Here is a 57,671-nt window from a genome sequence, read left to right as displayed (position 1 = left end):
GAATCCGTAATCCTTCATTTTTACAAAAAACTGGGAATTGTCTTCCGTCTGAATCGTCAGCCAGCATCCTTTTTTATCGCAAACATCTGTTACTTTACCTTTTACAGCAACATTTTCCACTTTTTTATTATCCTTTTTCAGCTTTTTGCTAAGTTTATCTACGGAAATTGCTTTAGACTCTGCATTAGAAGCGACACCTCCTCCGTAGACATCACCTACAACAGCGTTTCCAGCCGGCGGACCGGATTTTTTTGATTCCTGTGCAAATGCTAAAGTTGAAACACTTACTGCTGCTGCAAATAATAATGATTTGAATTTCATATTGATTTTTTTTCAAAAATAGTAATAAAATCTGAATGACAAAACGACGGTAAACTTGATAAAAAGCAGGTTTGCCTTTCGGTAATTAATTCGCTATGTTTAATTCTTTTTAACGCAACGCTATTAATCAATTATGGTCCGTTCGCAAAGGCGTTTCACTCAGTAAAGGAACTTTGCTATCATTTGCTGAATGAAATGTGTTTGTGCTTAAAAAATAACCACCTAGTTACTCAGCAACCCTCGCGTCTCTTGGGTTAAAAACCGACGAGTACCAATTTTTAGCACAACGTCCACAAAGAAAATTAATCAATCCTCCTGCATAATCCGTTCGCAAGGGCGTTTCACTCAGCAAAATAATAGCAGCTTATTATACGTAAAGTCTTTGCTGAATGAAACGCCTTCGCACCGAAAAATATGCTCCCTGTTATTCAATGAACCTTAGTGCTCCCTTCGTGTTAAAACAATAAATGCCTCTTGATCATTCAATAAACTGTTCTTTCATTAGCTAAGCAAAACGCATTAGCGACCGGAAAATATGCTCCGTTATTCAATAAAATCCTTGCGACCGTTGCGTTAAAAACGAATAAGATACCTCAGTTATAATTTAAAACAAACTAATCCTATATTTATTTATATTTGGAGCCTATACTTCACTATGCAGAAAAAACTAAAACTTTGGGACGCCATCATGTTGGTAATGGGGTCGATGATCGGAAGCGGAATTTTCATTGTAACCGCAGATATGATGCGTAATCTTGGTTCAGGCTTCTGGCTGATTATCGTTTGGGTCATCACAGGAATCATGACAGTAGCTGCAGCGATAAGCTACGGCGAACTTTCGGCTTTATTTCCAAAAGCAGGCGGACAATACACTTACCTGAAAGAAATCTTCGGTAAAAGAATGGGTTTCCTTTACGGATGGGGCCTTTTTACGGTGATCCAAACAGGAACGATTGCTGCTGTAGCGATGGCATTCGGAAAATTTACGGCTTACCTGATTCCTTCTCTTAATGATGCAGCACCTATTTTCCAGAGTGGTGAATTTAAAATTACGTGGATTCAGATGCTTGCCATCGCCATTATCCTTTTGCTTACTTACATCAATACAAGAGGCATGGAAAGTGGAAAGCTATTGCAGAATATTTTTACAGGATCAAAAATCATTGCCTTGTTGGGATTAATTGCGGCAGGATTTATTCTGGTTGACGTATCCCATCTTGCCGAAAATTTCAGCTTCGGATATGATGCTTTTAACAATCTTACCAAAGACCGGTTCGGAAATTTCTTAAAAGAAGGCTGGGAACCCATTGGCGGGATGACCCTCCTTGGAGGAATTGCCGCAGCGATGGTAGGTTCTGTATTCAGTTCCGTAGCCTGGGAAAGTGTAACGTTTGTATCGGGTGAAATTGAAAATCCTAAGAAAAATGTTGTTAAATCAATGATCTACGGAACAACAGCGGTTATGATATTATACATTGCCGTGAACTATGTTTACCTTAATGCTCTCGACAGAGATTCCATCGCATTTGCAGAAAACGACAGGGTAGCGGTGGCAGCCTCCCATTTTATTTTCGGAAGTGCAGGAACTGTTATTATTGCAGTTCTTGTTATGGTTTCCACTTTCGGATGCAACAACGGGTTGATTCTTGCCGGAGCAAGGGTTTTTCAGACCATGGCCAAAGATGGAATGTTCTTCAGGCAGGCAGAAAAAAATAACAAAAATGCAGTTCCTGAAAATGCATTATGGATGCAGGGAATCTGGGCTTCGATATTATGTCTTAGCGGTCAATACGGAAATCTTCTGGATATGATTTCTTTTGTTATTGTATTATTCTACATGATTACCGTTTTCGGGGTCATTTATCTGAGATTTAAAAAACCTGAGCTGGAAAGGCCTTATAAAACATGGCTGTATCCTGTTACGCCTGTTATCTATTTGTTAATAGGTACTGTCTTCTGCATTTTACTGCTGATCTACAAGCAGCAGTACACCTGGCCTGGCTTCGTTTTGGTGTTGCTTGGACTTCCGGTGTACTATTTTATCAATAGGAAAAATCCGCGGCCGTAATCCGTCACGATTCCAGATATGGAGTAAATCATCCTTTACTAAGTGTTATTTTAACATTTGTTTTCAGAGATAAATAGGTAAAGTTAACATCCAAAAACAACATTTTACTTGCAAGTTTTTCAACTCATGCGCAGGAGTTGACAAAAACCTAAGCACAAGTTGCTCAACTCCTAAGCAAGAGTTGGTGAACTCCTGCGCAGGAGTTTGACGGATCATAAGCATGCATTAAAAATGAATGGCACAGCCTGGAATTTCTGCCGTGGGTGTATTTATTTTTTCAGGAGCTAAATCTTGCTTTCCGCTGTATCTTTTGGGTTACGGCCTCCGCTTGGCTCCGGCCGCACCCCAAAAGGATGCCGCTGCAATCAAGGCTAGGGTATTCGTCTGTACCATTGCCGGGCGGCATAAAGTAGCAGACAACCATATAAAATCGATATAAGCAGATGGAGCAATATGCAATATCTATAAGTCAATCGGCTTATATTTTTTATTTATAAGTAATTATGCTTATATTTGCAGAATGATAGCGGTCATTACCGGAGATATTATTAATTCACAACAGGCGGATACAGAAGTTTGGATTACCAGACTTAAAAATCTTCTCGAAAATTGGGGAAGCGCTCCCCAGACATGGGAAATTTACAGAGGTGACGAATTTCAGTTCAAATGTAATATCGACGATGTATTCTGGCGTTTTTTAGCGATAAAATCACTCATTAAAAGTCAGGAAAATTTAGACGTACGAATTGCCATAGGTATTGGCGAAGAAAATTTCTCTTCAGATAAAATCACGGAATCTAACGGAACCGCTTACGTTCATTCAGGGAGATTACTCAATGATCTTAAAAACGACGGACATACTGTTTCCGTTAAAACTTCCAACGACTCTGTAGACAGGGATCTTAATATTCTGCTCAAATGGTCTTCAAAAGATTTCGACAACTGGACGATGGCCACTGCTGAAATTATTCATGAAATGATTATGAATAAAGAAATCACACAGGAAGATCTTGCCAAGAAATTTGCCATCTCACAGTCCTCGGTAAGCCAGAGACTGAAGCGTGCCAATTACGAATTAATTGTAGAAACCAATCAATATTTCAGAAAGAAAATTTCGGAACTCTAAACATGATTTTTATTAAACTCATATTGGCGCATTTACTCGGAGATTTTATTCTTCAGCCGGATTCATGGGTTGCAGACAAAGAGAGCAAAAAACTGAAAAGCGTATATCTGTATATTCACGTTTTGATTCACACGGTTTTAAGCTTTATTTTCCTTTGGGATTTACAGCTTTGGTGGGTCGCTATTTTGATAGGTGTTTCGCATTTTATTATTGATGCATGTAAACTCAGTTTTCAAACTTATAAAAATAAGAAGAACTGGTTTTTCATCGATCAGGCTTTCCATGTTTTGGTGATCGCAGGAGTTTCTTTTTACTTTAATGAATTTAATTTTGAATTTCTTCAAAATCAGGAATTGTTAAAAATTGTAATGGCAGCCTTGTTTTTAACAGCGCCCGCTTCGATTTTTATTAAAATATTATTGTCTTCATGGACGCCAGTTCCGGAGACAACCAACAATATACAAACCGAATCTTTATCGAGTGCAGGGAAATATATTGGGATTTTGGAACGTTTATTAGTTTTCACTTTTATTGTAGTGAATCATTGGGAAGGGGTAGGTTTTATGGTGGCTGCAAAGTCTGTTTTCAGATTTAGCGACCTTGCCCAGGCAAAACAGAGAAAGTTAACCGAGTATGTACTGATCGGAACGCTTTTAAGTTTTGGACTGGCAGTTTTAACAGGAATTTTAATTAAATAAATATAATATAAATCTAATAAAAAGTAATTTTAGAAAATGGAAAAGTTAGAAATGTTGTACGAAGGTAAAGCAAAACAGGTATTTGCTACCGATAATCCTGACCAGGTAATTGTGCGTTTCAAAGACGATGCTACTGCATTCAACGCTCAGAAAAGAGGTTCTGTAGACCTGAAAGGAGAAATGAACAACGCAATCACTACGCTTATCTTTGAATACCTGAATGAAAAAGGAATCAAAACTCATTTTATAAAACAACTGAACGAAAGAGAGCAGCTCGTAAGAAAAGTATCTATTATTCCTCTCGAAATGGTGGTAAGAAACTATTCTGCAGGAAGTATGGCTCAAAGACTGGGAGTAGAAGAAGGAATCAAGTCTCCGGTTACTATTTTCGATATCTGTTACAAAAAAGACGAGTTGGGAGATCCGCTTATCAATGATCACCACGCAGTTTTCTTAGGAGCTGCAACGTATGAAGAACTTGACGAAATGTATGAGCTCACTTCAGATATTAACGATATCCTGATCGATCTTTTCGACAAAATGAATATAATCCTGGTTGATTTTAAAATCGAATTAGGAAAAACTTCAGATGGTGAAATCATTTTAGCAGATGAAATTTCCCCGGATACTTGCAGACTTTGGGACAAAGATACCATGAAGAAACTGGATAAAGACAGATTCAGAAGAGATCTTGGAGAAGTTACCGAAGCATACGTTGAGATCTACAACAGGCTGAAAGAAGCTCTGGGTAAATAATTCCAGGAACTAATGAGATGTAAGTTTTTTATTTAACATAATATTTAATTTTTCATCTAATTAAAAGATCTACCTAATACAATCTAGATTAGAAAAAATAGAAATGAAAAGTTTAGACATTCATAAAAGTGAATATTTAAAGCAGTTTGAAACCCAGACCTACGGAAGAAATCTTTTCAGGACGCAGGAAGAAGAAAGACTGGATGCTCCTAATGAGGAGTGCGGGATCTTCGGGATGTATTCTGATAATGACCTCGATACGTTTTCGCTTTCGCAGTTCGGTCTTTTTGCATTGCAGCACAGAGGCCAGGAAGCTTGTGGTATTTCTGTTTTGAAGAACGGGAGAATCACCAACATGAAAGATGAGGGACTGGTTTTGGACGTTTATAAAGAAATCCCGGATCCGGAAACTTTTATGGGAAATTCTGCAATCGGGCATACCCGCTACACGACTGCAGGAGATAAGAAAAAATATAATTTCCAGCCTTTTTTTGCAAAGAATGAATATGATCAGATTATTCTTTCCATTGCGCATAATGGTAACCTTACCAATGCAAAGGAACTGAAGGCGGAGCTGGAGGCAGAAGGTGTCGTTTTCAGGGCAACTTCAGATTCTGAGGTAATCCTTAGGCTTATTCAGAAAAACCTTGATCTCGGACTTCGTGGAGCTATTAAAGTGACCATGGAAAAAATAGAAGGTGCATATTCTGTTGTCGGGATGACAAGAAATAAATTCTTTGCTTTCAGAGATTTCAACGGGATCAGACCTCTTGTGTTGGGAGCAATAGATGAAAAATCCTATGTTGTTGCATCAGAATCTGTGGCATTGGATGCAGTAGGTGCTCAGTATGTTCGTGATATTCTACCTGGAGAAATCGTTTATACCAATGAAAACGAACCCGGAAAACTTCATTCTTATATGGCTGATGAAGAAAAAGGAAAACAGAGAATCTGTTCATTTGAATATATTTACTTTGCAAGACCGGATTCTTCATTAGAAAATATAAACGTATACGAAATCAGGGAAAAATCAGGAGAGAAGATCTGGCATCAGGCTCCGGTAGAAGCAGATGTTGTTATTGGAGTTCCGGATTCCGGAGTTCCGGCTGCTATTGGTTTTGCTAAAGCTTCAGGGATTCCTTTCCGTCCTGTTTTAATTAAGAACAGGTATATCGGAAGAAGTTTTATCGTTCCTACTCAGGAAATGAGAGAAAGAGTGGTAAACCTTAAACTCAATCCTATTATTTCAGAGATTAAAGACAAAAGAGTAGTGATCATTGATGACTCTATCGTTCGTGGTACTACTTCCAAGAGACTGGTTAAGATCTTAAAAGATGCCGGGGTGAAGGAAATACACTTCAGAAGTGTTTCTCCGCCAATTATTGCTCCTTGTTATTTAGGAATCGATACCCCTTCAAAAGATGACCTGATTTCAGCAAATATGACAACTGCTGAACTCAGAGATTATCTGGGTGTAGATTCACTTGAATTTTTAAGTGTTGAAAACCTGAAAGAAATTCTTGGTTCTGCCAATCACTGTTTCGGATGTTTTACAGAACAATATCCTGTAGGTAAAGGAGAAGAAGTGGAATTATTTAATTAATAACTAACTTCTTAATAAATAATAAAAAACAAAAGGTCAGGTTTCTCGAAACCTGACCTTTTTAGTATTGAAATCAAAATTGTTTTAGAATTTAAAAGCTAAACCAACTTGGAATACATTGTTTCTGATTGCATCAGAGTTACTTGGTCTGTCTTTCGCAATATCAGTAAGACCTGCAACGTATCTCGCTGTAATACCAATATTATCTGTGAAATAGTATCCTGCACCAAGACCGATACCGAAGTTGAATTTATTTAAGCTGTCTTTATAGTCTCCAGATTCATTAATTGTATTGTTATCCGTTTCATTCTTTAATTTATTCTTAGCATTTACCAAGAAACCGAATTCAGGACCTGCTTCTAAATAAAGATTTGGAATAATATTATACTGGAACATTACCGGAACAGTAATATAGTCTAAATGTCTTGCACTTGAATAACGTGTTCCTGCAATAGTCTGATCATACTTATCTCCATATTGAGAGTATAAAACCTCCGGCTGGATGCTGAATGATGTAGCTACAGGAATGTTAGCAAAAACACCAGCGTTAAAACCGATTTTAGAACCTTGATCATCTAATCCTGATTCATTTGTCAAAGAAGAAACGTTCATTCCTGCTTTAACACCAAATGCTACAGGAGAAGCAGATGAAGTAGAAGTGGTAGTCGTAGTCTGGGCAAATGCCAATGAACCAGCTGTAAGTGCTATTCCTAAAATTAACTTTTTCATAACTTTAATTTTTGATAATTTACTTTTTAATTTTAAATTTTACTACTGTCAAACTAATTTGACGGGGAGTATCTTTCAAATTGCTTGCCAAAAAATAAAAGCATGATAAAAGTCAGTATTAAAAGGCATTTTGATGAAAATATGTAATTATTTATTTTATTGTTAATTAAGTAGTTATAAAATATTTTCACTAAATGTTTAGAAATAATCTAAATTGACAATTTTGTCAAAAACAGCATTTTTTTAAATAAATTACATTGATGCATCATTCAGTTTTCTATAAAATTCAATTGAAGAAGCTATCCCTTTTTTGCTGCACTGATAATCAAAAGTGCATGAACCGATTCCCGAAATTAATGAAAAATTGATTTTATTATCTGTATTCTTTTTGTCATTGATCAGCAGCTCAAAGATATCTTCATCCTTAAAATCACTGATATCCAGATAAGGATAATATTTCTGAATATTTTCAATAATAATGGTACAATCTTCTTCGGAGATCAGCCCTTCCGAAAAGGACAGGTGGGTTTCGGTAATCATTCCCATGGCAACAGCTTCCCCGTGGAGAACAGGATTTCCCTGGCTGAGGCAAAGACTTTCTATAGCGTGTCCTATCGTATGCCCGAAATTCAGTGTCTTACGGATATTTTTCTCCTGAAAATCCTGCTGAACAACGTCCTGCTTAATTTCCATTGATGTTTCAATGTGAGGAACAACAGCATCAGCATCAAGTTTAGAAATATTGATAAGATTTTCCCAGTGCTTTTTATCAGCAATTAATCCGTGTTTCAGCATTTCCGCGAAACCGCTTCGGAGTTCTTTATAAGGGAGTGTTTCTAAAAATTTAGGATAAACGAAAATTTGCTCCGGGAAAGTAAAGGTTCCCACCATATTTTTATAATGCATCAGGTCAATTCCTGTTTTTCCACCGATGGAAGCATCACACATCGATAAAAGAGTAGTGGGAATATTGATAAACGGAACTCCTCTTTTATAGGTAGATGCAACAAAGCCACCCATATCTGTAATTACACCACCTCCAAGATTGATGACAAGCGCCTTGCGGTCTGCCTGCATTTCCGTAAGAATTTCCCAAAGCTGATTGGCAGTCTGAATATTTTTCATTTCTTCGCCCGGCTCTATCTCAAGAATTTCAAATGCCAGATCGGTTTCCAGGTTTCCTAAAAGAGCAGGAAGGCAATATTCATGCGTATTCTCATCAACCAGGATGAAAATTTTACTGAATGATCTCGTGCTTAAAAAATCGTTGAGCTGTGAAAAATTATCATTTAATATTGTTATCATTTTCAGATTTTCTTTTATGTTATCGTATCACGATATGCAAAGTTATGATTCTTAATTTTTAACTCGTTATTAAATATACTATCTTTGCAGAAATTTTTAGAATGAGCAGAGATAATAATAATTCAGAACGACCAAAGAGACCAAGAATTTCAACCAAGAAAAATTCTGATAATTCTCGTGCTTCCAGATCTGGAAATTCTTCAGAATCAAAACCTTTTAAAAAGTCTTTTCCGAAGGCAGGAGAGAGAAATTCAGATTCCAGGAGAAGCGGTGACACCAGTTACCAGGCTCGAATGGATAAAAAATACGGAAAAACTGAACAGGAACCCTTTATTACCAGTGCAGGAGAAGGAAAAAAAACTTTCGGTAAATCTGCCCCGAAAAGAGGAGGAAGCAGACCCAATAATTTTGATACCAGAGATAAATACGAAAGAGGCAGCCTGAAATACGGAAAAAGACCGGGAACAGAAAACCGGGAGGATAAAAATAAATCTTTTGTACAAAAAAGACGGTTAACGAAAATTGATAAGGATATTCACAAAGATACCATTCGTCTGAATAAATACATTGCCAATTCCGGAATATGCAGCCGAAGAGAAGCGGATGATCTTATTACACAAGGACTTGTTGAGGTAAATGGAAAAGTGGTGAATGAAATGGGATATCAGGTTCAGAAAACTGATAAAGTTGTTTTTGACGGACAAAATATTACTCCTGAAAAACCGGTGTATGTTCTTCTGAATAAACCGAAAGGATATATTTCCACAACCAAAGATGATAAGGCCAGAAAAACAGTGATGGATCTTGTAGCCAATGCTTCGCCGTACCGTTTATTTCCTGTGGGAAGATTGGATCGTTCCACAACAGGCGTTATTCTTTTAACGAATGACGGACATATGACCAAAAAGCTTACGCACCCGTCTTTTGATGCGAAAAAGATCTATCACGTTACGTTAGATAAAAAACTGACGCATGAAGATATGAAGCTTATTGCTGAAGGAATTCGTCTGGATGAGGGAGTAGCAGTGGTTGATCAGATTTCTTTTATTGAAGGGAAACCTAAAAACGAAGTCGGGATAGAGATTCATATCGGCTGGAACCGTGTTATCAGAAGAATTTTCCAGAGATTAGGATATGAAGTGGAAGCGCTGGACAGAGTGATGTTTGCAGGTCTTACGAAAAAGAACATCAAAAGAGGTCACTGGAGAATCCTTACGGAACTGGAGGTGAATAATCTTAAAATGCTTTAATCAACAAGTATTTAATAATATAAGGCGCTCAATCAGCGTCTTTTTTTATGCTCTTGATTCAGCAGTATAAACTTTCAGGAAAAAGCCGTATTTTTCAATTATTATCATGGAAAATCAATGTTAAAATTCTATGCAATTCCGTATCTTTGGGAAAAATTTTTACAAAAATGATTGAGTGGAAAACCGCCAAAGAATACGAAGATATCACCTATAAAAAAAGTAATGGTGTCGCAAGAATCGCTTTCAACAGACCGGAAGTTCGCAATGCTTTCAGACCCAAAACAACATCGGAATTATACGATGCTTTTTACGATGCTTATGAAGATCCTTCGATAGGAGTTGTGCTGCTTTCGGGAGAAGGGCCAAGTCCTAAAGACGGAGGCTGGGCTTTCTGCAGCGGTGGAGATCAAAAAGCAAGAGGTCATCAGGGATATGTGGGAGAAGATGGCAGACATCGATTGAATATTCTGGAGGTTCAGCGACTGATCCGTTTTATGCCGAAAGTCGTTATTGCAGTGGTTCCGGGATGGGCTGTCGGAGGCGGACATTCTCTTCATGTAGTTTGTGATTTAACATTAGCGAGTGAAGAACACGCTATTTTCAAACAAACGGATGCTGATGTTACCAGTTTCGACGGAGGCTATGGTTCTGCATATTTGGCAAAAATGGTAGGACAGAAAAAAGCCCGTGAGATTTTCTTTTTGGGTAGAAACTATTCTGCGCAGGAAGCTTTAGAAATGGGAATGGTAAACAAAGTGGTTCCTCATGCAGAGCTGGAAGACACGGCTTACGAATGGGCACAGGAAATTTTAGCCAAATCCCCAACTTCCATCAGGATGCTGAAATTCGCCATGAACCTTACCGATGACGGAATGGTTGGTCAGCAGGTTTTTGCTGGAGAAGCAACGCGTCTTGCCTACATGACGGAAGAAGCGAAAGAAGGGAGAAATGCATTCCTTGAAAAAAGAAAACCTAATTTCGGGGAAGATCAATGGATATCTTAAACATAGGCAATTGGTAATAAGTAATGAGCAATAACGGCATTACTTATTACCAATTACTCATTACTTATAAACTATGACTGACTGGATAAAAGCCGCAAGGCTTAGAACATTGCCGCTCTCTTTAAGCGGAATTATTATGGGTGCTTTTATTGCCAAATGGAGATTGTACGGTGAAGGCGGAATATGGGACTGGAGAATTTTTGCACTCGCACTTTTAGTGACTTTATTGTATCAGGTTTTATCAAACTATGCCAATGATTACGGCGACGGGGTAAAAGGTACCGATGCGAAAAGAGTTACCGAAGCGGAATCACGCGCGGTAGCCTCAGGAAGAATAACGGCGAAACAGATGAAAAATGCAGTGATCCTGCTTTCAATTTTGTCTTTTGTGGCAACAGTTGGATTGCTTTATATAGCTTTCATCCCGGATTATATGAACGAATTTTACATTTTTATAGGCCTTGGTGTTGCTAGTATCTTAGCAGCCATTGGATATACGATTGGTAAAAAACCTTATGGTTACATGGGATTGGGAGATATTTTCGTATTTATCTTTTTCGGACTGGTCTCTGTTTGCGGAAGTTATTTTTTGTTTACAAAATCGTTCAGCTGGGATATGCTGCTTCCCGGAACGGCCATCGGAATGATGAGTATGGCAGTCCTGAATCTCAATAATATGAGGGACATCGAAAGCGATAAACTATCAGGAAAAAACAGTCTGGCTTTAAGGTTAGGGTTTAAAAACGCAATGATTTATGAAATGATCCTGTTACAGCTTCCATTAATTTTAATGTTAATGTTTTTAGCGGTGAATGGATTTTTCCAGACTCAGAATTATTATGTTTTTATCGTGATGATTCTGATGCTTCCGTTAATGAAAATCAGAAGGCAGATCATGGCTGTTAAAAACCCGCGGGAACTTGATCCGTTCTTAAAGCAGGTCGGAATTATGACGTTTATGATGGCGGTTCTTACAGCTTTAGGGCTTAATTTCTTTCATTAAATAAAAGTCGGTTTAGCATTATCGGTGTCATGCTGAACTTGTTGAAGCATCTCTAATTATAACAATTCAAAAATAAATTAAAATGAAAATACAATATCTGGGACAAAACTGTTTTTTGTTCACCTACAAAGACAAAACAATTTTATCAGATCCTTTTTACAATTACAAAAAAGCAGAATCTGGTTTTGATATTTCTGCACAGAAAATCGATTATATTTTACTGACTCATGCGCACGGGGATCATATTGCAGACGTTGAAGAGGTTTTGCAGCATCATCCTGAAGCAACGATTATAGCAGTTCCTGAAATCTGCGGATATTTTAAAAGCGCAAAAAATACGGATGATGTGAACTTAGGAGGATCGGCAAAAATCGACGATCTTAAAATTTCCATGGTTCCGGCCCATCATACAAGTTCGTTTCCTGACGGAAGCTACGGAGGGGTACCGGTAGGGTACATTTTCAGGTTACCTGAAGGCAAAAACCTATATCTTGCAGGGGATACCGGTGTGATGGCGGATATGGAGCTTTTTCCGAGATTATACGGCCATTTGGACCTTTCTATTCTTCCGGTTGGAAGTCACTACACCATGTGTCCGAGAAAAGCAGCTTTTGCAGCAGCAGAATTGTTGAAAACACCGAAAGTGATCGGATGCCATTTTGATACTTTCCCTGCCATTGAAATTAACCATGAAAGTGCGCTAAAGCATTTTGCAGATAAAAATGTTGAACTTGTTTTACCAAGATTGGGAGAGGAGTTCGAATTTTAAATAATGTTGAAAGGTAATTTGAAAATGCTGAAACTTTTGGAAACAAAAAAAGATAATCTTCAGATTACCTCTCTTCAACTTAAATCAATAAAAAATGGCAAGCTACCTAAATCACACCGCTACGACCAATTACCTTTGCTGCGTTCCCACCCTGGAGGATTCTCAGGAGCTGGTTGTTTAGGACTTGCCGTTGCAAAGATAGGAATATTTTATAAAATTAAAAGTGTTATTAAAGAAAATTAACTGCAAAAATACTTTATCAGTGCTAATTTGCTGAGATTTAGAGCAATAATTTTTCAGAAATTTTCTAAAAATTTAGATATGACGAAAAACCCTTCCACCTTAGGAATTTTATTATTTGGAGCTACGATGATTGTTTTTTTCGTAGTGTATTACTTCTTTTCAGGAGTTGAATATTTTGATATTTCATTGAAAGCCAATGCTTTCATTTTACCAATCATTTATGCAGGGACTGCGTTCTGGTCTGTAAAAACATACTGGAGTAGTCACAAAACAGTGAGCTTCAAAGATGCTTTTAAAAGAGCCTTCATCCCTATGTTTATTGGTGGGATTTTATCGATTTTCAGTATCTATGCTTTTCTGAATTTCGTAGATACCGATGCCAAAAAACTTCTGAATTATCAATATGTCACCAGACAAAAATCCGAATTGGATAAAGAATATACTTCTGCAAGAAAGATTTTAAAACATCAGAAAGATATTGATGAGCTTGATCAGAAATACAAAGAAAGGCTTCAAAGTTTTACGCCGGAGGCAGTTAAAGGTAAAGATATGCTTACCGCAAGTCATTTTTCAGGATATTTTGCAGCAATACTTATATTTTATGTAGTTTTGTCGTTGTTTTTCGGAGCATTTTTCAGAACAAGAACGATATACCAGGAAACAGAAATTAAAGAATAATTTTTTATCAGAATTAAATGAATTTATCTATAGTTATTCCGTTATTGAACGAAGAAGCTTCTCTGGAAGAGCTTTTCTCAAGAATTGATAAAGTATGCAGATCCAACAGTTTATCGTACGAGATCTGGTTTGTAGATGACGGAAGTACAGACTTGTCATGGAGCATCATTGAAAATCTCAAAGTTCAGAATCCGCAGATCCATGCCATTAAATTTTCTAAAAACTACGGAAAATCACAGGCGCTTCATGCAGCTTTTGAAAGAACAAACGGAGATGTTATTATTACCATGGATGCCGATCTTCAGGACTTTCCTGAGGAAATACCGGAATTATACTCAATGGTGATCAATGAAAATTACGATATTGTTTCAGGTTGGAAAAAGAAGCGTTTTGATAATGTAATGACGAAAAATGTACCGTCGAAATTATTCAATGCTGCAGCAAGAAAAGTTTCGGGAGTTTATCTTCATGATTTCAACTGTGGACTGAAAGCTTATAAAAAACAGGTAGTAAAAACCATTGATGTATACGGAGATATGCACCGATATATTCCTGTTTTGGCTGCCAACGCCGGGTTCAGAAGAATTACGGAAAAAGAAGTGCAGCATCAGGCAAGGCCTTACGGAACTTCAAAATTCGGAACCGAAAGATTTATCAGAGGTTTTCTGGATTTGGTAACCCTTTGGTTTGTAAGTCGTTTCGGGGGAAGACCGATGCATTTTTTTGGGGCAGTGGGAACATTAATGTTTATTGTAGGTTTCCTTTCTGCACTTTGGCTGGGTGTTTCCAAACTGATTGATGTAGCAAGAGGGATGTATGGCCATCTGATTACTGATAATCCGTGGTTTTTTATTGCTTTAACGATGATGCTGATGGGAACATTGCTTTTTATCGCGGGATTCTTAGGAGAAATGATCATCAGAACAAACAGAGAGCATAAAAATTATAATATTGATGAGGTGATTTAAGATGAATCAAAAGAGTTGTTTAAACTGTGGTCATTCAGTTTCCGATGAGTTTTGTCCTCATTGCGGACAGAAAACCGACACGGCAAGAATAACTCCCCGTTCAATTATTAAAAATGATATTTTAGGATCGATCTGGCATTTTGAAGCCCGGTTTTTCAATACTTTAAGAAATATTATATTCAGTCCCGGAAAGACGGCGATGAATTATATTGCAGGAAAAAGAATCAGATACAACAATTTTATTCCGTTGTTACTGGTTCTTTTCAGCTTTAATGTACTGGGATTGCATTATTATGAAAAATTTGCACCGGCAGAGGTTCTTGCCGAAGATTCCGAGGTTAAAGATTTCCTGTCAAAATATTCAAAAGCTATTTTATTTATTGTTATTCCGATGCTTGCAGTCAATGCATATTTTCTTTTCAGAAGAATAAAATTGAATATTGCGGAGCATTTTATCATCGGAACTGTTAGTCTTTTAGGAATTTTAACCTTATTTTTGTTGGATGATATTGTAAGTCTTATTAGTCTGTGGAAACCGGTTTCAAGGATTTTCAATAGTATCGACAGAGCCTTATTCGGTATTGCTGTTCTTTTTCCTGCTGTTACATATTGGAATGCATTTAAAAATTCATTTACAACATGGGAGCTGGCTTGGAGAGTAGCGGGATTGTATTTTCTAATGGGACTGGAAAGTTCGGTTATAGGTTTAATCTTATATGAAGTATTTTAAATAAATATGAAAGGTATTGTATATATATTCTTAGTATTATCGGTAATTTCCTGCGGAAAAGTTTCTCCAAAAGGAAATATTGAAAGAAAAAATGTGGAAGTTCCGGAATTTGTAAATCTGGATCTGGAAGGAAAGTTTCGTGTATTCTACGCAAGAGGAACTAAAAACTTTGTGGAGATTGAAACCTATCCTAATGTTGCTGATAATCTTGATGTGGATGTTGATGATAAAACATTAACGATTAAAGAAAAACGGGGGACAAAAGGAGTTGATTTTTATAATATTACCATCTATTCAAAATACAATCTTGAAAAAATTGCTATTTCAGATTCTGTAGAAATGAATATTTCAAGTGAAATTAAAACGGATAATTTTAAGCTTAATTTAAAAAATTACGCTACATTTATGGGTTCGGTAAACACAAGGAGAGCAGAAGTAGAGATGCAGAACCGAAGCAGAGCAAACTTTTTGGGGCAGACCAAAGATGCTGTTGTAAAAATCTCTGATACGGCGAGCCTGATTGCTCCTTACTGGCAAATTGAAAATCTGAATATCGAATCTAAAAACGGAAATTATGCTGAAGTCAATGTGAAAGATTCATTGAAAGGTCAGATTCAGAATACAGCGAAATTTACATATTATAACGATCCGATCCGTGCATTTAAAATTGATAAAAACGCAAAAGTGGAAAATAAAAAACTGGATTAATAGATAAGAAAAGGCTGGAAGAGAGAAGCTGGAGGATGGAAGATTAAACACACAAATAATATGATGGAAAAAATAATAGCTGATGAGTTTTAAATTTGAGAAACTAACTATTTGGCAGAAATCTATGAATTTTGGGGAATATATTTTTAAATTATCTCAAAATTTCCCAAAAGATGAATCCTTTAATTTAACATCACAAATTAGAAGGGCTTCTGATTCTATTGCTCTTAATATTTCTGAAGGAAGTATTTTACAGTCAAGATTAGAGTTTAGAAAGTTTTTAGGATACTCCATCCGCTCTTTAGCTGAAGTGGTAACCTGCTTATATAAAGCGAAAAATAGGAAATATATCTCAGAAGATGATTTTAATAAATTATATAATGAAAGCTATAATATAATGAACCAGATTATAGCATTTAGAAATAGGATAAAAGAATAATAATTAGCTGGAAGTTTGAAGCTGGAAGACTTCCTTGCTTCCATCTTCAAACTTCCGGCCCAAAAATACACGAAATACAAATATGACAACATTAGAAAAAGCAAAACTTTGGTTACACGAGTCATTTGATGAAGAAACAAGAAGTGCCGTACAATTATTAATTGAGGGTAATTCGCCGGACCTGGAAGATTCTTTTTACAGAGAGTTAGAATTCGGAACAGGTGGAATGAGAGGTGTTATGGGCGTTGGAACCAATCGTTTAAATAAATATACCTTAGGTCAAGCTACACAGGGACTTGCGAATTATATGTTAAAGCAGTTTCAAGGTGAAGAAATTAAAGTTGCCATTGCTTATGATGTAAGAAATAACTCCAGGGAATTTGGAAAATTAGTAGCTGATGTCTTGACGGCAAACGGAATTAAAGTATTATTATTCAAAAATCACAGGCCAACCCCGGAGCTTTCCTTTACGGTAAGAGACAGGAAATGCCACGGAGGAATTGTTTTAACGGCATCTCATAATCCGCCGGAGTACAATGGCTACAAAGTATATTGGAATGACGGTGCACAGATTGTTCCGCCACATGACGAAGCGATTATTAACGAAGTATATTCCGTAAAATTTGATGAAATTAAATTTAATGGAAATGACGATTTAATCGAATGGATCGGAGAGGAGCAGGATGATGTCTACATTGATGCATGCATCAAAAATTCTACATATCAGAATGTGGGAAAAGAAAACCTGAATATTGTTTTCACATCCATTCACGGGACAACGTATACCACTGTTCCTAAGGCTTTAGAAAGAGCAGGTTTCAAAAAGATTGACCTGGTAAAAGAACAGATGATCCCAAGCGGAAATTTCCCAACGGTAGATTCTCCCAATCCTGAAGAACCGGCAGCGCTGGAAATGGCAATGGATCTTGCTAAAATTACCAATGCTGATATCGTAATCGGAACAGATCCGGATGGCGATCGATTGGGAATTGCCGTAAGAAACCTTGATGGAGAAATCGAGCTTTTGAACGGAAATCAAACCAATACTATCCTGACTTATTATATTTTAAATGAATGGAGAAAGCAGGAAAGAATTACCGGGAAAGAATTCATAGGGTCTACTATCGTAACCTCTGATATTTTCTTTGATATTGCACAGAAATTCGGGGTTGACTGTAAAGTTGGTTTAACCGGATTCAAATGGATCGGAAAAATGATCCGTGATTTTGAAGGCCAGGAAAAATTCATTTGCGGCGGAGAAGAAAGCTTCGGATTTATGACAGGAGATTTTGTGCGTGATAAAGATTCTTGCGGAAGTATTGTTTTAGCTTGCGAAATCGCAGCATGGTGTAAAGCGAACGGAAGAACGATGTATCAATATCTTATTGAAATTTATCAGGAAACCGGAATGTATTATGAAGGTTTGGTAAATCTTGTAAGAAAAGGAAGAGACGGAGCAGAAGAAATTCAGAATATGATGAAGAACTTCCGTGAAAACCCGCCAAAATCATTAGCAGGATCGCCGGTAGAAGAAGTAAAAGACTTTAAAGAACAAACGAATTTCATCGTTTCAAAGAATGAGAAAAAAGTAATGGACGACATTCCAAAGTCGAATGTATTGATTTATTACACTCAGGACGGGACTAAAGTTTGTGTAAGACCTTCCGGAACGGAACCTAAGATCAAGTTTTACATATCGGTAAAAGATGATATTGCTTCTGAAGCGGATTTCAGGGATAAATTAAAATCTCTGGAAGCTAAAATTCAGGAGGTAAAAAGAGATTTACAACTCAATTAAATATAGCAATGTATCAATCTAGCAGTTTACCAATTAAAATATGGTTAAACTGTTACAGAAGTATATTGTTAAATTATTATATTAAATAAATTTAAATTAAATAAAGTGAAAGTTTCAAAATTAGCGGCGAACCTGATCGGTTCTGAAATTGTAAAAATTGGTAATGAAGTAAACGATTTAAAGGCAAAAGGAGCGGAGATTGCCAACCTGACGATTGGTGACCTTAATTCTAATATTTATCCCATTCCTGCCAAATTAAAGGAGGAAATTCAGAAAGCGTATCAGAATAATCTGACAAATTATCCGCCTGCTAACGGACTTTTATCTTTAAGAAAAGAAGTTTCAAAAGATTTAAAAACAAGATGGAACCTGGATTATTCTCCAAACGATATTCTGATCACAGCTGGTTCAAGACCTTTGATCTATGCTGTATACAAAACTATCGTAGACGAAGGAGACAAAGTAGTTTACCCAATTCCTTCTTGGAACAATAATCATTATGCATACCTTACTTCAGCTGATGCAATAGAAGTAAAAACAACTCCTGAAAATAATTTTCTTCCTACGGCAGACGATTTAAGGCCGCATCTTGAAGGCGCCGTTCTGCTGGCTCTCTGTTCACCACTGAATCCTACGGGAACGATGTTTACTAAAGATCAGCTTTCAGAAATCTGCGAATTGGTTTTAGTGGAAAACAAAAAAAGAGGGGATGATGAAAAACCATTATACTTAATGTATGATCAGATCTACTCTAACCTTACTTTCGGTGCAGAGCATGTAGATCCGGTTTCTCTTTTCCCGGAAATGAAAGAATATACAGTGTACATCGACGGTATTTCAAAATGTCTTGCCGCTACGGGAGTTCGTGTAGGATGGGGGTTCGGGCCGGCTCATATCATGGACAAAATGAAAGCGCTTCTTACACATGTAGGAGCTTGGGCGCCAAAACCTGAACAGGAAGCTACCGCAAAATATTATGAAAACCCTGATGATGTAAATGCTTTTGTTGAAGATTTTAAAGGAAAGTTAGAAGCTAGCCTGAAAGTTCTGCATGCAGGAATCCAGGATCTGAAAGGTAAAGGATTAACTGTTGACAGCATCGAGCCGATGGGCGCGCTTTATCTTACCATTAAATTAGATTACATCGGAAAAACAAAACCGGACGGAACAGTGATTGAAAACTCTTCTGATCTTGTTTTCTATCTTATTAATGAAGCAGGAGTTGCGCTGGTTCCTTTCTCTGCTTTCGGAGAAGATAAGTCTGAGCCTTGGTTCAGAGCTTCTGTAGGAGGTTTGGCTATCGACGAAATTGAAGTCATGATGCCGAAACTGGAAAGAGCTTTGAACGATTTGAAATAGTTTAAAATATATGCTTCGATAAGCCCGGCATGACAACTCTAAGACTAATTATGCAGTATTGGCAGCTTTTTTTTAGAGATGTCACGCTGAGCGGAGTCGAAGTGTTTTTTAAATGTAATATTTCTATGCATAAAAAATGAAAATTCCTTCAAAGAACTTTCTTGAAACCAAACTGTTGAGTTTATGTACTTTGACAGTTATTGTTGTAGTTGTTTTAAGTATCTGGTTGTCGGGATTATCTTATCAAAGGACTTTATTACAGAATTTTGTTTTTTCAACTTCAATTTTGGGAGTTGCATTTTTCCTTTTCATCAGTTTAGGTTTATATTATGGGCTTAAATTAAAGGAAAATGTTGGAAATATATTAAACAGAGAACGAGTAAAGAAGGCTGCAGACAAAATGCCTTTACTTGATAGTTTTAATTTTGATCCCCCCACTGTTGGTGATGGTATCGGAAGTATTATCCTTTCAATTATTTTGTGGTTCGTAATAGCAGTTCTTTTTACTTTTCTGCTTTATTTTTTAGGTGTTTTCTTTTGGGTAATGATTTTATTATTTGCAGCCATGCTGTACTGGATCTTTTTCCGGGCTTTACGGTTGGTATTTAAAAAATCACGATACTGTAAGGGAAATTTAATAAAAAGCTTTGGATTTGGGATAATTTACACCTTCTTGTATCTATTCTGGATTTACGGAATCATTTTTCTGGTTAATTATTTAAATTAAATTTACATCAAAAAATATAAAATGAAAATCATCGCAGTTATCCCCGCACGTTATGAAGCAAGCCGTTTTCCGGCAAAACTGATGCAGATGTTAGGAGAAAAAACCGTTATCACAACAACGTATCAGAATGTGGTGGAAACGGGTTTATTTGATGAAGTTTTTGTAGCAACGGATTCCGAAATTATTTTTAATGAAATTTCTAATAACGGCGGAAAAGCAGTGATGACAGGGCAGCATGAAACCGGAAGCGACCGTATTGCGGAAGCGGTACAAAATATTGATTGCGATATCGTGATCAATGTTCAGGGAGATGAACCATTTTTAAAACTTGAACCTTTACAACAGCTCATCGAAGTCTTTCATCACGACGAAAATCAGGAGATTTCTTTAGCTTCCCTAAAAATAAAGCTTCATGAAAAAGAAGAAATTGAAAATCCGAATAATGTAAAAGTAATTACCGATAACAACGGTTTTGCGCTGTATTTCAGTCGCTCTGTGATTCCTTTTCACCGCGAAACTTCCTATCATGTTGAGTATTTTAAGCACATTGGTGTTTACGCTTTCAGAAAGCATGCTTTGATTCAGTTTTCAAAACTGGAAATGAAGCCCCTGGAAATTTCGGAAAAAATAGAATGCATCCGTTATCTTGAATATGGCATGAAAATCAAGATGATAGAGACCAATTTTGTAGGAGTAGGAATTGATACACCTGAAGATCTTGAAAAAGCAAGAAAGTTAATTTGAGAATTTTTTTAAATAGATAATTTGAAAATATGATGTCAGTTTTTGTATTTTCATATCGCTTCATTTTCAGATTTTCAAATTAAAAAAGCCTTATATTTGGCGTGATAAAATGAAATTAATGAAAAAGTTACTCTTAGTATTCGTCCTGATATTTTCGCATTCAATTGTTGCCCAGACTGCAAAGGATATTATTGATAAAAATATAGAATTATCCGGAGGATTAACCAATTGGAAACTTTTAAATTCCATATTACTTCAGGGAAAAGTGATTTTAGGCGTGAGAGATGAATACCCGATCAAAATCTATCAGCAGCGTCCCAATCTTACGAAAACGGTTATCACCATCGGAGGGAAAGATACTGCCATTGAAGGGTATGATGGAAAAAAAGGATATGCTATGAACTATGCAACCAATAAAGTTCAGGAATACCCGGATTACAGCCCCGAAAGTTTTGACAATGACTTTATCGACTGGGAAAGCAAAGGTTTTGACGCTAAATATTTAGGAAAGGAAAAAATTGGAAATATTTACTGTCATAAAGTTGAATTAACGAAAAATGTTAATGTAAACGTCTACTACTTTGATGCGAAAAGCTATATGCTTGTAAAAGAAGTAAAAAAAGATGAAACTTTATTGTACTCAGATTATAAAAAGGTAGGAAATTTGTTGTTGCCTTTCAGGATAGAATCATCAAGTGCAAAAAAAGACGGTGACTATGTAATGTTGATCAACAGAGTTGATATCAATAAAGTATTTCCGGACAATACATTCAAATTTTAATCAAATAATAAAATGGAGTTATGAAAAAGTTATTTTTAATGTTTCTTTCGGTAGTTGCATTTTTCAACAGCTGTGCTCAGAAAAAAAGTGAAGAATCTAAAGCCAAAACCAATCAACTTATGGGAAAATCAATATATGATTTCAAGGTAGATGCCCTGGAAGAAGGAAAGCAGATCAACTTTGCAGATTTCAAAGGAAAGAAAATTCTTATCGTGAATACGGCATCAGAGTGCGGATTTACACCGCAATATGCTGATCTCGAAAAAGTTTCGCAGGAATATAAAGACAAATTGGTGGTAGTAGGATTTCCGGCCAATAATTTCGGAGGGCAGGAACCGGGAACCAATAAGGAAATCGGTGCTTTCTGCCAGAAAAATTACGGGGTTACTTTCCCGATGGCTGCAAAAGTTTCCGTAAAAGGTGATGATACGGCACCAATCTTTAAATATTTAACTGAAAAAGATCTAAATGGAGTAAAAAATACTACGATTCTCTGGAATTTTACAAAATTCTTAATTGATGAAAACGGAAAACTGATTGATTCATTTGTAAGTACTACGAAGCCTACTGATGAAGCAATTACGAAGTATTTGAAATAAATATCAAAAAATATCGTTATTGAGTGGATTTTTATCCACTTTTTTAATTTTAAACCATGAAAAAACTAGTGATCATTTTTATCCTGATATTTTCCATAAAAGGATTCTCCCAGAATTCTTATTTTTTAGGAAAAACGAATTATTGCACACCGGAAAAAGCAGATTCAAAACAAATATTTGAAGGCGCAATAACTGCTCTTAATTTTTCCAAACTCTATCTTCCAACAACAATGGCTTTATTCAAAACGGCAAAAGAAGATCCTAAATATTGTGATGTTTTTTTCTTGCAGGATATTATGCCAGACTGCAAAATCTGCACAAGGAAGCTTTGGTTTTATATTATGTAGCGGACAGCCTTGCCCAAAATAAAGCTCCGATATTTAAGCAAAATCTTGCCATACAGTTTATGAGATTCGGAAAAGTTGATAAAGCGCGTGAGAAGTACGAGGAAATGGTAAAATATTTTCCGGATAATCCTGAAGGCTATTATGGAATCGGGAACACCTCCATTGTAATAGGAGATTACGACAAAGGCCTGGAAAATCTTAAGCAGGCAGAGGAAATATATAAAAGATCCGGGAAGGTTAAAGATGATGTAGTCTATATGTATGGAATGCTGTATGCCATGAAAGAAGATTATGAAGCTGGACTTCCGTATCTGGAAGACGCCTATGGTACTTATAAAAATGATGAAGGATATCTTTCGCTGTATTCCCTCTCATTAATAAAAATTGGGAAAAGCAGAAATGACGAAAAGATGATTAAGAAAGCCAATAAGATGTATAATAAAATAAAGAACAAAGAAGGTGTTCCGGACATCAAAAAAAAGTTGGCTGCCGAGTTCAGTTAGAAAATTATAATATATCAATACATACAGTGTAACAATGTACCCATTCAAATCCGGACGTTGTTACACTGTCTTTTTTATATCTATCATCTATCACTTCTCGGCAAAACAGAAAATATTTCCCAGTTTTATGCTGGAATAGCCGTTGCTTTTTATTTTTGAAGAATTAATCATCGCCTTTGCTAAAATATCTGTTGGCAACGGTTTCTGGCTTTCTAAAAGTCCTAATTTATTCGCAAATTTGATAATCCTGCTCCCAAGAACTTCCCCCGTTCTGTCGGAGTCCTTCCGTTCCAGCATTCCAGGTTTAAAGATGGTGATTTTTTCAAAATGTAATTTTTTAACAGCCTCTTCAAGCTCTCCTTTCATTCGGGAATAAAATATTTTGGATTTCGGATTGGCACCGTATGCAGAAACCAGAATATAATCTTCCACGTTGTTTTCTTTGGCAGCTTTGGCAAATTCATATTGATATTCGAAATCTACTTTCCTCTGTGCTTCTTTGCTTCCGGCTGCTTTTAAGGTTGTTCCCAGGCAGGAAAAAGCAACATCACCTTTTACTTTATCTTTCCATTCTTCCGGATGATCAAAATTAACTACCTGTATTTTTAGCTTATCATTTTGAATATCAAACGGTTTTCTCACGAAAATTGTAATTTCCTCAAAATCTTTGTCTGTAAGCAACTGGTTGACCAAGTCTTTTCCGGTAGCGCCCGTAGCACCAATGATTAAAGCTTTCATAATAATCTTTTTGTGAATTGTTGTTTGCTTCTTAAATTTACTAAATTTGGAACAATAAACAATTAGATAAAATAAACTTTAGATAAGATCATTAATCAATCATCATTAATCTTTAATAAAAATTACTCATTACCAATTACTTTATTACACATAAACCATGGATGCTAACGAAATTTTAGAGTACTGCAATGCTAAAAAAAGTGTTACTGAAAGTTTTCCTTTTGATAACGAAACACTTGTCCTTAAAGTTGGCGGAAAAATGTTTCTTTTAATGTCTTTAGAAAGACAGCCGTTGCAAATCGCCGTAAAAACGGATCCTGAATGGAGTACAGAACTTCGCGAGCAATATCCGCAGATTACCGGTGCCTATCACATGAACAAAACCCACTGGAACTCCGTTGAGATCAACGGACTGAAGAGAGAGCTTATCCTTCAGCTTATTGATCATTCCTACGAACTTGTTTTTAAATCTTTAACCAGAAAAATTCAGAATACAATACTTAATTCCTAAATAAAACTAATCCGAACATGAGGAAAATACTAATTTCCGCGGTCTACTTTTTGTCCGTTGGTGCATTTGCACAATCTAAAGAACAGTCTAAAACCTGGGAACTTTTGCTAAACAATAAAAGAGTAGAAGCACGAAACTTTTATGATAAAAATTTAAAAAATAATACAACAAAAGACTTTGAAAATCTCTTTCTCGACGCAATGATTGATGAAGAAATGGGACAGATGATTTTTGATGAAACATTCATTAAAAATTTTGCCGATTTTAAGCTGGATGATTCTTATTTATACCCGATATTAAAAAAAACATTTCTTTTGGCAGATTATGAAAACTCGGGATTTGATGATAACTCATACAAAAAGGTTGATTTCTTGGCACAGCATCCGTTATATGGAGAAAATGTATCGGTTATTGAATTTAAAGCGACACTAGACCGAATCAGGAATAACTACAAAAGTGCCGACGATTTTTTGTCTAAAATTAAACGCATTGATCAATGGCAGTATGCAGGTGTATTTGAAAACCTTAACGGAAGCGGACTTTACAATGAATATGAACCTGAAAATATTGCCAAAAGCGACAAGCTCTTCAATGCCAACAGTTTCGGATATGTAGGCTGGTATAACAGAAAATTTCCATCTAACGACGGTTTTGAATTTTTCATCAATGAAACGGAATATGGCAGAGGGATCATGTATGCCCAAAGTTTCATCGAAAATCCGGTTGAAAGAAAAATTCTACTGGAAGTAGATACCAATGCAGAATTCCGGTTGTTTTTGAATGATACGGAAATCCTGGCAAGCACAACAGATGGCTATACAAATCTGGGATCACATCTGGTGGAAGTTTCATTACCAAAGGGGATGAACAGGCTTCTGCTGAAGTTTGATGTGAAAGATGCTAAAACTGCCTTTATGGTGGTGCCGTATGATACCAATTATCAGAAGATCTCTGACCTGAAGTATTTTGATACGTATAAAGCATATCAGAAAACTTCCCCTGCACAATTACAGGCAAAAGAACTTCCCCTGAAGTTTGAAAGACTGTTAAAAGGAAAAGTCGCTGAGAATCCGGATAGTTTTTTCTATAAATATTTACTGGCCGCAGGTTATCTTAACAATTTCCAGAACGATCAGGCAAAAGAAATTATTGACCAGATGATGAAAAGCTATCCCAAATCATCGATAGTACAGAGTCTTCTGGCCTCCTATTACAACAACCTTGAGGATAAAGAAAAGGTCAACGAAATATACAAAAACATAGAGATTAACGATTCTGAATATTTTCTCGTGCCGCTTCTGAAAATGATGGATGGAGATAAATTCCAGAATATGTCTATTCAGGAACTTGAAAAATACAGGAATATTTTAAACAAAACCAAAGCTAAATCTATAGGTGGTTTTTTTGATGTAGTTATCGCAATGCGAAACAGGGATATGGAAAAAGCCAAGTCGCACATTGCGAATCTTAAAAAAGATTTTGCCAACAACGAAAGGTTCTTCAGTATTTTTACCACATTGGAAGATATGGATAAAAAAGATCAGAGTTCTACCATCAAAAAATTTGAAGATGTATATGCACAGAAGAGCAGTCCTGATATTATGAACACGCTTTACAGCTTGTACCAGAAATCAAACCGCGTAGAAGATCAGAAAAAAATTCTTAAAAAATATATGGAATTATATCCTTCCGTAAATTCTTTCAGAGTCCAGTACCTGAACCTTCTCGACGAAAATGTTCAGAACCCTGAATACGGAACCGGACTTGAAGATGCTTTGGCCAATTTCCCATATTCTTACTCGCTGCTGGCTGCTAAAGCAGAATATCTGGCAAAACTGAACAAAAAAACAGAAGCTGTACAATTTGCCAAACTTTCTCTTTCTCATAATACGGACAATGAGCAGATGCACAAACTTTTAAGAGATCTTGACCATACAGAAGATGAAATTGATAAAGTAGGCATCAAAGATCTTTATAAGCTTGTAAGCGACCGAAGAAAGAACGCAGCTAAAGGAAAAAAAGGCGTTACAACACTCTTGGATGAGTATATTGTAAATGTTTATGATGAAGGAGGCTTTAAGAAAAGAAGCACATACGCTTATGAAATTACTTCCGAGAACGGAATCGAAGAACTGAAGGAATACGGAATCGATTATTATGATGATGTCATCAAAGCAGAAATCGTAAAGCCGGACGGAAGTATTATTCCGGGAGAAAGATCATCGGAAAAGATTGTATTTACCAATCTTGCCGTGGGAGATGTCATTCTTATCCAGATAGAAAGTTTAGAAAGAAAGAGCGGAAGATTTTATAAAGATTTTAATGTAAGCTCTTATTTTAATTCGCAATATCCCGTTGTAGAATCTGTCTTCACCGTTATAACGCCGGAAAATCTAAATTATCAGGTTAAATGCAATAATAAAGAAGTAGTGTCTGCGAAGAAGAAAGCAGATGGGAAATTATACCAGACCTGGAAACTTAATAATCTGGAAGAAGTGAATTTTGATGAATATTTCGGACCGACCTTTTATGATACAACCATTTCCGTAACGGCAAATTCCATCAAAACATGGCAGGAAATTGCGACCTGGTACTCAGATCTTACAAGAAAAAGTCTTGTCTCGGATAAAGTGGTGGAAAAAGCATTTAAAGAAATTTTTCCATCAGGAATTTCAGGAATGAACGATGCAGAGAAAGCAGAAAAAATTTATAATTATATTGAAAAAAATATAACGTATAGTTCGGTAGATTTCCGCCAGAGCGGTTACATTCCTCAGAAGCCTTCTAAAACACTCAGTACAAAGCTGGGCGACTGTAAAGATCTTTCGACATTGTTTGTAATTCTTGGAAACCAGGCCGGACTTAGATCCAATCTCGTGCTGGTACAGACCAACGATAATTCCGCACAGCGTTTGCTTTTACCGAACTTAAGCTTTAATCACTGTATCGTAAAAGTAAATCTTGAAGGAAAAGAAACCTTCCTTGAAATGACGGACAAATTTCTTCCTTTTAATTCCCTTGTAAAAGGCAACTACAAAGCAAAAGGTTTGGTTATCGATACGGATAAGAATTCATCGGGAAATGCAGGTCTTATAGAAATCCCGTCTGCCAATAATGCAGAGTCAATATTTAAAACCACCAGTGAAGTTAACGTAAACGGAGATGATCAGAATTTTACCGTAAAACAATACGTAACAGGAGAATCTAAAAGTTATTACAACAATTTCTTTCAGGAATCTCAGACCGATGATTCCCGCAAGAAAAATGTAGAAGAGGAAATTGGGTCTGTTTTGGATAAAGTCATTAGTGTAAAAACCGTCAAACTTCTGGGAGGAAAAGATCTTACTTCAAAACCATTGGCATACGAAGTTCAGTTTAGTGTAAATGATAAACCGCAGTCTGTAGGCAGTCTGAAAATTATGAAAATTCCTTTCGTAACAAAGCCTTTCACAAAAGAAATTGTAGCTACGGAAAACCGGAAAACGGATATTGTGTACACAAGATATGAGAAAGAGAAAAATTATTTTGAAGAAGTTTATCTGAATATCCCGGAGACTATGAAATTTATTGAAATTCCGGAAAATAAAACATTGGCGTACAACAATTTTAAATATTCTATCAACTATGAGCTGGTAAAAAACAACAAGCTGAAAATTACCAGGATTGCTGATACACCCTGGGATAATATCAAAGCCGGGCAGTATACCGAATTTAAAAAATTCGTAGAAGAGGCTATGAATGCAGAAAACCAGATTTTAGGGTATAAATAAAAACAAAAGCTTACAAATTAATTGTAAGCTTTTTTTATTTAAAAATGAAATTTTCAGTTCGTTTTTTATCTTCATCCAGTTTTTCAATCAGTTTTTCAAGACCTTCAAATTTAATTTCATCGTGCAGGAAATCCCTGAAGGCAACGGTAATTTTTTCGTCATAAATATCTCCGTTAAAATCAAGAATATACACTTCAACAGTGAGCTTTTCTCCATTCACGGTAGGATTGGTCCCGATACTCAGCATTCCTTTGTATTGCTGATTTTTAAGAAAAACTTCTACAATATAAGCACCTTTTTTCGGCAAAAGTTTAACCTGATCTGTTTCGATATTGGCAGTTGGATAACCAATGGTGCGCCCTATTTTTTTACCATGAACAACTGTTCCGGAGACAGAGTAGGAATAGCCGAGCATTTCGTTGGCCTCAATAATATTCCCCGATAAAAGAGCATTTCGAACTTTGGTAGAACTGATGTTATTTTCATGAATATTAATGGCTTCCATCTGCTCAACTTCAAAATCCAGTTCTTTGGAAAGTTTCTGAAGCAGTTCAAAATTTCCGCTTTTATTTTTACCGAAAGAATGATCGTACCCGATAATCAAATACTTAATATTAAGTTTATCTACTAAAATCTTTCTTACGAACTCTTCACCGGTAAGATTTCTGAATTCTTCATCAAATTCTTTTAAAAATAAAGTGTCAATACCATATTTTTCCATAAGAAATTTTTTCTCGTCCAGCGTATTGAGAAGCTTTAAATCTTCATTTGGATTAAAAACAAATCTTGGATGAGGCCAGAATGTAAGTATTGCTGTTTCAAGGTGATTCTCCGTACCTACTTTTATTAATTCATCAATTATACTTTTATGCCCGAGATGTACCCCGTCGAACATCCCTAAAGATAATGCTAAAGGCTTTTGAGACGTATAATCATTAAAATTCCTGAAAACTTTCAAAATGAAAAAATTTTGACTGCAAATATAAGCAAACTAATGTAACAATATAACAATGTATTAATTTAACAATATATAAAGCCAGCACTTTCTATCACCAGTGATTTAATTGGTAAACTGTATATTGCTACATTGAATAAAAGTATGATAAAAATCTGTTTTTTACCAATTGCGGGTTAAGCAAGAATCATTATATTTGCACCAAGAAAAAATTTAGCAATGGCAAACCAAATTAAAGGTAAAATTTCTCAAATTATTGGTCCGGTAATCGACGTTGTCTTTACTGATGTGGAAGCAGTTCCAAGCATTTATGACGCGTTAGAAATTACAAAGGATAACGGTGAAAAAGTAGTTTTAGAGGTAGAACAGCATATTGGAGAAGATACGGTAAGATGTATCGCAATGGATGCTACTGATGGTCTTAAAAGAGGGCAGGATGTAATCGGATACGGAAATCCTATTACAATGCCAATCGGAGAGGCTGTAAACGGAAGACTTTTCAACGTTGTTGGTGATGCTATCGACGGGCTTCAGAATATTTCTAAGGATGGAGGACTTCCTATCCACAGAGAAGCTCCAAAATTTGATCAACTTTCAACTTCTGCTGAAGTTTTATTTACAGGTATTAAAGTAATCGACCTTATCGAGCCTTATGCAAAAGGGGGGAAAATCGGTTTGTTCGGTGGTGCCGGTGTAGGTAAAACCGTATTAATACAGGAGTTGATTAATAATATTGCAAAAGGACACGGAGGTCTTTCAGTTTTCGCCGGAGTAGGTGAAAGAACGAGAGAAGGAAATGACCTTTTGAGAGAGATGTTGGAATCAGGAATCATCAAGTATGGTGAAGATTTCATGCACTCTATGGAAAACGGAGGTTGGGATCTTTCTAAAGTAGATTTGGAAGCTATGAAAGAATCTAAAGCGGCATTCGTTTTCGGACAGATGAATGAGCCACCTGGTGCAAGAGCGAGAGTAGCACTTTCCGGTCTTACATTAGCTGAATATTATAGAGACGGTGGTGAAAGCGGACAAGGTAGAGACGTACTTTTCTTCGTAGACAACATCTTCCGTTTTACACAGGCTGGTTCTGAGGTATCTGCACTTCTTGGTCGTATGCCATCTGCGGTAGGTTACCAACCGACGCTTGCTTCTGAAATGGGTGCGATGCAGGAAAGAATTACTTCAACTAAAAATGGTTCAATTACTTCAGTACAAGCGGTTTACGTACCTGCGGATGACTTAACTGACCCGGCTCCGGCAACTACATTTGCCCACTTGGATGCAACAACGGTACTAGATAGAAAAATTGCTTCTTTAGGTATTTATCCAGCGGTAGATCCATTGGCTTCTACTTCAAGAATCCTTGCTCCAGAAGTAATCGGTGAAGAACATTATAACTGTGCTCAGAGAGTAAAAGAAATTCTTCAGAGATACAAAGCACTTCAGGATATCATCGCCATCCTTGGTATGGAAGAACTTTCTGAAGAGGATAAATCAGTGGTTTACCGTGCAAGAAAAGTTCAGAGATTCTTGTCTCAGCCTTTCCACGTAGCAGAACAGTTTACAGGTATTCCTGGATCTTTAGTAGATATTAAAGATACCATCAAAGGATTTAACATGATCATCGATGGAGAATTGGATCACTTGCCGGAAGCTGCTTTCAACCTGAAAGGTACCATTGAAGAAGCAATCGAAGCAGGACAAAAAATGTTAGCTGATAACGCATAATAATGCTAATTGCTGATAGCCCATAGCTATTAGCCAAAAGCCAAAAGCAATTAAAATGAATATAAAAATTTTAACACCAGAATACGTAGTTTTTGAAGGGGAAGTAGACTCGGTATTATTGCCTGGAAAGAATGGTGAATTCCACATCATGAAAAACCACGCAGGAATTGTTTCTTCTTTGATCGGTGGTAAAGTGAAATTGTACACAAAGTCTGTTGATGAAGCGTATAATAAGTATTTTACCAAAGAAAATGAAAAAGATTCTGTTTTTTCTTATCCTATCAAAAGCGGTGTTGTAGAATTTAATCATAATAAAGGAATTATCCTTTGTGAATAATTAAATGAAAAGCTAAATATATTTTTCAAGAAAGTGTAACTTTGGTTACACTTTTTTTATGTTATGTAAAATCTGGTTTTATGAAGAAGAGTTTAATTATCATGTTTACAATTCTGGGTTTTTTGCTTCATGCTCAAACAGTAAAAATCAAAAGAGGAATTGTAACGCTTGAAGGTGTGCACATTGCCAAAGTTTTTAATAAATCTAATGTCTATACTTTTATGGATCTTAAAGAGACTCCGATCTACACTGTGGAATTTGTAGACAAAAGTATAGTAGACTCTGTAAGAGACAGTTATATTAAATTAAACAGAATTTATAATAAGGATAAAACACTCGAGCTGGATTATGTTTCACCATCTGCATTTTCGGGTGAAGAAAAATCTGCTGCTTATACCTGTGTAAAAAGCCTGAAGATTATTGACGAAAGAGGAATCAATATTAAAAATTTAGATGAACTATTCAAAACTGCTCCTAAAAGAAAACTTGATAGCAAAACGAAAGATGCATATACCACCAGAAGCAAAATTGATAAATTAAATATAACCGTCAATAATGTCGGTGAAATATTAAGTAATGGAAAACCAGTAGGTTATTTTACCAATTTGCCTGTAAGCTTTGGATCTGAAGATACCATTACTGATAAAACTTTTGTAGATATTGAAATTTATGATGCCAACAGCAAATACATCGGAAAATACATTACCACTACAAAACAAATTAAAACAGCTGGTGGAAAAACGTTTACCTTATACAGGGAAATGTCAGGACGTGCATCTCTTCTGAAATTTCCAACCTATAAAGCCATAGCCGAAAGAATGGCAATTCTGGATCCGAATTTTATCAAAATCCAGGAAAAAGTAATTGTAGGCGAAGTTAAAAGAGATGGTATTGAGAAATGATGGTAGAAATTTGCATTAATATAGCTTGAATAGCTTTAAAAATTATAGAAAACTCCGGAAATAATCTGGAGTTTTTTTATTTTAAGAATATTATTAAAAATTTACAGACTCAAAATTACTCCATTTTCTTTCAATTGCTGCATCGGTTTTGAAAACCAGAATAATTCAAAATTTTCAAAATTTTCTTCAAAATCAGATTTAAGTTGCTGAAGTGTAGGCTTTTTCATATTTTCAACTGAGTATTCACTGAATATTTTTATCAGCCATGCACCATGCAGCTCATCAAAGTCAACAGTTATAATATTGGTTTTTAAGTGTACTGTAATTTTCGTGTACGCATAATTGTACTTCTTTTTTGTTTTTATTCGATTCTCAGCGATTACGTTTTTGGCTAAAAAAATAATTTTCGAATTTCCTTTAAATGTAAAATCATCATTTTCAAGCAAGGCATCATGAATATAATCCGGATGAACGGTTGTTCTTGGAATTTTAAAATCAAACCATTCCTGAAGAGGAAGCTCAAAATTAATTCCGTGCATATAATTGAAAAGTGATTTTTTTAATCCCAAACTAAATTTTCCATGATTGATTCCTGTGCGATCTGTAAAATCCACATCATTGTTTGCAAAATAAATTTCCTGTTTTATTGGGGTAACTCCAAATTCTTCAGGATTTAATCCGACAGGTGAGTGGGCAGTCATTGCAAACTGATGCCAGAATCCACTTTGCAAAATTCCCATTTCAAAAAGCTGACGAACCATTTCCAGGGAATCCACTGTTTCCTGAACGGTCTGAGTAGGATAACCATACATGAGATAAGCATGGATCATGATTCCTGCTTCCGTAAAATTTCTGGTCACTTTCGCAACCTGTTCAACTGAAATTCCTTTATCGATCAATTTCAGCAAACGATCACTTGCCACTTCAAGTCCTCCCGAAACAGCAACGCATCCGGAAAGTTTTAGAAGAAAACATAAATCCCGGGTGAAACTTTTTTCAAAACGAATATTAGTCCACCAGGTTACTACGAGATTTCTCCGCAGAATTTCTAAAGCAACTTCTCTCATCAAAGCCGGAGGTGCTGCTTCATCCACAAAATGAAATCCTGTTTCCCCGGTTGTACGAATCAGTTCTTCCATTCTGTCTACAAGAATTTTTGCAGAAACAGGCTCATAGATTTTAATATAATCTAAAGAAATATCGCAGAAAGTACATTTCCCCCAATAGCATCCGTGAGCCATTGTCAGTTTGTTCCATCTTCCGTCGCTCCATAAACTGTGCATCGGATTGGCAATTTCAATCACCGAAATATATTGGTCCAGCAATAAATCTGAATAATCGGGAGTTCCGATGTCGGCTTGTTTATAATCGTGCCTGGAAGAATTATTTTTATAGGTAACTTTTTCATTTTCAATTAAAAAAGTTCTTTTGAACTGAGATTCTTCACTTTGTTCAGAATGACAAATATTTTCATAAAGCAGTTCGATTGGTAGTTCTCCGTCATCCAAAGTAATGAAATCAAAAAATTCAAAAACCCTTTGATCTTTAACTTCGCGCAATTCGGTATTTGGAAAGCCGCCACCCATTGCTGTTTTTATGTGTGGATAATTTTCTTTAATGAATTTTGCACATCGGAATGCAGAATATAAATTTCCTGGAAAAGGAACTGAAAAGCAAACCAGCTTTGGCTGAGCAGAAGCTAATTTTTCATTGAGTACTTTTAAAGTGATTTTGTCAATAAATGTCTCATTCCCAATAATTTTTGCATAAAGTTCATCAAACGAATTGGCACTTTTTCCCAAACGTTCCGCATATCTGCTAAAACCGAAATCGGGATCAATATTCTCTACAATATAATCTGAAAGATCTTCTAAGTATAAGGTTGCCAAATGTTTAGCTTTATCCTGAAGCCCCATATTTCCAAATGCAAATTCCATATCATCCAGTTGGTTGAAACGTGAAGCCTCCGGAAGAAAATTCATGGAACAGATTTGTCTTGCCAGCGTTGGTATTTTGCCCTGCAGGAAATAAATTACCTGATCGATGGTCTTGATATATTCGTCCCGTAATGAAAAAATACGCTGTGAGTTTTCAGAAATATCGCTGATCTCAATTTCTTTGTTGAAAATGTTGCTGATTCCGTTTTTGGAAAATAACTCCAAAATAACCTCAATTCCCAAATCTGCCTGGAAAGATGAAATGTTTTTAGTGTTCAAAAAACCTTTGATATAAGCGGTAGCAGGATAGGGTGTATTAAGTTGTGTAAAAGGCGGAGTGATTAGAAGCAGGTCTTTCAACAGTAAAATTTTTGCAAAGTTAAGGTTTTCAGAATATATTAGTTCAAAAAAAACCACTGATCATTCAGTGGTTTTAATGTATACTTTTTAAATTTCTTTAAAACTTAAACCTTTTTCGGCCAGCAGTTTTTGCTCCTGATCTTTATAATGACCGCCAACAAGTTTATCGTGGATAGCCTCAAAAGCGGCCAGTGTTTCATTAATTTCAGAATCGGTATGTGATGCTGTAGGAATTAATCTTAGTAGAATCATTCCTTTAGGTATCACAGGATAAACTACTACAGATGTGAAGATTCCGTAGTTTTCTCTTAAGTCTTTCACTAAAAGGGTTGCTTCAACCGGAGTTCCCTGCATCATTACCGGAGTTACACATGTGTTGGTATCACCAATGTTGAAACCTCTTTCTTTTAAACCGTTTTGAAGCTTGTGGGTATTTTCCCAAAGCTTCGCTTTGATTTCAGGTCTTGTTCTTAACAGTTCCAGTCTTTTCAAACCTCCTATTACCATTGGCATTGTTAGAGACTTAGCAAAGATCTGAGATCTTAAATTGAACTTCAGGTATCTGATAATTTCTTTATCACCTGCGATAAAAGCCCCGAACCCGGCCATTGATTTTGCAAAAGTAGAGAAGTATACATCGATCTGATCCTGGCATCCCTGCTCTTCACCAGCCCCGGCCCCGGTTTCACCCAGTGTTCCGAATCCGTGAGCGTCATCAACCAATAACCTGAATTGATATTTTGATTTTAATTCACAGATTTCTTTTAGTTTTCCCTGCTGTCCTCTCATCCCGAAAACACCTTCAGTAATTACAAGAATACCGCCTCCGGTTTCTTCGGCTACTTTGGTTGCCCTTTCAAGGTTTTTTTCAAGACTTGCAATATCATTGTGTCTGTAAGTAAATCTTTTTCCTGCGTGAAGACGGACACCATCCACGATACATGCGTGAGAGTCAACATCATAAACGATAACGTCATTTCTTCCTACCAAAGCATCAATGGTAGAAACCATTCCCTGGTATCCGAAGTTTAATAAATAGGCAGATTCTTTTTGTACAAAATCAGCAAGCTCTTTTTCCAATTGCAGGTGTTGCTCCGTTTCTCCGGACATTGCTCTTGCACCCATCGGGTAAAACATTCCGAATTCTGCGGCAGCTTTCGCATCAGCTTCCAACACTTCCGGGTGGTTACACATTCCAAGATAGTCGTTCGCACTCCAGAAAATAACTTCTCTTCCCTGAAATCTCATTCTCGGGCCTATAGGTCCTTCTAATCTCGGGAAAATAAAATACCCTTCACCATAATCTGCAAATTGTCCAAGAGGTCCTGGATTTTCTTTTATTCTGTCAAAAATATCCAACATTTTTATTAATATTTTAAGTAAAAAAGCCTTTTGTGGTTACAAAAAGGCTTGATTTGTATAACTTTTTTATCCTTATTTAATAAATTCAGTTTTAAAAACTTCATCGTAATTGTGAACACAGTTGTTTACAAAACCCTGTTCTGCCATCCATTTATCACTGTATACTTTGGTAATATATCTGGAACCGTGATCAGGATAAATCAAAACTACCATATCATTTTCTGAAAATTCGTGAGACTGGGCATATTGTATTAATGCCTGAGTAACCGCTCCTGTAGTATATCCTCCCATAATAGCTTCTTTCAGGGCGATCTCACGGGTTCTGTAAGCAGACATTTCGTCGTTTACCCTTACAAATTCATCTACTTTATCGAAAAGAAGGGCAGAAGGAATTAAATTTTTTCCCATTCCTTCAATCTGGTAAGGATGGACGTCTTCTTTATGAATTTCTCCTGTTTCATGATAGCTTTTTAAAATAGATCCGTCTGCATCAACACCAATGATTTTGATGTCTGGATTTTTCTCTTTTAAAAATTTTGCTGATCCGGACAGTGTTCCGCCGGTTCCCGTGCACGCAAAAAGGTGAGTAATTTTACCTTGCGTCTGTTCCCAGATTTCAGGGCCGGTAGTCTGATAATGTGCATCAATATTCAGTTCGTTGAAGTATTGATTGATGTATACTGAATTGGGTGTTTCTGAAGCTATTCTTTTAGCAACTTCATAATATGATCTCGGATCATCTGCAGGAACGTTGGCCGGACAAATATAAACGGTAGCTCCCAATGCCTTCAGATAGGCAATTTTCTCAGGCTTAGTTTTATCACTTACTGCAAGAATACATTTATATCCTTTAATAATGCAAACCATAGCGATTGAGAATCCTGTATTTCCCGATGTAGTTTCTACAACTACGGAATCTTCTCTTAATAAACCTTTTTTCTCAGCGTTTTCTATAATATGAAGTGCGATTCGATCTTTTGTGGAATGTCCAGGATTATATGATTCTAACTTGGCATAAACAGTTGCAGGAATTTCTTTCGTCACAGTGTTAATCTTCACCATAGGAGTATTTCCTATTAGGCCAAGTATATTATCGTAAACATTACTCATTATTTGTTATTTTTCAATAAAAATCTGTCGGCAAAAATACAAAAAAATAAATTTATTTCTAAACTTTTGTTTTGATTTCTAACCTCTAAAATAGATAAAAAAAATTTTATATTACTATTCAACAGATAAACTTTTCAAAAAACGAGCCAAATTCTTTAAATTTTGTTAAAAACAGCCTTAAATCATAGAAAAGCCTTATTTTCGCGTAATTGATTTAATACTATGAAAAATTGGACTTTCAGGCGATGGAACACCGTTCTAGGATGGGTAGTTTTCGTCATTGCATTTATTACATACTTGTCCACCATAGAACCGAATTTCAGTTTTTGGGATTGTGGCGAGTATATTTCCTCGGCGGTAAAACTTGAAGTAACGCATGCTCCTGGAGCCGCATTATTTCAGATTGTGGGTGCTGTGGCAGCCATGTTTGCATTGGGAAATGGCGAAAATTATTCTATCGTAATCAATGCGATGTCCGCATTGTTCAGTGCGTTTACGATCCTGTTTTTATTCTGGACTATCACTCATTTGGTGAGAAGACTTTTAAATAAGGATTTTGACGAAATTACCAAACATCAGGAAATTTCCATTCTTTTTGCGGGAATTGTAGGAGCTTTATGTTTTACCTTTTCAGATACCTTCTGGTTTTCCGCGGTGGAAGGGGAAGTATATTCCATGGCTTCTATGTTTATTGCACTGTTAGTCTGGTTGATTACCAAATGGGAAAATGAGTACCAGCTTCCGGACAATGAACGATGGATTATTCTGATATTCTTTATTCTGGGACTTTCTGTAGGAGTACACATGATGTGTATGCTTGCGATTCCTGCTGTATGTTTTATTTATTACGCCAGAAAATACACTTTTACCTGGAAAAATTTTATCTGGGCCAACGGTATAACGCTTTTAATTCTGGCGATTGTTTTTAAAGGAATTTTCCCGTTCATCATGACCATGTTCGGAAAACTTGAAATTTTCTTTGTTAATGGATTAGGTTTGCCTTTCCATTCAGGAACAATTGCTGCGTTTATCATTATGATTGCGATCTGTTATTTCCTCATTTCCTACACCAGAAAGATGAAGAGAAATATATTTCAGACCATCGCTTTATCTGTAGTATTTATGATGATTGGTTTTTCATGCTGGATGGTGATTCCTATCAGGGCAAATGCCAATCCGCCGATGAACCTTAATGATCCGGACAACGCTATCGGGATGCTGGATTATTACAATAGAGAACAGTACGGTGACTGGCCAACGATTTACGGTCAAAACTATACCGCTTATCTTGATGCTAAAGGAATTGAAAAAAATGAAGACGGAAGCTTCAAGACACAAAAAACCGGTGAGATCTATGAAAAGGATGAGAAAACCGGAACGTACAGAAAGACCGGAGACCGCTTCAACTATGTATTCAATAAAGCGCATGTCGGTTTTATGCCGAGAATGTTTAATGAAGATAAAGATGTTATGGCCAACTACATTTCTATGTACGGCGCGCCAGACTTTAGCTTTAATTATGGCAACGAAGATGTTGCAGACAGCCCTGAAGCAAAGCAGATTTTTGATGAACTCAGAAAAAAATATGAAGATAAAACGATTACTGCTTCCGATTATTTAAAAGTAAGACCGTACGATCTTATCAATGTTCAGAGACCTTCTTTAGGACAGAATTTGGATTATTTTATTACTTTCCAGAACGGATATTACTTTGTACGATACCTGATGTGGAATTTCGTAGGACGTCAGAATGATCTTGAAGGAAATATGGAAAGCACTCGTGGAAACTGGATTTCCGGAATTTCTTTTATTGATGATTCCATTGTAGGAAATCAGGACAAAATGCCTGCAAAATTCAAAAATGAAAGTACGGTGAAATTTTTCTTTTTACCACTGCTTTTAGGACTTATCGGGTTCTTTTTCCAATTGAATAAAGACTTCGGGAGATTCTATGCCATGCTTTCAATTTTCGTATTAATGAGTGTGGGAATCATTTTCTATACCGGTGTAAAACCATTTGAACCAAGAGAAAGAGATTATGCAATGGTGGGTTCGTTTTATGTTTTTGCCATCTGGATTGGCTTGGGTGCAGCGGCCATTCTCTGGTTCCTGCAGTCTAAAGTTAAATCTAACGCAGCCAATATCGTTGCGGGAGTGGTTCTTTTGGGAGTACCTTTTATGATGGGCTTCCAGAATTATAATGTACATAACAGGCACAATCGGTATACCTCATATGACTATGGATATTCTGTATTGAAATCTTTGCCTAAGAATGATATTTTATTCGTGTATGGTGATAATGATACATATCCGGTTTGGGCGATCCAGGAGACGGAGCAGTTCAGAGACGACGTAAAAGTGGTTAACTTTACCCTTGCTTCCACTCCATGGAATATTGATCAGATCAAAAGAAGAACATATAATGCGGCGGCTGTTCCGGGTGTTTTAACGCATGATGATTACAGAGACGGCACCAACGACCAGATCTATATGATGAAAAAACAAGATTGGGAAGGGGTTTTCTCAATGCTTAAAGAACAGGGAGCTCCTGAAACAGAGTTTGCGGAATTCAGAAAATATCTTGTTCAGGATTCTATGACGATGAAAGAAGCTCTGAATTTTCTTAAACATTCATCTTCTGCGAAAAATGAGCTTCTGAAAATGTATTTCGGAGAGGAAAAATATGAAAAATACAATATTTTACCGGTTAATAAATTCATTCTTCCTGTAAATAAAGCCAATGCGGTAAATTCAGGGATTATCAATGCAGCTGATCTCCCGAACACAGTAAATCAGATCATGATTACGTACAAAGCTAATACATTGTATAAAAACAACCTGATTATGCTTGATATTTTGGCTAATTTCGACTGGAAAAGGCCAATCAGTTTCTCTTCAGGAGGAATCTACGACAGTGAGAATGTTTTCTATCTGGATGAATATCTTCAATTCGACGGATTTAGCTACAGGCTGATTCCTATCCATACTCCTCAGACACCGGACGGTGAATTGGGAAGAGTAGATGCGAATTCTTTATATAATGTTGTTAAAAACTTCAGATGGGGTAATTTTAAAGACCTGAATACACATTTCGATGAGACGGCTACTTCCAATATCATCAGCTACAGATCTTCTGCAAGCAGAGCAGCGGCGGCGTTGGCTACAATGGGACAAAAAGGAAAAGCAGTTGAACTTCTTGATCTGGCATCAAGGGAGATTCCTGCAGAAAAATATAATGATCCTCGTTCATTGAGCTCATTGGTTTACGGATATATCGTTTCAGGTCAGGAAAGTAAAGGATTGAAGCTGGCAGAAGTACTGAAGAAAGGTATTTTTGAAGAATACGATTACTATATGAGTCTCAGCAAGTCGGATCAGAACTATCTGAGAAGGCAGATCAGAACAAAGCCGATGGAATATTCATTAGTCATTTCTGCGGTTACGGATGCTTACACTCGAATTGGACAGAAAGAAAAAGCATATGATTATCTCGTAAAATCCATTGAACCAATCGACAAGAAATTCAATACTTTTGTTGAAAATCTTAAAGAAATGGGCAAGGAAAAAGCAATGAATGAATCTGAGCAGGTACAGAAGATCACACCATTCTACCAATATTTATTTGATATTATGGAACCTTTTGACTCCACTTATTCGAAAGAAAAAGAAAGCCAGATTACCAACGCAATCATTAAAGCGACACAATAATAAAAAAAACGGAACTTCGGTTCCGTTTTTTTTATGTTGGGAATCAAATAATTAAAAAGAGTATATTTGTCCTGACAAAGAAACACAATGAAAGAAATAAAAAATCATAGAATCCCGGTTTATGCGGTACTTGTTACAGTACTTTTAAAATTATTATTTTTATTAACCCGCTACATTCAGGAAGATGCATTCATTACCTGGAGGGTTGCTCAGAATCTCCTGGATTACGGAGTAATCGGATTCAACGGGAATGATAAAATTTCAGCTTCCACAACGCATTTATATGTTTTTGTCTCTTATATTTTTAACCTGATTTTCGGAAAGGAAAATTTTATTGAGCCGCTGCTTATTTTCAATTCGATACTTTTTACTATCGGCAGCCTTTTTCTCTCACATCTGTTGCTGAAAAATGTCTGGAATAAAGCTCTATTTATTTTTTTAATAGGAATTTTGCCCCCCGCTATAAAAATTTCGATTCTCGGAATGGAATACGGCATTCTCTTCTTTCTTGAAATGATGCTTTTGTATTATGGTTTTGGTAAAAGTAAAAAATGGGCTCAGATCGTATTGCCGGTCTTAATTATATTCACCAGAATTGATACCGTAATTTTTCTGGGAGTTGTCTTTATCATTGATCTTTTATGGAATAAAAAAATACGCTGGCTTTATATTCTTGGCGGAATTTTAGGGGCGGCCGGTTTATTGGCCTTTAACTGGCTGTATTTCGGAGAAATTGTTAATAATACGATTGTCGCTAAAAAACTGGCCTATGATAAATATTATACATTCCATCAAAACCTGGATCATTTTATACAGAATTTCGGAAATTTCTGGGGAATGCTCAAGCTTCCGGGAAATTTCAATCCGTTCACTATTGTATTGCTTGTTTTTGAATGGCTTTGTTTTATTTATTTAATCAGGCAAAAAGAAAAGAGAAACTTTTTCTTATGGATTATTTTCATTTTCGGATGGGTAAAACAACTGATTTTCCTGTCTCAGAAAAGTATGTTCGACTGGTATTACTGGGTGCCTCAGATTTTACTTTTTGTTCCTATTTTACTTTTTGTTCTCGAGCAGAAAGTAAAAAGAAACCTCTGGCTGACATTATTAATAATATTCTACAGCATTCCTATGCTGGCTTTTCAAACAGTTCATGCGATCGCAACCGGAAATGGTGAATGGAACTACAGACGTACGATAGGTCTTTTTTTAAATTCTTATGAAAAAGATAAAAATCAATGGATTTTTCTTGAACCGGCAGGGTATGTTCCTTATTTTTCAGGACTGAAAACAATTGACGAAGTAGGGCTGGTTGACAAAAAAGTTCAGGATGAAATCAGAAAAGACAAAAAGAACTTTTGGATTAACACAATAAAGGACAGAAAGCCCAAATATCTGCTCTCTTATGATGATTTATTTAAATCTGAAAATGCAGAATATATAAAACTTCATTATAAACTGATCAAAGAATTCCGTGTGAAAGATCATTTGAGAAGTAATCATTTTATTTTACAGAAAATCTATATTTTAAAACCTTCCGGGTCAGATTACAATTTATATGAAAGAATTGATTAATTTCGAAAGATTTTCAACGTCATAATTTAAATTAAAAAATGAAATACTGTGCATTTTTGCGGGGAGTGAATGTGAAAGGGACCAATATGAAAATGGCCGAAGTAGGTGAGGTATTCAAAAAGGCAGGAGCAGAGAATGTAATTTCGGTACTTGCTTCAGGGAACATTCTTTTCACCTCGGAAAAAAAACCGGAAGAATTAAAAAACATTCTTGAAAAAGCAATGTCTGATCATTTTTCATATGAAGCTTTTTTATTTATAAAATCTCAACCCGAGACCGAAAAGTTCTGGAACGGAAATCCTTTTGCAAAAAATGAAAACCTTCATTGCTACAGTTTTATCGGAAATGAGGGAATTGAAAATATTTTGATGAAGGAATTTGAATCTGCAGCGAAAACTCCGCAGGAAGAAGCTAAAATCATTGATCATATTTTTTACTGGCAGGTACCGAAAGGAAATACTCTGGATTCTGTATTCGGTAAAATTTTAGGTAAGAAAAGTCTTAAAGATCAATTTACAAGTAGAAACATCAATACTTTTGAGAAGATTTTAAAAGCATTCAGCAAAATGTGATTTTGAAAATACTGAGCTTTTTCTAATCGGTTCTGCCAAATAAGAACTGAAATTCTGTCGAAATTCTTTACATGCTTATTATCAAAAATTCAAATTTGTAAATGATTATTCACTGATTTGAAAATTCACATATTCTCTCTCTAGGAAAATAAATTCTAAAATTCTTACAAGTATTTATGTTGTACAAATTATTTTTAAGATGTACACTTTTCTGGAAAATAATTGTTTCATACCAGAAAACGTGACAAAATAATATAATTGTTACTATAACGCAGTAATACTATGAATATCATCTGCTTCTTATTATAAATTAATGATTTATGTAGATCATAACAAAAATAATTCACATTTTTTATCTCTATTGATTACAATCATAAAAAACAATTTCAGAATACTTTAGTTTTGTTCTCAGATTATTGAAATATTTTAAACGACCTGATGTAAAGGATAAAGGCAGCATTAAAGGAACTGGCGTGGTATGTATGTGGTATTTTAATTCAGGAAAATTTTAATCATTTTTTCTTTCTTTGTCTTTACCTAAAATATAATCGCATTTTTTGTGAAAATATTTTAAAATTAAATGCAAAAAGCAGGAAAAACGTAATTACTACTAAGACAGGCCAATTTTCAAAATGATAAAATATCAAGCATAAAAATAAAAACTTTAAAAAACGGGGAATAACTCTTAGGAGGGTTTTTATAAAAAAAAATAATGCTGAAGCTTACAACAGGAATTAGTAGAGATGAGAAAACATTATGAAAAACGAAAAGACTGAATTCAATTTAGAAGATTTAAACCAAAAGATTTTTGTGCAGGATGAAATTTTGGCATTAGCAAAAGAAAATTCTCCACGTCTGTTGAGCAAATTCAGATTAGTGGATCCGGACTTTTTTAAGAAATTGTCTGTTATTCAGCCCAATTTAAAAAATTCTGAGCTTATTTTCTGTATCTATTTAAAGCTCAATTTAACAACAAAGGAGATTGCAACCTATACTTTTGTTACTCCTAAAGCCATTCAAAACAGGAAGAACAGGCTGAGAAAAAAATTGAATATTGCATCTAATATTGATATTTATAAATGGTTTAATGAACTTTAAACCATTTTTTATTTTTAAAACTGCAGAATTGCTTTGTCCAGATCATGATACAACAAAATCTTCCAATGATTTTCAATTGCTTCTTTTTGCCATTTCAATCTTAGTTCCATCGCTTTTCTTCCATCAAAATCACTTTTATAAGCCAGATGATATTTCAGGTAGGACTCTTGCGGAAGGTCATCAGCTCCGTAAAAAACGGTTTCTTTACCATCTTTTATCCAGAAAACCTGAATGAAAGGAGTATGGCCGCCGGCAACCTCAAAATAAATTTCATCCGTAATAGATCCGCCGTCTTCATCCATCCATACAATATTGTCCAGACTGATCAGTTTTTCCAGCGTGTCAAAATCAAAAGAGTGGCTGTCCCTGTTGTTCATGGCATATTCCAGTTCCCGTTTTTGTATGAATATTTCAGCATTGGGAAAGGTTGCTTTAAAATTTTCTCCTGTACGCGTAACAGTAGTCTCAATATGATCTTTGTGCAGATGTGAAAGCAATATTTTGGTTACCTTTTCCGGTGCAATATTTTCCACTTCCATAAGCTCGGAGATAACGGTCTTTCCTGATTCATTTTTCCAACCGATTCCTGCATCCAGCAAAATAACATCTTTTTCTGTAGTAATGAGATAAGGAGTTACAGACATTTTAATTCCTTTTGCCGTATGGATATTTTCTTCTGTTAAGAGGGTGAAATTTTTGTTTTTGTTTGTAGAAAAATTTCCTTCTTTCAGCGGTATAATCTTCATGGTGCAAATTTCTTTATAAATTCTGATTCCGGAAACCTTTTCCATCAATTGGAATCATCGCTAAAAGCGATAAAAGTTCAGGTATTGTTTATCATAAAATAAGTATTTTTGTGTCGTTAATTCCGCACATCCTTAAACAAAATTATGCAGTTGAATTCTACCGGTGGGATCTCACGTACTGTAATATGGCTCATGACCATCATTTCAGGGCTTGTTGTAGCAAATATTTATTATAACCAACCTTTACTTTCATTGATTTCGGAAGATCTGCAGGTTTCCGAATCTGCAGCAGGAAAAATCTCCGTGCTTACCCAGCTAGGATATGCGGCCGGGCTTTTACTGATTGTTCCGCTAGGAGACAAACTATTCCGTAAAAAGCTTATTCTTATAGATTTGCTGTTAGTATTTTTTTCATTGGTCTGGATGACATTTGCAAAGGAACTGTGGATGCTGTATATTGCCAGTCTGCTCATAGGAGTAACCTCTGTAATTCCTCAGCTGTTTATACCTATCGCAGCGGAACTTTCAACGGATAAACAAAAATCATCAAATATCGGATTGGTTATGTCCGGACTCTTGCTGGGAATACTTTTGTCCCGTTTCATCGGGGGTGTTGTTGGAGAAATCTGGGGCTGGAGAACCATGTTCGGAATAGCATCAGGAATGATGATCTTTGTTTGGATTGCTGTATATACCTTGCTTCCTGAACTTCCCCCGAATTTTAAGGGAACCTATGGCGATCTGATGAAATCGGTATTTCACCTGGCTAAAACACAGCCTGTTTTACGGCTCGCCTCATTCCGCGGAGCAATGGCTTTCGGTTCCATGTGCGCGCTGTTTACAACTTTAGTTTTCCACATGGAAAAACCACCGTTTAATGCCGGTTCATCAGTGGTGGGGAGTTTTGGTCTTGCCGGAGCAGCCGGAGCTTTAGCTGCAGCAAGGGTTGGAAAGCTGCAAAAAATATTCGATCTGAACAGAATTATTATTTATGCTTTATCAGTAGTATTGATCAGTTGGGCATTTACTTATTTCGCCGGGGAAACCTATTGGGGACTTATTGTGGGTGTTGTTCTGGTAGATCTTGGCGTTCAATCTGCCCATATTATGAATCAGACAGACTTCTTTTTAATAAAATCCAATGCTGTAAACAGGCTCAATACCGTTTATATGGTGTCTTATTTTATAGGCGGCTCTCTGGGAACATGGCTTGCTTCCGTTGCGTGGCATTATTACCAGTGGGGCGGTGTCTGTTTTGTAGGAACAGCAATGGGCGCTCTGGCTTTAACGGCGCATCTCCTTTTCAGCAGAAAAATAAATAAAATATAAATAATTAAACTAAATAAATACGATGAAAGTAGAAATCTGGTCAGACGTCATGTGTCCGTTTTGCTATATCGGGAAAAATAATTTTGAAAAAGCACTTGAAAAACTGCCTTTCAAAGATGAAATAGAAGTAGAATGGAAAAGCTTCCAGCTTGATCCAATGCTGAATCCTCATGAAATAAAAACAACCTTTGACTATTTCAGAGAGAAAAAAGGAGTACCTGAAGTTCAGGCAAAACAGATGGTAGAACAGGTTTCACATATGGGAAATACGGCAGGAATCAGCTTTAATTTTGACAAAGCGATCATTACCAATACTTTTTCTGCACACAAATTATTACATTTAGCAAAGAAGTATAAAAAAGCCAATGAGATGGAAGAAGCCCTCTTTATTGCTCATTTCATCGAAGGAAAAAATGTGGGAGATATCAATACACTTGTTGATATTGCCGGCTCTCTGGAAATAAATACAGATGAAGCCCGAAAGGTTTTAACATCAGAAGAATTTGATGATGAGGTAAAACATGATTTTTCCGAAGCGAAAGATCACGGAATTTCAGGAGTTCCTTTTTTTATTTTGAATGGAAAATATGCCGTTTCCGGAGCACAGCCTGTTGATTTTTTCGCCGGTGCGCTTCAGCAGACCTATGACGAAACCGTAGTTCCGCTGAAAAATCTTTCGGGAGATGATAATTCCTGTGGAACAGACGGATGCAGTATTTAGATAATATTCAAATAAAATCATTTTATGATTACAGTAAATGAAAATCACAGTTTTCCGTTAGACGAAACTCTTTTCGTATTTGCTTTAGATTCTGAAGCAGGAAAAGTCTTTAATGATAAAAATAAACTCATCACTGGCATTGGAAAAGTAAATGCTGCAATGGAGCTGACGAAAGAAATTCACCGGAGAAGGCCAAAGTTAATTATAAACCTCGGTTCTGCCGGAAGCAAGAGTTTCCACAAAGGAGAAGTCGTTTGCTGTACACAATTTATCCAGCGGGATATGGATGTGAGAGGACTTGGATTTAGCCTGTACGAAACACCATTGTCCGGCATTCCGCCTGTTCTCGAATATGGATTAAAAAGAAATGGCCTTCCTGAAGGAATTTGCGGCAGCGGAGACAGCTTTGAAATGAATCATTCTGAAGCAGATTATAATGTTGTTGATATGGAAGCTTATCCGTTAGCATTGATTGCCATGAAAGAAAACATTCCATTCCTCTGCCTGAAATATATTTCCGATGATGCAGGAAGTGAGGCTGCAGACGACTGGACGGTGCAGGTACATCTTGCTTCAGAAGCATTTAATAAAATTTTATTTTTAAAATAGTATGACATCAATAGTTCTGAGAAAAGCTGTTTCAGCAGATCTTCAAACCCTTCAGCAAATTGGAAAGGAAACTTTTTATGAAACGTTTTCAAAACATAACTCAGAGGCAGAAATGCAGAAATATCTGGCTGAAAGTTTCGCTTCAGAAAAAATATTGAAAGAACTTAATACCCCGGAATCACAATTTTTTATCGCGTGGGAAGATGAAAGTCCGGTAGGATATCTGAAAGTAAATTCAGAAAAGGCTCAGACCGAGCTTCAGGACGGGACGGCTATTGAGATCGAAAGAATTTATGTTAAAAGTTCCCATCAAGGTAAAAAAGTAGGACAGCTTCTGTTTGATAAAGCTCTTGAAATTGCTCGACAGCAGAATAAAAAGTACATCTGGCTGGGTGTTTGGGAAGAAAATAAAAAAGCGGTAAACTTTTATACTAAAAACGGTTTTACAGAATTTGCTAAACACATCTTCCGCTTAGGAAATGATGAACAGACCGACCTGATGATGAAAAAAGTGCTGGAATAAGATTAGATCTCATAAATTTCGGCATCAGTAAATACATAAAATCTTCCTTTTTTAGGGAGATTTTTGGTGTCAAGTCCGGTAAACTCACTGAATGCAGGTAACAAAAGCTGGTTTTCTGTCACAACAAAGCAGGGAAGCTTTATTTTTTTAACCACGGAATTGATTACAAATCCCGGATGAATGTGTCCGGTAATCTGAAACTTAGAATGCTTTTTTTCAAAATCATGAATCAGCATAAAATCTTCAATTTCCATTAATTCAGATTTAAAGTTTAAGCATAATTTGGATTCCAGTTTTTTGGAAATCCTGTCGTGGTTTCCTTCAATAAGATGGAATTCAAGATCGCCGTACTGGTTTCTCCAGCTGCAGAATTCATCTACATCAGAATTATCACCGGCGTGCAGAAGGTCTCCAACGACAATAAATTTTTCCGGCTTAAAATATTCAATAAGGATCGAAAGCCGTTCGAGATCATTTTTCATAATCTGGTTGGCTAATGCGATTCCGTTTTTCCGGAAATGAGCTGTTTTTCCGATGTGCAGATCTGAAAGGATAAGGGCTTTCTGCTCTTCCCAGAATAAAGCCCTTTGATTGGTAAGGATAAATGTTTCCTGACGGATCTTTATTTTTTTTGTCTGTACGTTCATTCTTTTCAGAATACTTGTTGATTATTGTGCTTTCAATTCATTTTTCATATTACTTTTAATTCTTTTCGCAGACAGATTAAGAAACCTTTTTACCAGAAATAAAGCGGAAATTGTAAGTCCGAGACCTAATGCAATCCACATTCCGAAAGCTCCCATTTTTAAGGTTACGCAAAGAAAATATCCTAGCGGAATCGTAATAATCCAGTAGGCAATAAAAGTATAGATGGAGGGAACTTTTACATCCTGCATTCCTCTGAGGGTTCCTAACGCAGTAACCTGAATTCCGTCCGAAAGCTGGAATAGAGCGGCAATGATCATTAATTTTGCAGCCAGTGCAATTACTTCAACTTCTTCTTTTTTGGTGAAAAAAGTAGGCAGGATATTTCTCCCCAGGATAAAAACAATTCCGCAGATGGCCATAAAAATAAAAGCGATCTTCAGGTTGTTAATTCCAACTTTTCTTAATTCCGTAAAGTTTTGTTCGCCCAGTTTTCTGCCGATCATCACTGTAGAAGCAACACTGAACCCGATACATAAATTAAATGTAAATGATGCCATGCTTAAAGCAATCTGGTGGGAAGCGATATCATGTGCTGAAATCAGCCCGCAGATAAAAGCCGCACCGGCAAAAGCCGTTACCTCAAAAAACATCTGGAGGGCAGTCGGCAAACCTAATCTTACCATTTTATCAAACATTTTTTTAGAAAACACTTCAATTTTTAAAGAAAAATCTATGATATAGCGTCTGGTTTTTTCCTGATTCAAAAGGACGAAATACAGGAACACCACCATAAATATTCTGGCAATAAGACTGGCTAATGCGGAACCTTTTACTCCCATTGGCGGAAGCCCGAACAAACCTTTAATGAAAACATAATTTAAAACAATATTGATAATATTCGCAATAATTGTGGCTTTTGTAACACCAATCGTATACGATAACCCTTCCGAAACTTCCCGAAGTGTCTGAAAAGCCATAAAAGGAACAATACTGATTGCCATAATGGTAAGGAAATCTACCGTATCCGGAATAATTTTTTCCGGCTGCCCCGAATGGTAAAGCAACGGCATTGCTAAAAGCAGAACTCCCATTAAAATAATTCCGACTGTCATATTGATGATAAAGCCATGACTGAAAACCGAGTTGATGGTTTTATGGTCATGCTTCGAATGAGCCTCCGAAACAAGCGGCGGAATAGCGAAGGAAAATCCCAAAGCAAGCACAAACATGGAGAAAAAAACAGCGTTTCCCAATGAAACAGAGGCAAGTGCATCAGCTCCCAGCAGTTTTCCCACAATAATATTGTCAAAAAGATTTACCGAAACCTGTCCAACCTGTGTAAGCATTACCGGAAGGGCCAGTGTAAGGCATTCTTTAGTATAGTTTTTATTTAAAAAGTTCATAATAGTTTGAGGTGCATATCTTTTTTAATCAAAAAAAAATTGCAGTAACATTTGATACTGCAATTTTCATAATTTATTTGAAGTAATACTTACATTATTTCCTTACAAAACTTGCAACGTCGTCGGCAGAAACAGTGTTTCCTCCTAAAATGATCAGCCTTTCCACAACGTTTCTTAGCTCTCTGATATTTCCTGTCCAGGAAAGTGCTTTTAAAGCTTCGATAGCTTTATCATCAAATTTCTTAGGAGCAGTTCCGTGCTCATCAGAGATTATTCCGGCGAAATGTTCAACCAGAGATTTGATGTCTTCCTTTCTTTCATCCAATGGCGGTACATAGATTTCAATAACAGAAAGTCTGTGATAAAGGTCCTCACGGAATCTTCCGGCTTCAATTTCTTTCTGCATGTTTTTATTGGTAGCGGCAAGAACTCTTACATCAACCTTTATTTCCTTATCACTTCCTACAGGAGATACTTTGCTTTCCTGCAACGCTCTTAAAACTTTTGCCTGGGCAATAAGGCTCATATCACCGATCTCATCCAGGAAAATAGTTCCGCCGTTGGCCTGCTCGAATTTTCCCTGTTTATCTTTAATTGCTCCCGTAAAAGATCCTTTCACGTGCCCGAACAACTCAGATTCTATCAATTCGGAAGGAATCGCGGCACAGTTTACTTCTACCATTGGTCCTCTGGCTCTGTCGCTCTGGTTGTGGATAGCGTGAGCTACAAGCTCTTTTCCGGCTCCGTTCGGCCCCGTAATTAAAACCCTTGCATCAGATACGGCTACCTTCTCGATCATATCCTGAATCTTCTTTAAACCTGCAGATTCACCAATCATCTGATATTTTTTGCTTACCTTTCTTTTAAGCGTTTTGTTTTCTGTCTGAAGGTTTTTGTTTTCCTTCTTCAGGCTTTCTTTGGCTAAAGCATTTTTTACACTGGTAATCAGTCTGTTGATATCAATAGGTTTGGAGATGAAATCATATGCGCCGTCTTTAAGGCAGGAAACAGCAGAATCAATGTCTGCATGTCCTGAAATCATAATGAAAGTGGATTCCGGCTTAAGGGTTAAACTCTGTTTCAAAAGTTCGGTTCCGGAAAGTTTAGGCATTTTAATATCTGAAATTACCAGTGCGAAATCTTCTTTTTCTACCTGTTTATAACCTTCAAGGCCGTCTTCGGCGATTACAAATTCATATTCTGTAAGTTCATCGGAAAGAATACTTTGGAGTACTCCGGAGATTGCTTTTTCGTCTTCTACAATAAGGATTTTTTGCATAGTTGCAAATTTAGATTTTTTTGATTGAATTATTAGCAAAAACTATACCTAATACACTAATTTGAATAATCTCTTCTGCCGAAAATTGCCGATCCCACACGCACCGAATTGGCTCCGCATTCAATGGCAATCGGGAAGTCGTCACTCATTCCCATTGATAATGTTTCTAAAGGCTGTTGTTGATTTAATTCATCAAAAAGCTTTTTAAGGTTTAAAAATTCCTTTTTTATCTGGTTTTCATCTTCAGTAAAAGTAGCCATTCCCATTAAACCGGTGATAAGAATATTTGGAAACTCTCCGCTGAGGTATTTCTGGTACAGAATTTTTGCTTCTTCTGTTTCGAGGCCGAACTTGGTTTCTTCTTCAGCAATTTTTACCTGAAGTAAAACTTTGATGGTACGGTTATGTTTTGCCGCTTCTTTATTGATTTCCCGAATCAGTTTTTCCGAGTCCACACTCTGGATGGTATCAATAAATTCAGCAATAAATTTTACTTTATTGGTTTGGAGATGTCCTATCAGATGCCATTGGATATCTTTTGGAAGAAGTGGATATTTTTCACTCAGCTCCTGTACTTTGTTTTCCCCGAAAATCCGTTGCCCAAGATCATAAACTTCCTGAATCGCAGAAACCGGGTGGGTTTTTGAAACTGCCACCAATTCTACATGCTGAGGAAGCCTGCTTTTTACAATGTTATAATTTTCCTGAATACTCATACCTGCAAATTTCTGAATTTTAAATTAAAATGTAATCAGATTGTCAATTTTAATTTAACCGCAAAAGACACAAAAGATTAGTTTGAAATTATTTTAGATAAACAAAGATCACAAAAATAAAAATTAAAGATTTTTAAAAACTTATGAGATCTTATTATATCCTACTAATAAACAACTTTAAATATATTTTTAATCTTTTGGGTCTTTTGTGGTAATTAAAAATCAAATAAAGTTTAAAGAAATATTCAGTTCAGTATTTCATTAATTCCCGGATATTCCGAGATTTTTCTGAAAACAAAACGGTTACTTTTCTGAAGTTTCTCAATAAAAAGATCAAGCTCGTTAATAGAATCTGCATCTGTTAAATACTGATCATGGGTAAGAAAAACCAGGTGCCTGGAAGTTTTTTCAAGATCGTTAAAAAAGATACTGTCTACTTTTTTCATCATGGCTTCATGATTTCCTTTTAAGGCCATTTTATTGGTTGGTTTCCATTCAAGGTCCCATCCGATGACTTTATAACCCGCTTTTTTCAGACTGTTTGCGGCTTCTGCGGAGCTTTTCAGGTCGGTAACGGTAATATTGTTCAGTCTCCAGATGTTTCGTCCGGGTGTTCTTGCAATTTTATCGTAGAGTTTCAGGCTGTCTTTAGCCGTATCAAAATCATGAACAACTGCTACCGGATTTTTATAAAAATCGGTGTATTTGTTATGAGCATGCGTAAAACTGTGATTGGCAAGTTCGATCAGCTTATCTTTTCTAAGAAGCTGAAGGTCCTGCTCTTGTTTTTTGCTGCCGTAAACATGTTTTCCTACGAGAAAAGCAGTGGCGCAGACATTTCTTTTGTGTAGAATTCTAAGAAGGTTTTCCGTTCCACGGTTGGGCCCGTCATCGAATGTGAGGTAGATTACTCTTTTGTCGGGCGGAACAATTTCATCAATTTTGGGGACAGCTTTTGCGACGGGATGGTCTTTCTGAATCATTTTTTCTGATTCTTTCTTGTCTTTTTTCTGATTACAGCTGTTACACAGAACTGAAGTTGCACTCATCAATGCAAACATCCCAAGAAAAGTCTTTTTTAGAGACTTTTCCGCAAAGGTTTTTGTCATAAAATTAAATGGAATTGAGTTGTTAAAATTTGTTAAAAATCCAAATAATTATTAACAAAAATTATACCTTTTTATAGGCTTATTTTGATTTTAATTTTATTTTAATAAATTATTTATGGAGCGTTTTTTATTCCAGAATACTTTTTAAATATAATCCGTTTTTGACAGCTGAAGTTCCCCAGGTATTATTGAAAAATATAAAGGTCTTATGTTGAGCTGTGTTAATTTTTTTCGCTAAATCTTCAAGGAATTCTTCACTGTACTCGGACTTGTAGAGCACAGGTTTACCATGAAGCCTGTAATAGAGAATAGCAGGATGATTGATGATGACATCTTCCGGCAGATTTCCGGGAAAACTTACACCTGAAACGACAATATTATTTTCTTTAAGTATGTTAAAAACCTCTTCATTCCACCATGAATCATGGCGGAATTCAATAACATTTAAGTAATTGAAATCAATATTTTGAAGAATTGTATCTAAATTTTCCGGAGTGTTTTTGAAAGATGGCGGAAACTGATACAGGAAACCGGACAATTTTTCTTTCAGATGAGATCCAATATGTTCACAAAAAGCAATGATTTCCTCTTTGCACTCCTTCATCCTTTTTTCATGAGAAATGGTTTTCGGAATTTTAATGAAAAATCTAAAATCATCAGGGGTTTCATCCGTCCATTTGATCAATGTTTTTGCAGTCGGCTTTCTGTAAAAAGTAGAATTGATTTCAACAGAGTTGAATTTCTGAGAATATAAGGTAAGAAAGTCTTTACTTCTGGCATCTTCCGGATACAGCGATCCCTTCCAGTCATTATTGTAAAAACCCGAACAGCCGATGTATAGATTTTCTTTTTTCATACTTTCCATAGGTGATTTTTAATTAAAATTTTCCCAAGTATCTGACAAATTTGTGAAATCTCCGGAAGATTAAATTATTTATTCAGATCGACCGAATTTAATCGCAACGAATTTAAAATGACAGAAAGTGAACTTACACTCATAGCTGCCGCTGCGATCATTGGTGACAATAATATTCCGAAAAACGGATACAATAATCCTGCCGCAACCGGAATTCCCAAGACATTATAGATAAAGGCAAAAAACAGATTTTCTTTAATATTTTTCAGAAGTTTTTCACTGAGAATCCTTGATTTTGCCACTCCCGAGATATCCCCCTTCAATAAAGTGATTTCGGCGCTTTCCATGGCAACGTCGGTTCCTGTTCCCATCGCAATCCCGATATTGGCCTGGGCAAGGGCAGGAGAGTCGTTGATCCCATCGCCGGTCATGGCAACAATTTTTCCCTGCTGTTGTAGTTTTTTTACTTCATTGAGTTTATCTTCAGGATGGCAATTGGCTTTAAAATGTTTAATTCCGAGTTCATCAGCAACGGCTTTTGCTGTGTGTTCATTATCTCCGGTCAGCATAATCACTTCAATTCCTTCATTTACCAGTTGCTGGATTGATCTTTTAGCATTTTCCTTTATTTTATCGGTAAAACTTATGAATCCCAATACGCTTTCGTTTTCTGCAACATAAGAAACGGTATGGGCCTTCGATTGCACTTCTGCCGCTTTTTGTTTCAGGTTTTCAGGAATGGAAATACGATGAGCGGAAAGAAGACTCTCATTTCCTACATATACTGTTTTTCCGTCAATTATTCCTTTCACTCCTTTACCGGAGATATTTTCAAATTTTTCAACCTTTTCTGCTTTAATATTTTCTTCTTTTGCCTTTTTTATAACGGCACTGGACAAAGGATGTTCCGAATTTTGATTTAAAGAATAAGCTAATTTCAGGATTAAATTTCTATCGGCGTTCATCGTCTCGATATGTTCTGCAGAAGGCTTTCCTTCGGTTAAGGTTCCTGTTTTGTCGGTAATTAAAACATTTACTTTATTCATTTGTTCAAGCGCTTCGGCATTTTTTATTAAAATTCCGTTTCTGGCACCTTTACCAATTCCTACCATCAGAGACATCGGTGTAGCAAGGCCCAAAGCACAGGGACAGGCAACAATTAAAACGGCGACAGCATTCACAAACGCAAAAAGACTTCTCTTTTCTTCAGGGCCGAAAAGCTGCCAAAGGATAAATGTGAGAACAGCTGCCAAAATAACTGCCGGAACAAATATTTTTGAAACCTTATCGGTAAGCTTCTGGATAGGAGCTTTGCTTCTGCTGGCTTCGTTAACCATCTTTATGATATGTGACAGCAATGTATCTTCTCCTACTTTTTCAGCTTTCATAATGAAAACCTGATTTCCGTTAATGGTTCCTGATGAAACTTTATCATTAATTTTTTTCTCCACAGGAAGCGGCTCGCCGGTGATCATACTTTCATCAACATTGGAACTTCCTTCCGTAATTTTTCCGTCAACAGGTATTTTCTCGCCTGGTTTCACTTTAAGAATGTCACCGATTTTAACCTGTGAAAGCAGTATTTTTTTTTCTTCCCCGTTGATGATAACATTGGCTTCGTCGGGGGAAAGGTTCATTAATTCGCGGATGGCATTTCCTGTTTTCCTGTGAGCTGCCGCTTCCATTAACTGACCTAAAATGACCAGCGTTAAAATTACACATACCGCTTCAAAATATAAAGGCGTTTCGTGATGCTCTCCGCGGATTTGGTGAGGAATAATATCAGGGAAGAGCAATGCTATAATACTGAAAATAAAAGCTGCCGCAACACCAAGAGCGATCAGACTGAACATATTTAGGTTCCATGTTTTAAATGAAACCCAGCCTCTTTTCATTAAGAACCAACCCGAATAAAAGAGCACGGGAAGCGTTAGAATCAATTCAATGATTCCCTGAACCTCATGAGAAAACGGAAAGTTAATAAACATTCCTCCCATAGAGAGAATGAAAACAGGAAGTGTAAATACCAGTGAAATAATAAATTTTTTCTTTAAAATTTTGTAGGTTTCATCTTCACTATCGTCTTCTTTTTCTGGCATCCTCACCAGGTCCATTCCGCAAATCGGGCAGTCTCCGAGTTCATTACGGATAATTTCCGGGTGCATGGGACAAGTGTATTTTGCTGTCTTTTTTTCAGGATATTTTACGAGATCCATTCCGCAGACAGGGCAGCCTACATTTGAGTCGTAGACTTTATCGCCTTCACACAACATGGGACAGTAATACTTTCCCGCCATAGCATCGGTTACTTTTGGCGGCTCGTGATGATGATGATCATCTTGGTGTGAATGATGATGATTTTGTGTTCCTGAATTTTTAACCAGCCCTTCAGTAATTTCTTCCAGATGCATATTGCAGACAGGGCAGTCTCCTTGTTCAGGATAAATTTTATCGCCTTCGCAAAACATGGGACAATAATATTCACCAATATGATCTTTAAAATTTTCCGGAAGATTTGAAGAAGAATATGCTGGTTTGTAATTGGGATCTTTTGCTAATTTATCTTCAACGGGAACGAAGTACATATTGCAGACAGGACATCTTTTTCCCTGCTGGAAGTACACTTTTTCGCCTTCACATTCCATTGGGCAATAATATACGGATGAAGGGGAAACACGATCCTGAGGTTTTACAAAAACATTATTTTGTTTAGAGGGGATTTCCAAACTGTAATTTCCCGCTTCTTTAAGAGCGTCATTTAAAAAATTCAGATCTGCTTTCTTATCTGAAGTAATGGTTACCGTGCTGTTTTCAAGATTAACATCGGCTTTTATATCTTCCAGACTATTGAGTTTTTCAGAAATCTTTTTCTGACACCCGGAGCAGGTCATTCCTAAAACTGTATATTGATATTGCATGATTCTTTATTTATCATACAAATTTCCAAAATTGTACCGGAAGGCTGTTATAGATTTAAGGATAATGTTTACAGAATTTTGTCTGACTTTGAGTGTAGGGTTGGAGAATTATAGAGTAGGAGTTGTAATATTGTAATGTTATATAAGTTTTGATTAAATATTTCACTGTCAGCAAAAGTAAATACTATAAAACTAAAACTCTAAAACGCTCAAACTTGTTTAAATCTGATCCAGCGGTTTCCGGTTGTGGACTTTCAGTTTTTTAAATTCTGTGGGTGTAAAACCGGTGCTGTTCCGGAACTGAGACGATAGATGCTGAACACTTTTATAGCCAAGTTTTCCTGCAATTTCTGTTAAAGTAAACTCATTGTAAAGAAGGAGTTCTTTTACTTTTTCAATTTTTTGAAGGATAAAAAACTGCTCCAGGGTAATATTTTCGTTTTGAGAAAAAGTTTTGGAGAGTGTGCTGTACTCTTTATTAAATGTATTGCTCAGAAAATCAGAGAGGAGAAAATCCTCATCAATATCCAGTTCGCTGATTTTTGTAATGATGAGGTTTTTAATTTTTTCAATAATCTGGCGGGAAGAATCTTTAATCCTTTCAAAACCTGTTTTTTCCAGTAATTTTTCCAACTGTAAAAGTTTTTCTTCAGGAACATCAGGTGAAGTCTCCACTTCACCGAGACTTATACTTTTAACGTCGATATTTATTTCGTTAAAAATACCCGAAACCGCAGTGATGCATCTTTCACACACCATATTTTTTATATAGATCTTCATTCCGGGATCTGCTTGCTCAGCCTGTCTTTTACAAATTCTACTTTAGTTTTGCCGTGTGGCGCAGGATTTCCGTTTTCATCAAGATTTACCATAACAATTTTATCAACGGTAATAA

General features: G+C 36.3%; 53 protein-coding genes and 1 other RNA gene (2 of these 54 cut by a window edge). 35 read left to right on the top strand and 19 right to left on the bottom strand.

Translation table 11 applies throughout. The features are described from left to right. Nucleotides 1–321 carry the 5' portion of a DUF4920 domain-containing protein gene (locus tag M0D58_RS03420; RefSeq protein ID WP_248393608.1) on the bottom strand. It extends 189 nt beyond the left edge of the window, so the window shows 321 of its 510 coding nt (coding positions 1–321); its start codon is at nucleotides 319–321; the stop codon falls past the left edge of the window. A gap of 655 nt (nucleotides 322–976) precedes the next feature. Here M0D58_RS03420 and M0D58_RS03415 point away from each other — a divergent pair. From M0D58_RS03415 to purF, 5 genes are all read left to right on the top strand, one after another. Beyond that, complete coding sequence (locus M0D58_RS03415; RefSeq protein ID WP_248393607.1) at nucleotides 977–2,389, top strand: APC family permease; 1,413 nt, start codon at nucleotides 977–979, stop codon at nucleotides 2,387–2,389. A 520-nt stretch (nucleotides 2,390–2,909) separates the two neighbouring features. Next, nucleotides 2,910–3,515 carry a SatD family protein gene (locus tag M0D58_RS03410; protein WP_248393606.1) on the top strand — a complete coding sequence of 202 codons (606 nt, stop codon included), beginning with the start codon at nucleotides 2,910–2,912 and terminating at the stop codon, nucleotides 3,513–3,515. A gap of 2 nt (nucleotides 3,516–3,517) precedes the next feature. Continuing rightward, the gene (locus M0D58_RS03405; RefSeq protein ID WP_248393605.1) at nucleotides 3,518–4,213 is read left to right on the top strand and encodes a DUF3307 domain-containing protein; all 696 of its coding nucleotides are present in this window, start codon (nucleotides 3,518–3,520) and stop codon (nucleotides 4,211–4,213) included. A 36-nt stretch (nucleotides 4,214–4,249) separates the two neighbouring features. Further along, nucleotides 4,250–4,969, top strand: a complete 720-nt coding sequence (purC, locus tag M0D58_RS03400) for a phosphoribosylaminoimidazolesuccinocarboxamide synthase (protein WP_248393604.1) — start codon at nucleotides 4,250–4,252, stop codon at nucleotides 4,967–4,969. A 103-nt stretch (nucleotides 4,970–5,072) separates the two neighbouring features. Further along, the gene (gene purF, locus M0D58_RS03395; RefSeq protein WP_248393603.1) at nucleotides 5,073–6,572 is read left to right on the top strand and encodes an amidophosphoribosyltransferase; all 1,500 of its coding nucleotides are present in this window, start codon (nucleotides 5,073–5,075) and stop codon (nucleotides 6,570–6,572) included. 84 nt (nucleotides 6,573–6,656) lie between these two features. On the opposite strand, the gene M0D58_RS03390 is transcribed toward purF, so the two are convergent. Next, nucleotides 6,657–7,301 (bottom strand): porin family protein, encoded by a 645-nt coding sequence (locus M0D58_RS03390; protein ID WP_248393602.1) that lies wholly within the window; start codon nucleotides 7,299–7,301, stop codon nucleotides 6,657–6,659. Between the two features lie 252 nt (nucleotides 7,302–7,553). Then, nucleotides 7,554–8,606 (bottom strand): 3-dehydroquinate synthase, encoded by a 1,053-nt coding sequence (aroB, locus tag M0D58_RS03385; RefSeq protein ID WP_248393601.1) that lies wholly within the window; start codon nucleotides 8,604–8,606, stop codon nucleotides 7,554–7,556. A 101-nt stretch (nucleotides 8,607–8,707) separates the two neighbouring features. On the opposite strand from aroB, the gene M0D58_RS03380 reads away from it, so the two are divergent. From M0D58_RS03380 to M0D58_RS03365, 4 genes are all read left to right on the top strand, one after another. Continuing rightward, nucleotides 8,708–9,856, top strand: a complete 1,149-nt coding sequence (locus tag M0D58_RS03380) for a pseudouridine synthase (protein WP_248393600.1) — start codon at nucleotides 8,708–8,710, stop codon at nucleotides 9,854–9,856. A 167-nt stretch (nucleotides 9,857–10,023) separates the two neighbouring features. Further along, the gene (locus tag M0D58_RS03375) at nucleotides 10,024–10,860 is read left to right on the top strand and encodes a 1,4-dihydroxy-2-naphthoyl-CoA synthase (protein ID WP_169230680.1); all 837 of its coding nucleotides are present in this window, start codon (nucleotides 10,024–10,026) and stop codon (nucleotides 10,858–10,860) included. Between the two features lie 73 nt (nucleotides 10,861–10,933). Then, nucleotides 10,934–11,863, top strand: a complete 930-nt coding sequence (gene menA, locus M0D58_RS03370) for a 1,4-dihydroxy-2-naphthoate octaprenyltransferase (RefSeq protein WP_248393599.1) — start codon at nucleotides 10,934–10,936, stop codon at nucleotides 11,861–11,863. A gap of 82 nt (nucleotides 11,864–11,945) precedes the next feature. After that, nucleotides 11,946–12,632 carry a metal-dependent hydrolase gene (locus tag M0D58_RS03365; RefSeq protein WP_248393598.1) on the top strand — a complete coding sequence of 229 codons (687 nt, stop codon included), beginning with the start codon at nucleotides 11,946–11,948 and terminating at the stop codon, nucleotides 12,630–12,632. Between the two features lie 92 nt (nucleotides 12,633–12,724). Here M0D58_RS03365 and ffs read toward each other — a convergent pair. Continuing rightward, an RNA gene (gene ffs / locus M0D58_RS03360) (signal recognition particle sRNA small type) lies at nucleotides 12,725–12,822 on the bottom strand. 131 nt (nucleotides 12,823–12,953) lie between these two features. On the opposite strand from ffs, the gene M0D58_RS03355 reads away from it, so the two are divergent. The 13 genes from M0D58_RS03355 to M0D58_RS03295 all read left to right on the top strand — a co-directional run bounded on the left by M0D58_RS03355 (nucleotide 12,954) and on the right by M0D58_RS03295 (nucleotide 23,256). Beyond that, entirely contained in the window at nucleotides 12,954–13,553 is a 600-nt protein-coding gene (locus M0D58_RS03355) for a DUF4199 domain-containing protein (RefSeq protein ID WP_248393597.1), read from the top strand. Between the two features lie 17 nt (nucleotides 13,554–13,570). Continuing rightward, nucleotides 13,571–14,521 (top strand): glycosyltransferase family 2 protein, encoded by a 951-nt coding sequence (locus M0D58_RS03350; RefSeq protein WP_248393596.1) that lies wholly within the window; start codon nucleotides 13,571–13,573, stop codon nucleotides 14,519–14,521. Between the two features lies 1 nt (nucleotide 14,522). Further along, nucleotides 14,523–15,251, top strand: a complete 729-nt coding sequence (locus tag M0D58_RS03345; protein WP_248393595.1) for a DUF3667 domain-containing protein — start codon at nucleotides 14,523–14,525, stop codon at nucleotides 15,249–15,251. Nucleotides 15,252–15,257: 6 nt separating this feature from the next. Beyond that, nucleotides 15,258–15,959 carry a GIN domain-containing protein gene (locus M0D58_RS03340; protein WP_248393594.1) on the top strand — a complete coding sequence of 234 codons (702 nt, stop codon included), beginning with the start codon at nucleotides 15,258–15,260 and terminating at the stop codon, nucleotides 15,957–15,959. Between the two features lie 82 nt (nucleotides 15,960–16,041). Next, nucleotides 16,042–16,398: a four helix bundle protein gene (locus tag M0D58_RS03335; protein WP_248393593.1), complete on the top strand. Its 357-nt coding sequence runs from the start codon at nucleotides 16,042–16,044 to the stop codon at nucleotides 16,396–16,398. Between the two features lie 82 nt (nucleotides 16,399–16,480). Then, a complete protein-coding gene (locus M0D58_RS03330) occupies nucleotides 16,481–18,196 on the top strand; it encodes a phospho-sugar mutase (RefSeq protein ID WP_248393592.1) in 1,716 nt (571 codons plus the stop codon). 105 nt (nucleotides 18,197–18,301) lie between these two features. Then, nucleotides 18,302–19,555 (top strand): pyridoxal phosphate-dependent aminotransferase, encoded by a 1,254-nt coding sequence (locus M0D58_RS03325; RefSeq protein ID WP_248393591.1) that lies wholly within the window; start codon nucleotides 18,302–18,304, stop codon nucleotides 19,553–19,555. 136 nt (nucleotides 19,556–19,691) lie between these two features. Then, nucleotides 19,692–20,282, top strand: a complete 591-nt coding sequence (locus tag M0D58_RS03320) for a hypothetical protein (RefSeq protein WP_248393590.1) — start codon at nucleotides 19,692–19,694, stop codon at nucleotides 20,280–20,282. Between the two features lie 21 nt (nucleotides 20,283–20,303). Next, the gene (gene kdsB / locus M0D58_RS03315; RefSeq protein WP_248393589.1) at nucleotides 20,304–21,026 is read left to right on the top strand and encodes a 3-deoxy-manno-octulosonate cytidylyltransferase; all 723 of its coding nucleotides are present in this window, start codon (nucleotides 20,304–20,306) and stop codon (nucleotides 21,024–21,026) included. Between the two features lie 118 nt (nucleotides 21,027–21,144). Continuing rightward, the gene (locus M0D58_RS03310; RefSeq protein WP_248393588.1) at nucleotides 21,145–21,807 is read left to right on the top strand and encodes an outer membrane lipoprotein-sorting protein; all 663 of its coding nucleotides are present in this window, start codon (nucleotides 21,145–21,147) and stop codon (nucleotides 21,805–21,807) included. Between the two features lie 20 nt (nucleotides 21,808–21,827). Continuing rightward, complete coding sequence (locus tag M0D58_RS03305) at nucleotides 21,828–22,406, top strand: glutathione peroxidase (protein ID WP_248393587.1); 579 nt, start codon at nucleotides 21,828–21,830, stop codon at nucleotides 22,404–22,406. A gap of 56 nt (nucleotides 22,407–22,462) precedes the next feature. Next, entirely contained in the window at nucleotides 22,463–22,753 is a 291-nt protein-coding gene (locus M0D58_RS03300; protein ID WP_248393586.1) for a hypothetical protein, read from the top strand. Beyond that, nucleotides 22,735–23,256, top strand: a complete 522-nt coding sequence (locus M0D58_RS03295; RefSeq protein WP_248393585.1) for a tetratricopeptide repeat protein — start codon at nucleotides 22,735–22,737, stop codon at nucleotides 23,254–23,256. Before M0D58_RS03300 ends, M0D58_RS03295 begins: the two co-directional genes overlap by 19 nt. A 90-nt stretch (nucleotides 23,257–23,346) precedes the next feature. Here M0D58_RS03295 and M0D58_RS03290 read toward each other — a convergent pair whose 3' ends face one another. Next, nucleotides 23,347–23,994 (bottom strand): NAD(P)H-binding protein, encoded by a 648-nt coding sequence (locus M0D58_RS03290; RefSeq protein WP_248393584.1) that lies wholly within the window; start codon nucleotides 23,992–23,994, stop codon nucleotides 23,347–23,349. A gap of 157 nt (nucleotides 23,995–24,151) precedes the next feature. Between M0D58_RS03290 and M0D58_RS03285 the strand changes: the two genes are divergently transcribed. Beyond that, entirely contained in the window at nucleotides 24,152–24,505 is a 354-nt protein-coding gene (locus M0D58_RS03285; RefSeq protein ID WP_248393583.1) for an MmcQ/YjbR family DNA-binding protein, read from the top strand. Between the two features lie 17 nt (nucleotides 24,506–24,522). Next, nucleotides 24,523–28,275, top strand: a complete 3,753-nt coding sequence (locus M0D58_RS03280) for a transglutaminase domain-containing protein (RefSeq protein WP_248393582.1) — start codon at nucleotides 24,523–24,525, stop codon at nucleotides 28,273–28,275. A 34-nt stretch (nucleotides 28,276–28,309) separates the two neighbouring features. Here M0D58_RS03280 and M0D58_RS03275 read toward each other — a convergent pair whose 3' ends face one another. Next, nucleotides 28,310–29,233 (bottom strand): bifunctional riboflavin kinase/FAD synthetase, encoded by a 924-nt coding sequence (locus tag M0D58_RS03275; RefSeq protein WP_248393581.1) that lies wholly within the window; start codon nucleotides 29,231–29,233, stop codon nucleotides 28,310–28,312. Between the two features lie 216 nt (nucleotides 29,234–29,449). Between M0D58_RS03275 and atpD the strand changes: the two genes are divergently transcribed. From atpD to M0D58_RS03260, 3 genes are all read left to right on the top strand, one after another. Then, entirely contained in the window at nucleotides 29,450–30,958 is a 1,509-nt protein-coding gene (atpD, locus tag M0D58_RS03270; RefSeq protein WP_169230663.1) for a F0F1 ATP synthase subunit beta, read from the top strand. Between the two features lie 55 nt (nucleotides 30,959–31,013). Beyond that, entirely contained in the window at nucleotides 31,014–31,295 is a 282-nt protein-coding gene (locus tag M0D58_RS03265) for a FoF1 ATP synthase subunit delta/epsilon (protein ID WP_066436270.1), read from the top strand. A gap of 80 nt (nucleotides 31,296–31,375) precedes the next feature. Then, nucleotides 31,376–32,197, top strand: a complete 822-nt coding sequence (locus tag M0D58_RS03260; RefSeq protein WP_248393580.1) for a hypothetical protein — start codon at nucleotides 31,376–31,378, stop codon at nucleotides 32,195–32,197. Nucleotides 32,198–32,298: 101 nt separating this feature from the next. Here M0D58_RS03260 and M0D58_RS03255 read toward each other — a convergent pair whose 3' ends face one another. From M0D58_RS03255 to M0D58_RS03245, 3 genes are all read right to left on the bottom strand, one after another. Beyond that, complete coding sequence (locus M0D58_RS03255) at nucleotides 32,299–34,494, bottom strand: B12-binding domain-containing radical SAM protein (RefSeq protein WP_248393579.1); 2,196 nt, start codon at nucleotides 34,492–34,494, stop codon at nucleotides 32,299–32,301. An 87-nt stretch (nucleotides 34,495–34,581) separates the two neighbouring features. Then, a complete protein-coding gene (locus M0D58_RS03250) occupies nucleotides 34,582–35,856 on the bottom strand; it encodes an aminotransferase class I/II-fold pyridoxal phosphate-dependent enzyme (protein ID WP_248393578.1) in 1,275 nt (424 codons plus the stop codon). A 72-nt stretch (nucleotides 35,857–35,928) separates the two neighbouring features. Continuing rightward, a complete protein-coding gene (locus M0D58_RS03245; RefSeq protein WP_248393577.1) occupies nucleotides 35,929–36,966 on the bottom strand; it encodes a PLP-dependent cysteine synthase family protein in 1,038 nt (345 codons plus the stop codon). 222 nt (nucleotides 36,967–37,188) lie between these two features. Here M0D58_RS03245 and M0D58_RS03240 point away from each other — a divergent pair, with 222 nt between their 5' ends. The 4 genes from M0D58_RS03240 to M0D58_RS03225 all read left to right on the top strand — a co-directional run bounded on the left by M0D58_RS03240 (nucleotide 37,189) and on the right by M0D58_RS03225 (nucleotide 43,919). Next, entirely contained in the window at nucleotides 37,189–40,674 is a 3,486-nt protein-coding gene (locus tag M0D58_RS03240; RefSeq protein ID WP_248393576.1) for a glycosyltransferase family 117 protein, read from the top strand. 87 nt (nucleotides 40,675–40,761) lie between these two features. Beyond that, the gene (locus tag M0D58_RS03235) at nucleotides 40,762–42,249 is read left to right on the top strand and encodes an LTA synthase family protein (protein WP_248393575.1); all 1,488 of its coding nucleotides are present in this window, start codon (nucleotides 40,762–40,764) and stop codon (nucleotides 42,247–42,249) included. 38 nt (nucleotides 42,250–42,287) lie between these two features. Continuing rightward, nucleotides 42,288–42,821, top strand: a complete 534-nt coding sequence (locus tag M0D58_RS03230) for a DUF1697 domain-containing protein (RefSeq protein WP_248393574.1) — start codon at nucleotides 42,288–42,290, stop codon at nucleotides 42,819–42,821. 756 nt (nucleotides 42,822–43,577) lie between these two features. Next, nucleotides 43,578–43,919, top strand: a complete 342-nt coding sequence (locus tag M0D58_RS03225) for a helix-turn-helix transcriptional regulator (RefSeq protein WP_248393573.1) — start codon at nucleotides 43,578–43,580, stop codon at nucleotides 43,917–43,919. Nucleotides 43,920–43,933: 14 nt separating this feature from the next. Here the strand turns inward: M0D58_RS03225 and M0D58_RS03220 are convergent, their stop codons facing one another. Continuing rightward, complete coding sequence (locus tag M0D58_RS03220; protein ID WP_248393572.1) at nucleotides 43,934–44,665, bottom strand: MBL fold metallo-hydrolase; 732 nt, start codon at nucleotides 44,663–44,665, stop codon at nucleotides 43,934–43,936. A 144-nt stretch (nucleotides 44,666–44,809) separates the two neighbouring features. On the opposite strand from M0D58_RS03220, the gene M0D58_RS03215 reads away from it, so the two are divergent. Genes M0D58_RS03215 through M0D58_RS03200 form a run of 4 tightly spaced genes read left to right on the top strand, consistent with a single transcriptional unit; the run spans nucleotide 44,810 to nucleotide 47,847 of the window. Then, a complete protein-coding gene (locus tag M0D58_RS03215; protein ID WP_248393571.1) occupies nucleotides 44,810–45,994 on the top strand; it encodes an MFS transporter in 1,185 nt (394 codons plus the stop codon). Between the two features lie 22 nt (nucleotides 45,995–46,016). Beyond that, nucleotides 46,017–46,715, top strand: a complete 699-nt coding sequence (locus M0D58_RS03210; protein WP_248393570.1) for a DsbA family oxidoreductase — start codon at nucleotides 46,017–46,019, stop codon at nucleotides 46,713–46,715. Nucleotides 46,716–46,739: 24 nt separating this feature from the next. Further along, the gene (locus M0D58_RS03205; RefSeq protein WP_248393569.1) at nucleotides 46,740–47,324 is read left to right on the top strand and encodes a 5'-methylthioadenosine/S-adenosylhomocysteine nucleosidase family protein; all 585 of its coding nucleotides are present in this window, start codon (nucleotides 46,740–46,742) and stop codon (nucleotides 47,322–47,324) included. A 1-nt stretch (nucleotide 47,325) separates the two neighbouring features. Further along, nucleotides 47,326–47,847, top strand: a complete 522-nt coding sequence (locus tag M0D58_RS03200; RefSeq protein ID WP_248393568.1) for a GNAT family N-acetyltransferase — start codon at nucleotides 47,326–47,328, stop codon at nucleotides 47,845–47,847. 2 nt (nucleotides 47,848–47,849) lie between these two features. Here the strand turns inward: M0D58_RS03200 and pdeM are convergent, their stop codons facing one another. From pdeM to M0D58_RS03155, 9 genes are all read right to left on the bottom strand, one after another. After that, on the bottom strand, nucleotides 47,850–48,494 hold the full coding sequence (gene pdeM, locus M0D58_RS03195) for a ligase-associated DNA damage response endonuclease PdeM (RefSeq protein ID WP_248393567.1): 645 nt from the start codon (nucleotides 48,492–48,494) through the stop codon (nucleotides 47,850–47,852). Between the two features lie 21 nt (nucleotides 48,495–48,515). Next, nucleotides 48,516–49,898, bottom strand: coding sequence for an MATE family efflux transporter (locus tag M0D58_RS03190; protein ID WP_248393566.1), 1,383 nt, complete (start codon nucleotides 49,896–49,898; stop codon nucleotides 48,516–48,518). Nucleotides 49,899–49,992: 94 nt separating this feature from the next. Continuing rightward, complete coding sequence (locus M0D58_RS03185; RefSeq protein WP_248393565.1) at nucleotides 49,993–51,177, bottom strand: sigma-54-dependent transcriptional regulator; 1,185 nt, start codon at nucleotides 51,175–51,177, stop codon at nucleotides 49,993–49,995. Nucleotides 51,178–51,233: 56 nt separating this feature from the next. After that, entirely contained in the window at nucleotides 51,234–51,893 is a 660-nt protein-coding gene (locus tag M0D58_RS03180) for a YggS family pyridoxal phosphate-dependent enzyme (RefSeq protein ID WP_248393564.1), read from the bottom strand. A 245-nt stretch (nucleotides 51,894–52,138) separates the two neighbouring features. Next, nucleotides 52,139–53,002 carry a polysaccharide deacetylase family protein gene (locus M0D58_RS03175; protein ID WP_248393563.1) on the bottom strand — a complete coding sequence of 288 codons (864 nt, stop codon included), beginning with the start codon at nucleotides 53,000–53,002 and terminating at the stop codon, nucleotides 52,139–52,141. A gap of 127 nt (nucleotides 53,003–53,129) precedes the next feature. Further along, nucleotides 53,130–53,867 carry a DUF72 domain-containing protein gene (locus M0D58_RS03170; protein WP_248393562.1) on the bottom strand — a complete coding sequence of 246 codons (738 nt, stop codon included), beginning with the start codon at nucleotides 53,865–53,867 and terminating at the stop codon, nucleotides 53,130–53,132. Between the two features lie 65 nt (nucleotides 53,868–53,932). Further along, nucleotides 53,933–56,776 (bottom strand): heavy metal translocating P-type ATPase, encoded by a 2,844-nt coding sequence (locus M0D58_RS03165; protein ID WP_248393561.1) that lies wholly within the window; start codon nucleotides 56,774–56,776, stop codon nucleotides 53,933–53,935. Between the two features lie 219 nt (nucleotides 56,777–56,995). Beyond that, nucleotides 56,996–57,556 (bottom strand): helix-turn-helix domain-containing protein, encoded by a 561-nt coding sequence (locus M0D58_RS03160; RefSeq protein WP_248393560.1) that lies wholly within the window; start codon nucleotides 57,554–57,556, stop codon nucleotides 56,996–56,998. Then, on the bottom strand, nucleotides 57,553–57,671 hold the final stretch of the coding sequence (locus M0D58_RS03155) for an acyl-CoA thioesterase (RefSeq protein WP_248393559.1). Its footprint extends 283 nt past the window's final position; only the last 119 of its 402 coding nucleotides appear in the window; its start codon lies off the right edge, out of view — the gene reads right to left on this strand; the stop codon is at nucleotides 57,553–57,555. Before M0D58_RS03155 ends, M0D58_RS03160 begins: the two co-directional genes overlap by 4 nt.

Origin of the sequence: Chryseobacterium nepalense (assembly GCF_023195755.1) — a bacterium.
Classification (GTDB): Bacteria; Bacteroidota; Bacteroidia; order Flavobacteriales; family Weeksellaceae; genus Chryseobacterium; species Chryseobacterium nepalense.
Note: the sequence above shows the minus strand (reverse complement) of the source record. Positions and strands in the feature narration are given on the sequence as shown.

Coding starts and splice junctions, on each gene's coding strand:
- M0D58_RS03415 (WP_248393607.1), top strand. CDS start 977: ATGCAGAAAAAACTAAAACTTTGGGACGCCATCATGTTGGTAATGGGG.
- M0D58_RS03410 (WP_248393606.1), top strand. CDS start 2,910: ATGATAGCGGTCATTACCGGAGATATTATTAATTCACAACAGGCGGAT.
- M0D58_RS03405 (WP_248393605.1), top strand. CDS start 3,518: ATGATTTTTATTAAACTCATATTGGCGCATTTACTCGGAGATTTTATT.
- purC (WP_248393604.1), top strand. CDS start 4,250: ATGGAAAAGTTAGAAATGTTGTACGAAGGTAAAGCAAAACAGGTATTT.
- purF (WP_248393603.1), top strand. CDS start 5,073: ATGAAAAGTTTAGACATTCATAAAAGTGAATATTTAAAGCAGTTTGAA.
- M0D58_RS03390 (WP_248393602.1), bottom strand. CDS start 7,301: ATGAAAAAGTTAATTTTAGGAATAGCACTTACAGCTGGTTCATTGGCA.
- aroB (WP_248393601.1), bottom strand. CDS start 8,606: ATGATAACAATATTAAATGATAATTTTTCACAGCTCAACGATTTTTTA.
- M0D58_RS03380 (WP_248393600.1), top strand. CDS start 8,708: ATGAGCAGAGATAATAATAATTCAGAACGACCAAAGAGACCAAGAATT.
- M0D58_RS03375 (WP_169230680.1), top strand. CDS start 10,024: ATGATTGAGTGGAAAACCGCCAAAGAATACGAAGATATCACCTATAAA.
- menA (WP_248393599.1), top strand. CDS start 10,934: ATGACTGACTGGATAAAAGCCGCAAGGCTTAGAACATTGCCGCTCTCT.
- M0D58_RS03365 (WP_248393598.1), top strand. CDS start 11,946: ATGAAAATACAATATCTGGGACAAAACTGTTTTTTGTTCACCTACAAA.
- M0D58_RS03355 (WP_248393597.1), top strand. CDS start 12,954: ATGACGAAAAACCCTTCCACCTTAGGAATTTTATTATTTGGAGCTACG.
- M0D58_RS03350 (WP_248393596.1), top strand. CDS start 13,571: ATGAATTTATCTATAGTTATTCCGTTATTGAACGAAGAAGCTTCTCTG.
- M0D58_RS03345 (WP_248393595.1), top strand. CDS start 14,523: ATGAATCAAAAGAGTTGTTTAAACTGTGGTCATTCAGTTTCCGATGAG.
- M0D58_RS03340 (WP_248393594.1), top strand. CDS start 15,258: ATGAAAGGTATTGTATATATATTCTTAGTATTATCGGTAATTTCCTGC.
- M0D58_RS03335 (WP_248393593.1), top strand. CDS start 16,042: ATGAGTTTTAAATTTGAGAAACTAACTATTTGGCAGAAATCTATGAAT.
- M0D58_RS03330 (WP_248393592.1), top strand. CDS start 16,481: ATGACAACATTAGAAAAAGCAAAACTTTGGTTACACGAGTCATTTGAT.
- M0D58_RS03320 (WP_248393590.1), top strand. CDS start 19,692: ATGAAAATTCCTTCAAAGAACTTTCTTGAAACCAAACTGTTGAGTTTA.
- kdsB (WP_248393589.1), top strand. CDS start 20,304: ATGAAAATCATCGCAGTTATCCCCGCACGTTATGAAGCAAGCCGTTTT.
- M0D58_RS03310 (WP_248393588.1), top strand. CDS start 21,145: ATGAAAAAGTTACTCTTAGTATTCGTCCTGATATTTTCGCATTCAATT.
- M0D58_RS03305 (WP_248393587.1), top strand. CDS start 21,828: ATGAAAAAGTTATTTTTAATGTTTCTTTCGGTAGTTGCATTTTTCAAC.
- M0D58_RS03300 (WP_248393586.1), top strand. CDS start 22,463: ATGAAAAAACTAGTGATCATTTTTATCCTGATATTTTCCATAAAAGGA.
- M0D58_RS03290 (WP_248393584.1), bottom strand. CDS start 23,994: ATGAAAGCTTTAATCATTGGTGCTACGGGCGCTACCGGAAAAGACTTG.
- M0D58_RS03285 (WP_248393583.1), top strand. CDS start 24,152: ATGGATGCTAACGAAATTTTAGAGTACTGCAATGCTAAAAAAAGTGTT.
- M0D58_RS03280 (WP_248393582.1), top strand. CDS start 24,523: ATGAGGAAAATACTAATTTCCGCGGTCTACTTTTTGTCCGTTGGTGCA.
- atpD (WP_169230663.1), top strand. CDS start 29,450: ATGGCAAACCAAATTAAAGGTAAAATTTCTCAAATTATTGGTCCGGTA.
- M0D58_RS03265 (WP_066436270.1), top strand. CDS start 31,014: ATGAATATAAAAATTTTAACACCAGAATACGTAGTTTTTGAAGGGGAA.
- M0D58_RS03260 (WP_248393580.1), top strand. CDS start 31,376: ATGAAGAAGAGTTTAATTATCATGTTTACAATTCTGGGTTTTTTGCTT.
- M0D58_RS03250 (WP_248393578.1), bottom strand. CDS start 35,856: ATGTTGGATATTTTTGACAGAATAAAAGAAAATCCAGGACCTCTTGGA.
- M0D58_RS03245 (WP_248393577.1), bottom strand. CDS start 36,966: ATGAGTAATGTTTACGATAATATACTTGGCCTAATAGGAAATACTCCT.
- M0D58_RS03240 (WP_248393576.1), top strand. CDS start 37,189: ATGAAAAATTGGACTTTCAGGCGATGGAACACCGTTCTAGGATGGGTA.
- M0D58_RS03235 (WP_248393575.1), top strand. CDS start 40,762: ATGAAAGAAATAAAAAATCATAGAATCCCGGTTTATGCGGTACTTGTT.
- M0D58_RS03230 (WP_248393574.1), top strand. CDS start 42,288: ATGAAATACTGTGCATTTTTGCGGGGAGTGAATGTGAAAGGGACCAAT.
- M0D58_RS03225 (WP_248393573.1), top strand. CDS start 43,578: ATGAAAAACGAAAAGACTGAATTCAATTTAGAAGATTTAAACCAAAAG.
- M0D58_RS03220 (WP_248393572.1), bottom strand. CDS start 44,665: ATGAAGATTATACCGCTGAAAGAAGGAAATTTTTCTACAAACAAAAAC.
- M0D58_RS03215 (WP_248393571.1), top strand. CDS start 44,810: ATGCAGTTGAATTCTACCGGTGGGATCTCACGTACTGTAATATGGCTC.
- M0D58_RS03210 (WP_248393570.1), top strand. CDS start 46,017: ATGAAAGTAGAAATCTGGTCAGACGTCATGTGTCCGTTTTGCTATATC.
- M0D58_RS03205 (WP_248393569.1), top strand. CDS start 46,740: ATGATTACAGTAAATGAAAATCACAGTTTTCCGTTAGACGAAACTCTT.
- M0D58_RS03200 (WP_248393568.1), top strand. CDS start 47,326: ATGACATCAATAGTTCTGAGAAAAGCTGTTTCAGCAGATCTTCAAACC.
- pdeM (WP_248393567.1), bottom strand. CDS start 48,494: ATGAACGTACAGACAAAAAAAATAAAGATCCGTCAGGAAACATTTATC.
- M0D58_RS03190 (WP_248393566.1), bottom strand. CDS start 49,898: ATGAACTTTTTAAATAAAAACTATACTAAAGAATGCCTTACACTGGCC.
- M0D58_RS03185 (WP_248393565.1), bottom strand. CDS start 51,177: ATGCAAAAAATCCTTATTGTAGAAGACGAAAAAGCAATCTCCGGAGTA.
- M0D58_RS03180 (WP_248393564.1), bottom strand. CDS start 51,893: ATGAGTATTCAGGAAAATTATAACATTGTAAAAAGCAGGCTTCCTCAG.
- M0D58_RS03175 (WP_248393563.1), bottom strand. CDS start 53,002: ATGACAAAAACCTTTGCGGAAAAGTCTCTAAAAAAGACTTTTCTTGGG.
- M0D58_RS03170 (WP_248393562.1), bottom strand. CDS start 53,867: ATGGAAAGTATGAAAAAAGAAAATCTATACATCGGCTGTTCGGGTTTT.
- M0D58_RS03165 (WP_248393561.1), bottom strand. CDS start 56,776: ATGCAATATCAATATACAGTTTTAGGAATGACCTGCTCCGGGTGTCAG.
- M0D58_RS03160 (WP_248393560.1), bottom strand. CDS start 57,556: ATGAAGATCTATATAAAAAATATGGTGTGTGAAAGATGCATCACTGCG.